At 44.9% G+C, this 57,255-nt stretch carries 58 protein-coding genes, 1 riboswitch and 1 other annotated feature (2 of these 60 running past the window's edge); of the genes, 38 read left to right on the top strand and 20 right to left on the bottom strand.

Annotation, left to right across the window (positions count from 1 at the left end; translation table 11 throughout):
* On the top strand, positions 1–778 hold the final stretch of the coding sequence (locus ACFQPF_RS16270) for a histidine kinase (RefSeq protein ID WP_379750874.1). Its footprint begins 827 nt before the window's first position; the window shows 778 of its 1,605 coding nt (coding positions 828–1,605); its start codon lies beyond the left edge, outside the window; the stop codon is at positions 776–778.
* Positions 779–981: 203 nt separating this feature from the next.
* Here the strand turns inward: ACFQPF_RS16270 and ACFQPF_RS16265 are convergent, their stop codons facing one another.
* Both ACFQPF_RS16265 and speD read right to left on the bottom strand, forming a co-directional pair.
* Complete coding sequence (locus ACFQPF_RS16265; RefSeq protein ID WP_379750872.1) at positions 982–1,962, bottom strand: spermine/spermidine synthase domain-containing protein; 981 nt, start codon at positions 1,960–1,962, stop codon at positions 982–984.
* Between the two features lie 145 nt (positions 1,963–2,107).
* Positions 2,108–2,494 carry an adenosylmethionine decarboxylase gene (speD, locus tag ACFQPF_RS16260; protein WP_379750870.1) on the bottom strand — a complete coding sequence of 129 codons (387 nt, stop codon included), beginning with the start codon at positions 2,492–2,494 and terminating at the stop codon, positions 2,108–2,110.
* A gap of 166 nt (positions 2,495–2,660) precedes the next feature.
* Between speD and ACFQPF_RS16255 the strand changes: the two genes are divergently transcribed.
* Entirely contained in the window at positions 2,661–3,905 is a 1,245-nt protein-coding gene (locus ACFQPF_RS16255) for an MFS transporter (RefSeq protein ID WP_379750944.1), read from the top strand.
* Positions 3,906–4,192: 287 nt separating this feature from the next.
* Here the strand turns inward: ACFQPF_RS16255 and ACFQPF_RS16250 are convergent, their stop codons facing one another.
* A complete protein-coding gene (locus ACFQPF_RS16250; protein ID WP_379750868.1) occupies positions 4,193–4,504 on the bottom strand; it encodes an RNA polymerase sigma factor in 312 nt (103 codons plus the stop codon).
* 207 nt (positions 4,505–4,711) lie between these two features.
* Between ACFQPF_RS16250 and ACFQPF_RS16245 the strand changes: the two genes are divergently transcribed.
* From ACFQPF_RS16245 to fabI, 4 genes are all read left to right on the top strand, one after another.
* Complete coding sequence (locus tag ACFQPF_RS16245; RefSeq protein WP_379750866.1) at positions 4,712–5,605, top strand: carbon-nitrogen hydrolase family protein; 894 nt, start codon at positions 4,712–4,714, stop codon at positions 5,603–5,605.
* Between the two features lie 18 nt (positions 5,606–5,623).
* Entirely contained in the window at positions 5,624–6,295 is a 672-nt protein-coding gene (locus tag ACFQPF_RS16240; protein WP_379750864.1) for a GNAT family N-acetyltransferase, read from the top strand.
* A 254-nt stretch (positions 6,296–6,549) separates the two neighbouring features.
* On the top strand, positions 6,550–8,484 hold the full coding sequence (gene ltaS / locus ACFQPF_RS16235) for a lipoteichoic acid synthase (RefSeq protein ID WP_379750862.1): 1,935 nt from the start codon (positions 6,550–6,552) through the stop codon (positions 8,482–8,484).
* A 178-nt stretch (positions 8,485–8,662) separates the two neighbouring features.
* Complete coding sequence (fabI, locus tag ACFQPF_RS16230; RefSeq protein WP_379750942.1) at positions 8,663–9,442, top strand: enoyl-ACP reductase FabI; 780 nt, start codon at positions 8,663–8,665, stop codon at positions 9,440–9,442.
* Between the two features lie 197 nt (positions 9,443–9,639).
* Here fabI and ACFQPF_RS16225 read toward each other — a convergent pair whose 3' ends face one another.
* Positions 9,640–10,080: a universal stress protein gene (locus tag ACFQPF_RS16225; protein ID WP_379750860.1), complete on the bottom strand. Its 441-nt coding sequence runs from the start codon at positions 10,078–10,080 to the stop codon at positions 9,640–9,642.
* Between the two features lie 227 nt (positions 10,081–10,307).
* Here ACFQPF_RS16225 and ACFQPF_RS16220 point away from each other — a divergent pair, with 227 nt between their 5' ends.
* The 3 genes from ACFQPF_RS16220 (at position 10,308) to ACFQPF_RS16210 (ending at position 11,527) form a co-directional block, all read left to right on the top strand.
* Positions 10,308–10,922 (top strand): PH domain-containing protein, encoded by a 615-nt coding sequence (locus ACFQPF_RS16220; protein ID WP_379750858.1) that lies wholly within the window; start codon positions 10,308–10,310, stop codon positions 10,920–10,922.
* Positions 10,923–11,028: 106 nt separating this feature from the next.
* Positions 11,029–11,202 carry a hypothetical protein gene (locus tag ACFQPF_RS16215; protein WP_379750856.1) on the top strand — a complete coding sequence of 58 codons (174 nt, stop codon included), beginning with the start codon at positions 11,029–11,031 and terminating at the stop codon, positions 11,200–11,202.
* Positions 11,177–11,527: a hypothetical protein gene (locus tag ACFQPF_RS16210; protein WP_379750940.1), complete on the top strand. Its 351-nt coding sequence runs from the start codon at positions 11,177–11,179 to the stop codon at positions 11,525–11,527. Before ACFQPF_RS16215 ends, ACFQPF_RS16210 begins: the two co-directional genes overlap by 26 nt.
* A 48-nt stretch (positions 11,528–11,575) precedes the next feature.
* Here ACFQPF_RS16210 and ACFQPF_RS16205 read toward each other — a convergent pair whose 3' ends face one another.
* A complete protein-coding gene (locus ACFQPF_RS16205) occupies positions 11,576–12,751 on the bottom strand; it encodes a DHH family phosphoesterase (RefSeq protein ID WP_379750854.1) in 1,176 nt (391 codons plus the stop codon).
* Between the two features lie 184 nt (positions 12,752–12,935).
* Between ACFQPF_RS16205 and ACFQPF_RS16200 the strand changes: the two genes are divergently transcribed.
* From ACFQPF_RS16200 to ACFQPF_RS16175, 6 genes are all read left to right on the top strand, one after another.
* Positions 12,936–13,088, top strand: a complete 153-nt coding sequence (locus ACFQPF_RS16200) for a hypothetical protein (RefSeq protein ID WP_379750852.1) — start codon at positions 12,936–12,938, stop codon at positions 13,086–13,088.
* 396 nt (positions 13,089–13,484) lie between these two features.
* Complete coding sequence (locus ACFQPF_RS16195) at positions 13,485–14,708, top strand: S8 family peptidase (protein ID WP_379750850.1); 1,224 nt, start codon at positions 13,485–13,487, stop codon at positions 14,706–14,708.
* Between the two features lie 307 nt (positions 14,709–15,015).
* Complete coding sequence (locus ACFQPF_RS16190) at positions 15,016–16,173, top strand: S8 family peptidase (protein ID WP_379750848.1); 1,158 nt, start codon at positions 15,016–15,018, stop codon at positions 16,171–16,173.
* A 277-nt stretch (positions 16,174–16,450) separates the two neighbouring features.
* On the top strand, positions 16,451–17,362 hold the full coding sequence (locus tag ACFQPF_RS16185) for a M15 family metallopeptidase (protein ID WP_379750846.1): 912 nt from the start codon (positions 16,451–16,453) through the stop codon (positions 17,360–17,362).
* A 405-nt stretch (positions 17,363–17,767) separates the two neighbouring features.
* Positions 17,768–18,745 (top strand): S8 family peptidase, encoded by a 978-nt coding sequence (locus ACFQPF_RS16180; protein ID WP_379750938.1) that lies wholly within the window; start codon positions 17,768–17,770, stop codon positions 18,743–18,745.
* 568 nt (positions 18,746–19,313) lie between these two features.
* Entirely contained in the window at positions 19,314–20,231 is a 918-nt protein-coding gene (locus tag ACFQPF_RS16175; protein WP_379750844.1) for a CobW family GTP-binding protein, read from the top strand.
* Between the two features lie 81 nt (positions 20,232–20,312).
* Here the strand turns inward: ACFQPF_RS16175 and ACFQPF_RS16170 are convergent, their stop codons facing one another.
* Complete coding sequence (locus ACFQPF_RS16170) at positions 20,313–21,152, bottom strand: STAS domain-containing protein (RefSeq protein WP_379750842.1); 840 nt, start codon at positions 21,150–21,152, stop codon at positions 20,313–20,315.
* A gap of 137 nt (positions 21,153–21,289) precedes the next feature.
* Here ACFQPF_RS16170 and ACFQPF_RS16165 point away from each other — a divergent pair, with 137 nt between their 5' ends.
* The 3 genes from ACFQPF_RS16165 (at position 21,290) to ACFQPF_RS16155 (ending at position 23,078) form a co-directional block, all read left to right on the top strand.
* A complete protein-coding gene (locus ACFQPF_RS16165; protein WP_379750840.1) occupies positions 21,290–21,595 on the top strand; it encodes a LapA family protein in 306 nt (101 codons plus the stop codon).
* 107 nt (positions 21,596–21,702) lie between these two features.
* Positions 21,703–22,563, top strand: a complete 861-nt coding sequence (locus tag ACFQPF_RS16160; RefSeq protein ID WP_379750838.1) for a mechanosensitive ion channel family protein — start codon at positions 21,703–21,705, stop codon at positions 22,561–22,563.
* A gap of 138 nt (positions 22,564–22,701) precedes the next feature.
* A riboswitch (SAM riboswitch) is annotated at positions 22,702–22,825 on the top strand.
* A gap of 97 nt (positions 22,826–22,922) precedes the next feature.
* Entirely contained in the window at positions 22,923–23,078 is a 156-nt protein-coding gene (locus tag ACFQPF_RS16155) for a Fur-regulated basic protein FbpA (RefSeq protein WP_379750836.1), read from the top strand.
* 47 nt (positions 23,079–23,125) lie between these two features.
* Here ACFQPF_RS16155 and ACFQPF_RS16150 read toward each other — a convergent pair whose 3' ends face one another.
* Together ACFQPF_RS16150 and ACFQPF_RS16145 are read right to left on the bottom strand one after the other, a co-directional pair.
* A complete protein-coding gene (locus ACFQPF_RS16150; RefSeq protein ID WP_379750834.1) occupies positions 23,126–24,124 on the bottom strand; it encodes an LLM class flavin-dependent oxidoreductase in 999 nt (332 codons plus the stop codon).
* A 122-nt stretch (positions 24,125–24,246) separates the two neighbouring features.
* On the bottom strand, positions 24,247–24,435 hold the full coding sequence (locus tag ACFQPF_RS16145; protein WP_379750832.1) for a hypothetical protein: 189 nt from the start codon (positions 24,433–24,435) through the stop codon (positions 24,247–24,249).
* 96 nt (positions 24,436–24,531) lie between these two features.
* Between ACFQPF_RS16145 and ACFQPF_RS16140 the strand changes: the two genes are divergently transcribed.
* Positions 24,532–24,840, top strand: a complete 309-nt coding sequence (locus ACFQPF_RS16140; RefSeq protein WP_379750830.1) for a transporter suffix domain-containing protein — start codon at positions 24,532–24,534, stop codon at positions 24,838–24,840.
* 80 nt (positions 24,841–24,920) lie between these two features.
* Here ACFQPF_RS16140 and ACFQPF_RS16135 read toward each other — a convergent pair whose 3' ends face one another.
* A complete protein-coding gene (locus ACFQPF_RS16135; protein WP_379750828.1) occupies positions 24,921–26,324 on the bottom strand; it encodes an alanine/glycine:cation symporter family protein in 1,404 nt (467 codons plus the stop codon).
* A gap of 335 nt (positions 26,325–26,659) precedes the next feature.
* Here ACFQPF_RS16135 and proC point away from each other — a divergent pair, with 335 nt between their 5' ends.
* The 3 genes from proC (at position 26,660) to ACFQPF_RS16120 (ending at position 29,957) form a co-directional block, all read left to right on the top strand.
* The gene (gene proC / locus ACFQPF_RS16130) at positions 26,660–27,502 is read left to right on the top strand and encodes a pyrroline-5-carboxylate reductase (protein ID WP_379750826.1); all 843 of its coding nucleotides are present in this window, start codon (positions 26,660–26,662) and stop codon (positions 27,500–27,502) included.
* A gap of 19 nt (positions 27,503–27,521) precedes the next feature.
* Positions 27,522–28,634, top strand: coding sequence for a glutamate 5-kinase (proB, locus tag ACFQPF_RS16125; RefSeq protein WP_379750824.1), 1,113 nt, complete (start codon positions 27,522–27,524; stop codon positions 28,632–28,634).
* Positions 28,635–28,703: 69 nt separating this feature from the next.
* Positions 28,704–29,957, top strand: coding sequence for a glutamate-5-semialdehyde dehydrogenase (locus tag ACFQPF_RS16120; RefSeq protein WP_379750822.1), 1,254 nt, complete (start codon positions 28,704–28,706; stop codon positions 29,955–29,957).
* Between the two features lie 103 nt (positions 29,958–30,060).
* Here ACFQPF_RS16120 and ACFQPF_RS16115 read toward each other — a convergent pair whose 3' ends face one another.
* A complete protein-coding gene (locus tag ACFQPF_RS16115) occupies positions 30,061–30,414 on the bottom strand; it encodes a DUF2512 family protein (protein ID WP_379750820.1) in 354 nt (117 codons plus the stop codon).
* Between the two features lie 144 nt (positions 30,415–30,558).
* Positions 30,559–31,629, bottom strand: coding sequence for a bifunctional 3-deoxy-7-phosphoheptulonate synthase/chorismate mutase (locus ACFQPF_RS16110; protein ID WP_379750818.1), 1,071 nt, complete (start codon positions 31,627–31,629; stop codon positions 30,559–30,561).
* A 280-nt stretch (positions 31,630–31,909) separates the two neighbouring features.
* Positions 31,910–32,123, top strand: a binding site (T-box leader).
* 498 nt (positions 32,124–32,621) lie between these two features.
* Between ACFQPF_RS16110 and aroC the strand changes: the two genes are divergently transcribed.
* The 4 genes from aroC to aroA are packed head-to-tail and all read left to right on the top strand — an operon-like array spanning position 32,622 to position 37,299.
* Positions 32,622–33,794, top strand: a complete 1,173-nt coding sequence (gene aroC, locus ACFQPF_RS16105; protein ID WP_379750816.1) for a chorismate synthase — start codon at positions 32,622–32,624, stop codon at positions 33,792–33,794.
* Positions 33,795–34,886, top strand: a complete 1,092-nt coding sequence (aroB, locus tag ACFQPF_RS16100) for a 3-dehydroquinate synthase (RefSeq protein ID WP_379750814.1) — start codon at positions 33,795–33,797, stop codon at positions 34,884–34,886.
* Positions 34,887–34,897: 11 nt separating this feature from the next.
* Positions 34,898–35,995, top strand: a complete 1,098-nt coding sequence (locus ACFQPF_RS16095) for a prephenate dehydrogenase (protein WP_379750812.1) — start codon at positions 34,898–34,900, stop codon at positions 35,993–35,995.
* Positions 35,996–36,009: 14 nt separating this feature from the next.
* Complete coding sequence (gene aroA / locus ACFQPF_RS16090; RefSeq protein WP_379750810.1) at positions 36,010–37,299, top strand: 3-phosphoshikimate 1-carboxyvinyltransferase; 1,290 nt, start codon at positions 36,010–36,012, stop codon at positions 37,297–37,299.
* Positions 37,300–37,361: 62 nt separating this feature from the next.
* Here the strand turns inward: aroA and ACFQPF_RS16085 are convergent, their stop codons facing one another.
* The 3 genes from ACFQPF_RS16085 to bcaP all read right to left on the bottom strand — a co-directional run bounded on the left by ACFQPF_RS16085 (position 37,362) and on the right by bcaP (position 41,351).
* Entirely contained in the window at positions 37,362–38,372 is a 1,011-nt protein-coding gene (locus tag ACFQPF_RS16085; protein ID WP_379750808.1) for a C40 family peptidase, read from the bottom strand.
* A gap of 215 nt (positions 38,373–38,587) precedes the next feature.
* On the bottom strand, positions 38,588–39,805 hold the full coding sequence (locus tag ACFQPF_RS16080; RefSeq protein ID WP_379750806.1) for a site-2 protease family protein: 1,218 nt from the start codon (positions 39,803–39,805) through the stop codon (positions 38,588–38,590).
* Between the two features lie 157 nt (positions 39,806–39,962).
* A complete protein-coding gene (gene bcaP / locus ACFQPF_RS16075) occupies positions 39,963–41,351 on the bottom strand; it encodes a branched-chain amino acid transporter BcaP (protein WP_379750804.1) in 1,389 nt (462 codons plus the stop codon).
* A 323-nt stretch (positions 41,352–41,674) separates the two neighbouring features.
* Here bcaP and ACFQPF_RS16070 point away from each other — a divergent pair, with 323 nt between their 5' ends.
* On the top strand, positions 41,675–43,306 hold the full coding sequence (locus tag ACFQPF_RS16070) for a M4 family metallopeptidase (protein WP_379750802.1): 1,632 nt from the start codon (positions 41,675–41,677) through the stop codon (positions 43,304–43,306).
* Between the two features lie 94 nt (positions 43,307–43,400).
* Here the strand turns inward: ACFQPF_RS16070 and ACFQPF_RS16065 are convergent, their stop codons facing one another.
* Positions 43,401–43,952: a GNAT family N-acetyltransferase gene (locus ACFQPF_RS16065; RefSeq protein WP_379750800.1), complete on the bottom strand. Its 552-nt coding sequence runs from the start codon at positions 43,950–43,952 to the stop codon at positions 43,401–43,403.
* A 13-nt stretch (positions 43,953–43,965) separates the two neighbouring features.
* Entirely contained in the window at positions 43,966–45,468 is a 1,503-nt protein-coding gene (locus ACFQPF_RS16060) for an HD domain-containing phosphohydrolase (RefSeq protein ID WP_379750798.1), read from the bottom strand.
* Positions 45,469–45,701: 233 nt separating this feature from the next.
* On the opposite strand from ACFQPF_RS16060, the gene ACFQPF_RS16055 reads away from it, so the two are divergent.
* On the top strand, positions 45,702–46,424 hold the full coding sequence (locus ACFQPF_RS16055; RefSeq protein ID WP_379750796.1) for a TraR/DksA C4-type zinc finger protein: 723 nt from the start codon (positions 45,702–45,704) through the stop codon (positions 46,422–46,424).
* 82 nt (positions 46,425–46,506) lie between these two features.
* Here ACFQPF_RS16055 and ACFQPF_RS16050 read toward each other — a convergent pair whose 3' ends face one another.
* Complete coding sequence (locus tag ACFQPF_RS16050; RefSeq protein ID WP_379750794.1) at positions 46,507–47,139, bottom strand: LysE family translocator; 633 nt, start codon at positions 47,137–47,139, stop codon at positions 46,507–46,509.
* 136 nt (positions 47,140–47,275) lie between these two features.
* Between ACFQPF_RS16050 and ACFQPF_RS16045 the strand changes: the two genes are divergently transcribed.
* Positions 47,276–47,842 carry a cysteine hydrolase family protein gene (locus ACFQPF_RS16045; RefSeq protein WP_379750792.1) on the top strand — a complete coding sequence of 189 codons (567 nt, stop codon included), beginning with the start codon at positions 47,276–47,278 and terminating at the stop codon, positions 47,840–47,842.
* A 106-nt stretch (positions 47,843–47,948) separates the two neighbouring features.
* The gene (locus ACFQPF_RS16040; RefSeq protein ID WP_379750790.1) at positions 47,949–48,176 is read left to right on the top strand and encodes a hypothetical protein; all 228 of its coding nucleotides are present in this window, start codon (positions 47,949–47,951) and stop codon (positions 48,174–48,176) included.
* 166 nt (positions 48,177–48,342) lie between these two features.
* On the opposite strand, the gene ACFQPF_RS16035 is transcribed toward ACFQPF_RS16040, so the two are convergent.
* The gene (locus ACFQPF_RS16035) at positions 48,343–48,996 is read right to left on the bottom strand and encodes a C40 family peptidase (RefSeq protein WP_379750788.1); all 654 of its coding nucleotides are present in this window, start codon (positions 48,994–48,996) and stop codon (positions 48,343–48,345) included.
* A 433-nt stretch (positions 48,997–49,429) separates the two neighbouring features.
* Entirely contained in the window at positions 49,430–50,707 is a 1,278-nt protein-coding gene (locus tag ACFQPF_RS16030; RefSeq protein WP_379750786.1) for a purine/pyrimidine permease, read from the bottom strand.
* Positions 50,708–50,893: 186 nt separating this feature from the next.
* Here ACFQPF_RS16030 and ACFQPF_RS16025 point away from each other — a divergent pair, with 186 nt between their 5' ends.
* The 3 genes from ACFQPF_RS16025 to ACFQPF_RS16015 all read left to right on the top strand — a co-directional run bounded on the left by ACFQPF_RS16025 (position 50,894) and on the right by ACFQPF_RS16015 (position 51,901).
* A complete protein-coding gene (locus tag ACFQPF_RS16025) occupies positions 50,894–51,235 on the top strand; it encodes a hypothetical protein (RefSeq protein ID WP_379750784.1) in 342 nt (113 codons plus the stop codon).
* 190 nt (positions 51,236–51,425) lie between these two features.
* Positions 51,426–51,671 carry a hypothetical protein gene (locus tag ACFQPF_RS16020; protein ID WP_379750782.1) on the top strand — a complete coding sequence of 82 codons (246 nt, stop codon included), beginning with the start codon at positions 51,426–51,428 and terminating at the stop codon, positions 51,669–51,671.
* Between the two features lie 5 nt (positions 51,672–51,676).
* On the top strand, positions 51,677–51,901 hold the full coding sequence (locus tag ACFQPF_RS16015; protein WP_379750780.1) for a flagellar biosynthesis anti-sigma factor FlgM: 225 nt from the start codon (positions 51,677–51,679) through the stop codon (positions 51,899–51,901).
* A 34-nt stretch (positions 51,902–51,935) separates the two neighbouring features.
* On the opposite strand, the gene ACFQPF_RS16010 is transcribed toward ACFQPF_RS16015, so the two are convergent.
* Complete coding sequence (locus tag ACFQPF_RS16010) at positions 51,936–52,346, bottom strand: phage holin family protein (RefSeq protein WP_379750778.1); 411 nt, start codon at positions 52,344–52,346, stop codon at positions 51,936–51,938.
* A gap of 158 nt (positions 52,347–52,504) precedes the next feature.
* Between ACFQPF_RS16010 and ACFQPF_RS16005 the strand changes: the two genes are divergently transcribed.
* The 5 genes from ACFQPF_RS16005 to ACFQPF_RS15985 all read left to right on the top strand — a co-directional run.
* Positions 52,505–52,780, top strand: coding sequence for a hypothetical protein (locus ACFQPF_RS16005; protein ID WP_379750776.1), 276 nt, complete (start codon positions 52,505–52,507; stop codon positions 52,778–52,780).
* 232 nt (positions 52,781–53,012) lie between these two features.
* A complete protein-coding gene (locus ACFQPF_RS16000) occupies positions 53,013–54,122 on the top strand; it encodes a GGDEF domain-containing protein (RefSeq protein ID WP_379750774.1) in 1,110 nt (369 codons plus the stop codon).
* Between the two features lie 186 nt (positions 54,123–54,308).
* Positions 54,309–55,337, top strand: coding sequence for a YkvI family membrane protein (locus ACFQPF_RS15995; RefSeq protein WP_379750772.1), 1,029 nt, complete (start codon positions 54,309–54,311; stop codon positions 55,335–55,337).
* 21 nt (positions 55,338–55,358) lie between these two features.
* Positions 55,359–55,682, top strand: coding sequence for a phosphoribosyl-ATP pyrophosphohydrolase (locus ACFQPF_RS15990; protein ID WP_379750770.1), 324 nt, complete (start codon positions 55,359–55,361; stop codon positions 55,680–55,682).
* Positions 55,683–55,812: 130 nt separating this feature from the next.
* Positions 55,813–57,255, top strand: partial view of an FdhF/YdeP family oxidoreductase gene (locus tag ACFQPF_RS15985; protein ID WP_379750935.1) — the 5' portion only. 909 nt of this gene lie beyond the right edge of the window; only the first 1,443 of its 2,352 coding nucleotides appear in the window; the start codon lies at positions 55,813–55,815; its stop codon lies beyond the right edge, outside the window.

Genomic DNA, 57,255 nt, shown 5'->3' with positions numbered 1-57,255 from the left:
TTGCACCGTTGCGGTAACGCTGACATTGGGTGACGAAATTCTTGGTGCGCTCATTGTTTGTGATGAAGGCAGGCTAACCTCTTCAAGAGAATGCGAGAAGACGACATTGAAAGCCATTGCTGATTATGTGGCACTTGCTGTACAGAACGCTTCTCTTAATCAAAAAAGAAGGGAGATCGCACTTGCTGAAGAACGAAACAGGCTAGCACGCGATTTGCACGATTCGGTCAATCAAAAACTATTTTCTCTTATGCTTACAGCTAGAGGAGTGAAAGCTCTCACACCGAAAGAGAACGAACTGCTGCATGAATCTTTGGATGAAATACAGCACACATCCCAAGACGTGCTAGCCGAGATGCGTGCACTTATTTGGCAGCTCAGACCTGCCGGGCTTGAGGACGGAGTAGGAACAGCACTTGTCAACTATGGACGCAGCCTCGGTGTGAACGTGAATGTTAAAATATTGTCGTGCTGTGACTTGCCAAGTGTGATAGAAGAGGCACTGTGGCGCATTGGCCAGGAAGCGATGAATAATATAAGCAAGCATGCGAAAACGGACAAAGCGGAACTTACTCTTCATACGGAAGGTACTGCTGTAGAAATGATCATCCGTGATGAAGGAAAAGGCTTTATTTATGACGAGAACGTGTCGGGGCGCTATTCACTCGGCCTGACAAGCATGAGAGAGAGAACATGCATGCTCGGTGGTGAATGGGAACTGAACAGCAAGCCAGGGTCCGGTACAGCACTTAAGGTGAAGTTTAACCTGAAAGGATAATAAAGCACAGCAGCGGTTGTATAAAAGAGAATTGAAGCAACAAAGCTTTCTAAGATAGTCTTTTAGAAAGCTTTGTTCCACTATGGGAAAACATAACCTTCTTGTGCTGGAGATTACTTGACGTGACAAAAAGTTAACGTCTACCGTGTAAGGGCAACTTGGCTGACGCGAAAGGTATCGCGTCAGCCAAGTTTTTTTATTGGTTAAAACTCCATTTCATCCGCATATAACTCGTGCAGCACAAGATTTTTGACGGAATTTAACTCTGCGTTTTTACTGAGTGATAGGATGCTTTTTGGAAACTCACACATTTTTTGAAAAGATGGTACAGACCGATTAAAGGGCGTTTGAAAGTCGTCTTCTGCCTTGATGACTGATTTTCTCCCAATATGGAATCCCCAGTCCCCGAAGGAAGGAACGATCGTATGGTACCCCAACGTGTGAAATCCTGCATGTTTCATTGTCCTTCCAATGCTCCAATAAACGGATGGTGCATCACTTGGAGAATTAGATTGACAGACAATGACTCCGTTATCTGACAGTCTGCTGTACAGCTTCCGAAACATTTCGACTGCATACAATCTAGCTAGAATTTCTTCCGCTGGATCAGGGAAATCAACAATAATAATATCAAAGGTCGATGTTCCGGAGAACACAAACTCCCATGCATCCTGGACAGTCACAGTCACTCTTTTATCGAGCAGGGAGCCTTCATTAAGCTCGACGATGGCTGGCACAGTCTTAGATGTTTGGATGACTTTAGGATCGATATCGACAAGGACCACTTTTTCCACTTCGTCATAATGAAAGACTTCACGGAGGGCGAGGCCGTCACCGCCGCCCAAGATCAGCACGGATTTTTTGGATGGACTTAAGTGAAAAGCAGGATGAACTAGTGCTTGATGGTAGATGCGTTCATCCAAAGAGCTGAATTGAAGCTGCTCGTTCAAATACATTCGAATATCTGTCGCTTCAACAACAAAAATGTCTTGAAATTCACTTTTTCCTGTATACAATTTTTTGTGTGAACCGTTTAATAGCTCTTGAATGCCAACCTTATCCCAAACATCACCATTGCTGTTTTTGCGGGGTGCGGGCAGTGTGGGTTTCTGCTTATCAAGCTGATTGCCTATTAGCGCAGAATTATACCAGGGCTTTGCGTTTAAATTGTTTAATTTACTCATGCGGCCATCTCCTTTAAAGAAGGACTTAGTCATTTCCACTTTAAGAAAGTGTAACTTTTTAACAGTGAAGGAAGTCGACGTAGTCAAAAAGTTAACGAACAAAGTATAAGGTCAACTAGGGCTGGCAAAAAAGCAAGGTGTCAGTCTAGTTTTCTTTAGTTATGACGATTGAACCTGGTGTGCGTTGTCTTTTCTCTCCGCGAAGGATGTCATACACCACAGCGTATTCAGATGAGAAACTTGAAATAACAGCATCTACACGATCTAATGGGTTGCTGTCTCCACAGGTGTAAATATCTAGGGAAGCATAGCGCTTCTCAGGCCATGTGTGGACTGACATATGTGAAGTGGAGAGGACGAGCACACCTGTGACACCATGAGGCTGAAAGGCATGGAAATACGTGTGAAGCACTTCCATATTTAATTCCTCTGCGATCTTAATTAATGAAGCTTCAAGTCTATCTGCTGAATTCAGCAGTTTTTCATCACACAAAAATGCGTCAATAATAATATGGAACCCTTTTGTTTCCAATCAAGCACATCCTAACCAAAACATAATTAAGAGTAATATATGTATAGGGTAGCCGGATGAACTGGACAATCCGGCAAAAATTAAAGTAAAGAAAAGAAAGTTAGAATAAAAAGGGAATTGCGCTATAATAATGAAAGTGTCAAAAACGTAAAGGAGCACCAACATGATGAGTGATGTGCAAGTAAAACCGAAAGTATCGATGAGTGCGATCTTTCAAAACAAAGTCATACGGACGATTCTTGTGTCTGTGCTGTTTCTGCAGATAGGCATTTGGGTGCGGAACTATTCCATTCTTTTGTATGTGATCGAAAAAACGAACGAAAATCCAGTGGCGGTCTCGCTCATTTCAGTGGCGGAGTTCGCGCCGATTTTCTTGTTTTCATTTATTGGCGGAACGTTCGCCGACAGATGGCGGCCAAAGAAGACGATGATCTGGTGCGACCTTTTGAGTGCGGCATCTGTGTTCGTTGTCTTGCTGACATTGATGTACGGCAGCTGGAAAGTGATTTTCTTTGCCACGTTAATTTCATCTATTTTGTCACAGTTTTCTCAGCCGTCCGGTATGAAACTGTTCAAAATCCACGTTCCAGAAGAGCTCGTTCAGCTTGGTATGAGTATGTATCAAACCTTGTTCGCGCTTTTCATGATTCTTGGACCTATCTTGGGGACATATGTGTATCAGCAGTTCGGCATTATGATGGCGATAGCTGTGATGGGAGTGGCGTTCATCTTGTCTGCAGCCGCGCTTACCTTGCTGCCGCCAGATGAAGAGCCTAGTCGAGAAGCTCGGAAAACGTCACTGACTGAAGAAATGAAAGACGGCTTCCGCTATGTGCTGAATAAAAAAGCGTTAACACTGCTTGGTGTCTGCTTTGCAGTAGCTGGATTGGCGATAGGGTTAACGCAGCCGATGGCGGTGTTTCTGATCACAGAGCAGCTCGGCCTGCCAAAGGAACAGCTGCAATGGCTGATGGCGGCGTTTGGTGCAGGAATGATCATAGGCGGCGGATTAACTATTGCCGTCTCTTCAAAGGTTAAACCGCAAGTGCTTTTATCGATCGGTATGCTGGCAAGTGCTGCTGGTTTTATTGTGATGGGGCTGTCTGAGGTGTATTACCTCACGCTCGCTGCGCAGTTTATGAGCGGCCTTTTCATGCCATGCATCCATATTGGGATAAACACACTTATTTTAAAAAACACAGAACCAGAATTTATTGGGCGTGTGAACGGCATTTTAAACCCGCTGTTTATGGGAGCGATGGTCATCACGATGTCGCTGAGCGGACTGTTAAAGGACACACTCTCCCTTGTTGCGATTTATGAAGGAGCAGGTCTGCTACTGGCTGCTGGCATTTTCACGATGGTTCCTCTTTTTCGCGAGAAAGAAAAGCTGGAGGCAGAAAGCATATAACTAGTTTGGATGAGGCTGTTTCCATGTGAACAGCCTTTTTAAATCTCAACCAGGGCTTACTTAAAAGCTTGGCGTCTGCCAAGTGTTCTTTATGGGGATGTTGATAAGGACTTGAAAGAGGGAACGTGGAATTAGTCAAGTTGTGTACCACAGCAAAGAGGCGCTGAGTTATGGTGTTATCCGATGACATAGTTAAGAAGCTTTCCCGAAATTCTTTGGAAAATGGAAAATGGAATGAGCATTAACTTTATCGTAATAAGTAAAACAGTGTGAACGGTCAATAGTCATCAGTTAAAATGGCAATGTGCTGTAACAGGAATAGCGGCGACCTGTGCTGCGGGCTTGCACTTATCTAAGCATTTGTTTAGAAACATGGAAGAGAACCGCATATCACCTTGAACGAGAAATGCATGAGGGAATGTCCAAATTTCCATAAATAAGTCGGCAACCGCCGCTTCAGCTTTTTGCTCGCTGCCGCTTGTCATAAAGGCTGCACGATAGAGCAGTCGTTCATAGCGGTTGTAAAGCGTTTCAAGCGCTGTGCGATCTTTCTCGATAATTCGCTCGACAAGCCGTAAATCTGTACTTGAAGGTTTCATCACAGCTTCACTCCTTTTTAATCAATCCATAGTGCTAGATAGTTAGCTTATTACCCTTATACAAAACCTATAAAACATATATATTTATATTTTACAAAATAATAACATGAAAAATGTAATTTAGGTGTTTATCTCTTTAGGAAATGGATGGATTGCTGTAAAATAAGCAGTAGCTAACATTTCATCGTAAGAGGGGGTTATACGAAATTGCGATTGCGCGTTTCGGCTGTGCAGTATCATCTGCACACCATATCAAGTTTTGAAGAGTTTGAGCAGCAGGTCACCCATTATGTGAAAAACGCCGCAGAGTTTAAGGCGGATTTTGTTTTATTTCCGGAGTTTATCACGACTCAGTTATTGTCGATTCCGGATTCGAACGAGGGACACAGCATCGAGCACCTGCCTTTATATACAGAACTATACTACCAGCTATTCTCTCAGCTGGCTCAAGATTATAACATGCATATTATTGGCGGCACACATGTGGTGAGAGAAGAAGAGAAGCTCTTCAATGTGGCTCATCTTTTCTATCCAGACGGAACGATCGGCAAGCAGCCGAAGCTTCACATTACGCCCTCAGAGGTGGAAGAGTGGAACATCATGCCCGGAGAAGGGCTTCAAGTGTTTCAGACCGAGAAAGGTACGATTGCGGTTCTGACATGTTATGACATCGAGTTTCCAGAAATCGTGCGGTTAGCGAAAGCGATGGGGGCTGATGTTATTTTCTGTCCTTCGTGTACGGATGATTCCCACGGCTTTCACCGAGTCCGTTTTTCCGCTCATGCACGAACGATCGAGAATCAGGTTTATGTTGTAACGACAGGTACGATCGGGTCGCTTCCAACGGTCGACTTTATGCGGTCTAACTATGGCCAGGCCGCCGTTATCACACCGAATGATGTACCGTTCCCGCAGCGAGGCATCATGGCAGAAGGCGATATTAACAATGACATGATCATTACGGCAGACCTTGATCTTTCCTTATTATATGAAGTTAGGCAGAACGGCTCTGTTACGACATGGCGCGACAGGCGAAGTGATTTATATCCAGATTGGGAAAAGCTTGTTGGGCCGAGGGCAGTAGACGAAAAAATCGGATAGAAATGAGAGAGGTGCGAGATGTATCACAAAGAATTTCACCTGTACCATGATGGCCGGATGCATAAGGCTGTCGTTAGGAATTATCAGCAGCAAGATTTTGCAATGCTGGTTACGATTCAGCGTGAATGCTTCCCGCCCCCGTTTCCTCCCGATCTTCTATGGAACGAGGAACAGCTGACGAACCATGTAACAAGGTTTCCAGAAGGCGCCTTATGTGTTGAGGTAGACGGAGAGCTCGCTGGTTCAATTACGAGTCTGCTTGTTCAATATGAACCCGAAGATCCCGATCATTCATGGGAACAAATCACTGATTCTGGCTATATTCGCAATCACGATCCTCTTGGCAACACAATGTATGTGGTCGATATTGGAATAAGGCCAGCTTACAGGAAATTTAAACTCGGCGCGGCACTAATGCAAGCGATGTATGAGACAGTCGTCCACATGAAGCTTGACAGGCTTCTCGGAGGCGGAAGGATGCCAGGCTATCATATGCATGCCGGTCAGCTTACGGCTCAGCAGTATGTTGATCAAGTCATTTCAGGCGAGCTGAAAGACCCGGTCATTTCCTTCTTGCTCAAGTGCGGCAGAACACCGGTCACTCTCGTTGAAAATTATTTGGATGACGAGGAATCCTGTCATTATGGGTTGTTGATGGAATGGCGTAACCCTTTTAAAAGAACAACCTAGTTTTTACAGTATGTGGTACTTTACATTTATTGATAAATGGTTATAATGAGAATCCGGGGCAGGTTGAGCTCACGGATTTTTTTATTAATAACATGTTTAAGTGAGTGAGATAACGGGCAATAAAGAAGAAGTATTTTGTAAAATGTCACATATTTATCATTAGCGTACAAGTTGCAGAGTAGGATATAATGAATGACGTGTTAAATGTTAATTATTTGAAGTCACATAAGAGAAGCATTTGAGGTGAAATGAATATGAATAAATTTTGGACTAAAGGCCAGCATGTCTTAAACAAGCATCTTGGTTTTTTCATTTTTGCCGTTGCACTGTTCTGGGCAAAAACATATGCGGCCTATTTAACAGCTTTTAATTTAAGTATTGAAAATGCGATGCAGCAATTCTTACTATTTTTTAACCCTGCCGGTTCAGCAGTGCTCTTTTTAGGACTGGCTCTTTACGCTAAAGGGAAGCGGGCTTACAAAAGTTTGTTCTTTATTAATTTTCTTTTGTCCTTTATTTTATACGCGAACATCGTGTATTACCGTTTCTTCAATGATTTTATTACCTTGCCGACGTTGACGCAGACGGATAATTTTGGAAGCTTAGGCGGCAGTATCTTTGAACTGCTGAAGGGCTACGACATTCTGTTTTTTGCGGATACGATTATCATCGGTATCCTAGTATTCAGCAAAATGCTTAATCCAGCCGCCGTGGCACTGCAAAAACGCAAGCGCCGTTTGGTGTTCGTATCGGCGATCGTGCTGATGCTGGCGAACGTTGCGCTCGCGGAAATCGACCGTCCGCAGCTGTTAACCAGAACATTTGACCGAAACTATTTGGTGAAATATTTAGGTGCGTATAACTATACGATCTATGATGCTGTGCAGAACATGCGCACATCCGCTCAAAAAGCATCTGCTGACACGAGCGATCTTACAGATGTATTGAACTATGAGAACTCCATGTACGCGAACCCGGATCCGAAAACATTCGGTAAAGCGAAGGGCATGAACGTAATCTACATCCACTTGGAGTCCGTGCAGAATTTCCTGATCGATTACAAGCTTAACGGTGAGGAGGTTACGCCGTATTTAAACTCGTTCGTTAAAGACAAGAATACGATGTATTTCGATAATTTCTTCCATCAGACAGGCCAGGGCAAAACTTCTGATGCCGAGTTCATGCTTGAAAACTCGCTCTTCGGCCTACCCCAAGGCTCTGCTTTTACAACAAATGGCGGAAATGAGTATCAGGCAGCACCAGCTATTCTTGGCCAGCAAGGCTATGAATCAGCCGTGTTCCATGGCAACTATAAAACGTTTTGGAACCGTGATGAAACATATAAGTCATTTGGTTACGACCATTTCTTTGATGCGAGCTTTTATGATATGAATGAGCAAGATGTCCTAAATTATGGCTTAAAGGATAAACCGTTCTTCGAGCAGTCTAAACCAATGCTTGAATCCTTGAAGCAGCCGTTTTATACGAAGTTCATCACCGTATCTCACCACTTCCCTTATTTGATTTCTGAGGAAGAAGCGACGATCGGTCCAGATGATACGGGTGACGGATCTGTAGACCGTTATTTCCAGACGGCTCGATATTTGGATGAATCTATTGAAGAATTCATGAATTATTTGAAAGAAACCGGACTGTATGATAATTCTGTCATCGTCATGTATGGTGACCATTATGGCATTTCAGAAAACCATAATGAGGCTATGAGCCAAGTGCTAGGGAAAGAAGTAGGCGCATTTGAGAATGCTCAGCTTCAGCGTGTGCCTCTTATGATTCGTGTGCCTGGCATGGAAGGCGGAGTAAAGCATCAGTATGGCGGACAGATTGATCTAATGCCAACACTCATGCACCTTCTTGGAATCGATACAAAAGATTACGTGCACTTCGGAACAGATTTGTTATCACCACAGCACCAGCAAGTTGTTCCGTTCCGAAACGGGAACTTCGTCACACCTGAAATCACATCGATAAACGGCAAGTATTATCACTCACAGACAGGTGAGCCTGTTGAAAAGAACGAACAAATCTCTCAAGTTGAGCAGCAGGTTGAAACAAAGCTGAACCTGTCGGACAAAGTGGTTCAAGGAGACCTTCTGCGCTTTCACAAGCCAAAGGGCTTCAAGAAAGTAGACACGTCCAAGTACAACTACAACAATCCTGAAAAAGAATAATAAGGATGGAGAACTTGGCCCCAGATCATCAGCTTACATGATGATCTGGGCTTTTTTTTATGCCTTTTAATCAATAGGTAACGTCAATAATAGTAATGATTTATGACCAGGTTATAATAGCAAGTGTTACGATTAAATGGTAAGATAACAGTAGAGAATGGTATTGGAGGTATATATGATGGAAGATTTGCTTAAATTAAAGGATAAAAATATAGTGATTATGGGTGTAGCCAACGAACGCAGCCTAGCATGGGGAGTTGCAAAATCACTGCAAAAAGCAGGAGTAAACCTGATTTTCACTTACCGTCAGGATCGTTCAGCAGCTAAACTTGAAAAGGCGCTTAACACCGAGGGCTTTGAGGCGAAAGCCATCGTACAGTGTGATGTGAACGATGATGAAAGTGTGAAGAGAGCTTTTCAGGAAATTGGTCAGCGTGTCGGAATCATTCATGGTATTGTACATTCCGTTGCCCATGCCAAATCTGAGGACTTAAAAGGTGCGTTTATTGAAACGTCTCGTGATGGGTATGCGTTTGCTCAGGATACGAGTGCCTACTCCTTAATCGCTGTTGCACGGGAAGCAAAAGAGTTCATGACAGAAGGCGGTTCGATTATCACGATGAGCTATCTTGGCGCAGAGCGAGTCGTTCCGGGCTATAACCTGATGGGCATCGCAAAAGCTTCTCTTGAGGCAAGCGTACGGTATTTAGCAGAAGATCTTGGGAAGGACAACATTCGGGTGAACGCTGTATCGGCGGGAGCTGTTCGAACACTCGCTGCAAAAGGGATCCCATCGTTTAATACCATCCTTCATAAGATTGAAGAAACCGCTCCGCTTCGCCGGAACGTGACACAGGAAGAAGTAGGAGACATGACACTTTCACTCATGAGCCATCTTTCACGCGGCGTGACAGGGGAGATCATTTACGTGGATTCCGGATTCAACATCATGGGGTAAAATAGGTGGAATCAGCAAAGTCTTTCGGGCTTTGCTGATTTTTTTATTGGTTTGTTGGGGTCCGGTACGTTTACTTATGATTTCCCATGGAATAAGGGACTAGACCTAGAGGGTACCGTACCCCGCAATTGCACCGCAAATGTTATAAAAAAATGACCGCCTGTGAGTCATACAGGCGGGAAAAGAGTGAACAAAGTTTATTTGATAATAAAGACCGGACAGGTGGATTTTTGTACGACATAATGGCTGCAGCTGCCTAGGAAGAGCTCTTTCAAGTTGCTTAAGCCGCGGCTGCCGATGACGATAAGTTCTGCGTCTTGATCATTTGCGTATTTGACGATTTCTTGACCAGGATGACCTTGAATAGATGTTGTGAAAACGGGATTGCTTAGTTCAGATGAAAGCTGATCTTGAACCGTTTTCAGTTTTTCTTCAGTATCAATCTTCATATCAAACGCTCCATTATCTACTGTATAGAGCGGATGAGTATAGCTCATCACATATTCTGGTTCATATACCGTTAAAACGTGAAGCTCGCTTGATGAATTCTCTTTGACGAGATTTACTGCTTGATTTAGGGCCATCTTGCTTAACTCAGATCCGTCATACGCCACCACAATTCGAGAAAATATAGTCATGAATATGTTCCTCCTTTAATTGGTTTGAAGCGTCTTTGCATCTTTACTATAAGGCAGGTGTAAAGCAATGTATGTGACTTCTCTCACAAGAAAGGAAAAAGGGTTGGCATGTTGTGGTGCGATGTCCGATTGATTACAGTGAGGATTTCCCCCATCCTTTTTGAAACTTTTATATAATGCGTGCGTATGGATTAGTGTGAACAGTTAAAGGAGAGGGGAAACAAATTATGTTTAAAAAAGTAGCTTCTGATATGCTTGGTCTTAGTGAAGTAGGCACAGTCATCGCACCTGCGGATTATGATAAGGTGGACAGCGATGATTATGTGATGCATGAGGACGGAGAGAAGATTTATTTTCTTATCAAATCAAGGACAGATGAATATTGTTTTACAAATAAAGCATTGATTCACCTTGATGGGACGAGCGCGGTCAGCAAGAAGCGAACATTGCGCCGGTACAGTTATTGGGAAAATACGATTTCCAATGTGTCACTTGAGACGGCTGGAACGGTAGATTTAGATGTTGAGATCAAGTTTGTACTCGGACAGACCGTTTTTTCTATTGATGTGCATAAGAAGCATTTAGAAGAACTGAAAGACTTGTATAAAGCCCTTTTGAAAATAGCCGAAATCAATCATGAGAACGAAGCCTTCATGCAATACGCCCAGCAAAGCCTTAATCTGGCTTCAGCGACAATGAGCCGGGTGCAAGCACGTGAAGATCAACTCGTGGAGAGCTTTAATGGACTTAACGAATCCGCGTTTAACTGGCTTGCAGATAAGCGCAGCACGTACGTGGTTAAAGATTTTGGCCACGTTTATGAAAAGTTCATCAATAATTAACAGATAAAGCAATCCTGGGAACTGACTGATCCTATGGATTGTTTTTTTGCTGTAGAGGATTAAAAGACATTCGAAACAAAATGAAACAGAAAAGGAGGCGTTTTACGTGAATAAGACGGATTCTGTAAAACAAGAATTGCTCTATCTGATGGGTTCGACACACCGCAATTATTGGTTTGTATCGCTTGAGAATAGTGTGCAAGATGTTATACGGATAGCAGGCGGCTTGGAAACAGAGTGGCAGGGAGAATTCGATCTGGGAAATCATCCGTCATGTTAATTTTTATTTAACAAGGTATCTGGATCGATTTAAAGGCACTCCTGCTCTAGATAAAATCGAAACCAATGATATGACGTTTTTGGCTGTGTCAGGTGAGTCTTGGCTAGACACAAAAGAAAAGCTGACCAGCCTGCTTTACGAGTGGAAGGAAGAGACGGCTGCTGCTGATCAAATAACTCTTGAGCGGCCGGTCTATGAGAACGGTACAGGAAACTGGCGCGAGGTTATGGCAGATATTGCTCTTTATGCTGCTTATCATGCAGGTCAGGTTATCACGATCCGTAAACAAAATGGCTGGCGGGATCCTGAAAACGGTGTCCATTAAAAGTTTTATACAAAAAAACCATCCGAAAGAGTTCGGATGGTTGTATCTTTAGTTTCTGAGGTCGTCGTCTTTAATGAGCCAGCTGTTATAGTGGCGCTTGACATAGTTTTCTGCTTCTGTAAAATCAGCAAATTCTTTATTCTCAACGATGTTGTTCTTGTGTTCAAGTTTCCATTTGCTGTCCTCCAGGTACACGGTAGTCACCTCGCGCTGATGGTTGACATACCGTGTCCCTTTAGGATTTTCTTTTACATTTTCTTCGTTGTTATGAACGTCTGGGCGGCGCGGCTGTTCTTTAAATGCTGGGATGACAAACTTCTCGAAGGCGTCAGGTGTCATCGTGCTTCCTGATGCTTTTGGGTGGCCGCCGCCATTGAACTGCTTGGCATACTGTGATACATCCACATGCTCATGAATGGTGCGGTAGCCGATGCGTTTGTTGCCTGCATTGAGGATCACGATCAAGTCAAGGTGCGGGTTTTCACGGTTCAGTTCATTACCTAGCTCGGATTGATGCTGCTCGGCATGGACGATACCGATTTTATAATCATGCTTATGGCCTTCTTTGTCAGTGAACGTGTCCCAAATCTCGACCATCTGCTTCTGTTTTTTATTGATATACGCTTTGCGGTTATCTTCTTCCATGTTAAGAATGGTCTCTTCTGTTTCACTGAATGAGAAGTGATCACCTTCTAATCGTGGAAGCATTTGCTCTTCAAACTTGTCTTGAGGAAGAAGGAAGAACAAGTCGTTCAGCCTTTTGGCTGTTTCATTGTTGCCGAACCATTCCCACGTGTCATAAAGGCGGACGAGCTCCACGTATTCCTTTAACGCACCTCCGTCTTTCAAAAGCCCTTTTTGGACGAGATGGTCATAAAGAAGGGAGGTCGCTGCAGTCAAACGGCCATCTTCGTAGCGCGGAACGACAGAGCCCCATTCATACGCGTTAAAATGCATGGCTGTCGCGTGGTGGTCGATCAGGTGAACCTTGCCGCCGTTCTGGTAGCGCTCGTCCAGGCGTGCTGCGAGTTCGTCTTTTACGGCAATATCGGTAATATACACTTCATTTTTTTTCTGGCGCGGGTCATCCAAAAACTGTTCGACCAGCGGGTTAATGTTCTCATGCGTGCAGTACGTAAGCATTACCTTTTCGCCATAAGCGAGCTTGATGAGAAGACCGCACGACTTTCCGTCGAGGTCATTGTGGCTGAATAATTGAATCATGGAGTAAAAATCCTTTCTGTTTCTGTCACTTATCATAGTGTACTCTATTTTGAGTTATGATACAAAGCGGGCAGTGAAAACATTTGTCTGACAGTTATCATTGAATTATCATATTTATGTCCATTGGCTGAAGCGGCAATCCGCGTTACACTTAACACATCTTTTTCCGATTGGAGCGGTTAGTATGAAAAAGATGAAGTATATCACGTATTCCTTTATTGCGGCTGTCGTGATTGCCTATTTTGCTCGTCAGTCAGTCGTGCCAGGCGGCGAATTGACAACCTTTCACGAGCAGATGATCCATTGGGAGAGCTTGATTGATTTACTAACATATTGAAAAGAGAGCGGCCCTCGGTTAACCGGGGGCCATTTAATTTTGCTTGTAATCGGTCATCTAGTTGTTGAAACATCATAGTAAGGGGAATTGAGGAGGCGATTGGCAGTTAAATCATTCTTAGATTCATACATTATCAGACACATGCAGCCTGGCAGTGGAGAAATCCTTTGTACGGGTTATTTGTTTAGAACACACCGGCGTGCTTTACTTAGTAGTCAGCAAACCATTCTTTCGGCAGATAACACCATTGTTCATAGCTTGTCATATGATATGGCAAGGAGAAATTATTCCCCATTTCTTTGTGAAAGTGTCCACTTGGAATGGACAAACTGTATTTATTGTCTTTTTAGAGTACCGTACCCTCCCCCTTCTCTTTTCCTGAAAGGAGCTATATAGATGAAATGGCATGAAAGGTATGCTGAGAGATTGGATAAGGAACTTTTAGAGAAGCTGGACAGATTTTATTCGGAAGAGCCAGCCAATGAAAGTAAAACGTTTCCTGTGATCATTCAGCTTCATGAAAATACAAGTATAAAAAAATTGAAAGATTTGGCCGAACTTCTTCCGCATGAAGAAGAGACCGCCAATATTGTGTCAATGAATTATATTGGTGCTAAACTGACGCCGAACAAAATAGAAAAGCTGCTGCTGCATCCTGCAGTGTCTAGAATTCACACCGATGCGGTTGTTAAAGCAAAACTTGATATTGCCACTCCTGCCATCGGAGCACTTGCTGTACGAAATCAATACGGCCTGACAGGCGCAGGCGTTACGGTAGCTGTTGTGGATTCTGGAATTGCCCCTCATGAAGATCTGGTCACCCCCGTAAACCGGATTGTCGGATTCCGTGATTTTGTCAGCAACCGCACAACACCTTACGATGATAACGGGCATGGCACATATGTTGCTGGATGCATCGCAGGAAATGGCGCATTGTCTGGCGGGGTTTATACGGCACCCGCACCGCAGGCAAGGCTTGTTGGCGTAAAGGTGCTCGATGTAAATGGTCAGGCCCCAATATCCCGTGTAATCGCGGGCATCGATTATGTCATTCAGAACCGAAGTGCTTTCAATATACGGATTTTGAACCTGTCACTCGGATTTCCACCGTCTCAATCGTACACGATTGACCCATTAGCGCAAGCTGCTGAACGGGCGATGCAGGCCAATATCTTTGTTGTTTGTGCAGCCGGAAATACTGGACCTGGCGGACGGATTACTTCCCCTGGACACCATCCTCGTGTTGTAACCGTCGGGGCTGTAGATGATAGGCGTACGGTGACACGTGCTGATGATGTAAGACTTCTCCTTACGAGTACAGGACCGACAATTGACGGCTTGCTTAAACCAGATTTTTTCGTGCCGGGCAATCTTGTTGGTCCAAAGGCTGCAGGATCGGTTTATGCTAGACAATACACGAATTTCCCAAATTATCTTTATTTATCCAGTACTTCTGGCGCGGCTGCTCTTGTTTCTGGATGCGCGGCTCAAGTATTTCAAGCTTATCCGACCTACACTTCATTTCAGCTTAAGGCGCTGATGCTTCAAGTAATCATTGAATTTGGTGCGAATTATGGATATTTTACGCAGACAGAATTATTTAAACTGCTGAACTCTTAATAGACGGATAACGGTTCATGACTGGTGTGTTCATGAACTGTTTTTTATTTGTGCAAATTGCATGTGACTTAGCAAAAACTTTTTTTTGTAACAATGCTCTCTCTTCATTATGCCTTTAGCAGTCAGATAGAGTAGGCTGCATGACGTATGTTTCCCTAAGACTTTTTTAGGTCTTTTGTCATGTTTTATGTTAAAAGTATTACGGTGTAGGATGATGTAATTAATTTTCAGAATATAACAAAATTTATCTTTATTTTCCACGCTAGTCCGTCTATATTGTTAATTATCAAGCAAAGGAGGAATGAACATGTTAAAACGTTTTGTAGCAGTGACCGCTGCTCTCCCGCTCGTCGTGTCACTTGTTTCACCAGCAGCAGCAGCCAAGCCGGTGGAAACGAAGAAAGAGGTAGCCCCTCAAGAAATTATTGTAAAATTTAAATCAGGTACAACCAACTCTGAGCAAAATGCCATCCACAGCAAAGCAGATGGCAAAGTAAAACAAGATGGAGCAAAATTCGAAGTTGTCACCGTAACTGATGGTGACGTAGAAGGAGCAATCGCGGACTACAAAAAAAATAGTGATGTAGAGTATGTGGAGCCAAACTATACATACCATGCTAACTGGACACCGAATGACACATACTACGCATCCTATCAATATGCACCGCAAAAAGTAGGTGCCCCAAGTGCTTGGGACATTACACGCGGTTCGTCCACAACAAAAGTAGCCATCCTTGACACAGGGGTAGACTACAATCATCCTGATCTAGCTGGAAAGGTTATCAAAGGCTACGATTACATCGATAACGATTGGGATCCGATGGACCTGAACGACCATGGAACACATTGTGCAGGGATTACAGCTGCGGCAACGAACAACTCGCGCGGTATTGCGGGGATGGCTCCGAACGTAAGCATTTATGCAGTCCGCGTCCTTGATGCGAACGGAAGCGGCTCGTTATCTGGAATCGCGAATGGAATTTATCATGCTGCAGATAACGGGGCGAAGGTCATCTCGCTTTCACTAGGCGGACCTAGCGGATCAACGTCCCTTCAAAACGCTGTAAACTATGCAGTGAGCAAGGGTGCTGTAGTCGTAGCGGCAGCTGGGAACGAAAGTACATCAGCTCCAAGCTATCCGGCTTATTACTCTAACACAATCGCGGTAGCTGCGACTGATTCAGCAGACCGTTTGGCTTCATTCTCCAACTACGGTTCTTGGGTAGACGTGGCTGCACCAGGTGTGGACATTCTTTCCACAGTACCAGGCGGGTCTTATGCTTACATGTCGGGCACTTCAATGGCAACTCCACTTGTAGCTGGAGTTGCTGGGCTTCTAGCTTCACAAGGCCGAACAGCATCGAATATCCGTGCAGCGATTGAAAACACAGCAACACAAATCTCTGGAACGGGTACTTATTTCTCCAAAGGCCGTGTAAACGCAGCAAACGCTGTACGCTACTAAAAATTGTCGAAAAACTCCCAAGCCGTATTGTAGGCTTGGGAGTTTCTTTGTGTGTGTAAGGTGTGGGGTCCGGTACGCCTGTTCGCAGCGGCCGATGGACAGCGAGCTGCAAGAAAAAGGTACCGGACCCCATCTTTAATCCATCTGTTAGAATGCAAAAATATTTGAGATTTTTTTATGATGTGGGTATGATACGGATAGCGACATGATTTATGCTTATCTCGACGAATACTTTAGGCGTAATGAACATCTAGAACAGGGAGAGAAGATGGTAGAAATGAAGTGGAAAAGTCTTGCATTCATTGGATTTTCAGCCGTTCTGCTGACAGGCTGCAGTATGGATATTCCTTTTTTACATGATGAAAAAAATGCTCATCAGGAAAAAGAAAACGAAAAGAAAGTCAGTAAAGAAAAAGAACAGGAACAGCATGGTTCCATGCCTGCAGATCCAGAGAAAGAACCCGACGGTCCGATAAATGACCCTGCCGAACCGCAGCAGGATGCTAAGCCTCCAAAGACAGACAGCGAAGGACAAACGGGCGGTAAGGAAGGGAAGCCTCCGGAAACAGAAAATTCAACAAAGGATGGTGCCATTCAAGTGGTAGCCAATCCTGATATTATTGATGTGCTGATCAATAAATTTTATAGCCTGCCTGAATCCTATGAGCCGGCGAATCTTGTGTATTTGAATGTACCGTTCATTTTTGAAGGAAAAGCAGAAAAAACGATGATGCGCCAAGAAGCGGCTGAAGCATTAGAAAGAATGTTCAGTGATGCGAAAAAAGAGGGTGTGACACTGCTCGGAGTGTCTGCATACCGCTCGCATGAGACACAAAAAGCACTGTTTCAAAGATATGTGGATAAAGACGGCTATGAAAAAGCCCGCACTTATAGTGCTGTGCCGGGTACGAGCGAACATGAGACAGGGCTGGCGATTGATGTGACGGGCGGTGACGGAAGCTGTCCTGCACAAGACTGTTTTGGTGAGAAAGAAGAAGCGAAGTGGTTAAAAAAGCATGCTGCTGACTATGGATTTATCATCCGTTATCCGGAGGGAAAAGAAAAGATTACAGGTTATAAATACGAGCCATGGCACCTCCGCTATGTTGGTAAACAGACAGCTGTAGCCGTTTCTTCGCGAAACATCACACTAGAAGAATACTTCAACGCTGTTCCAGTATCCAATTAGAAGACAAAGAACGCAGGAAATCATCCTGCGTTCTTTTGTTTGTGTGCGAGGCATGACATTTATCTAGGGGGGAGGGGTACGGTACGGAGCAGCGAACAGCTGCGGTTTTATCGCGAATTTTTGTTCACTGTACCGGACCCCGAATGTTGCAGAATGCTTTGTGAGGAATTATGCCTGTAAAGAATTCCTCATGACAAGCGGAAAGCCTTAAACATTCTACACCTTTCGCGGGTTGTCTGTGCTGAATGTATGATTTTTCCAACTAGGTCTTGTCCATATAGACAACGTGGTGCTACACTGACTACACTAGCACGAGCTCTCTTACTATCGGCAGTAAAAAAGAAAGGAGGATATTCTCAATGTCGGGCTTTGCGACTCGTATCGAAAAAAAAGGAGGAACGAATGATGAGCGAAGTTTGTTTAATTCCTTTTGTTTTGGAAGAGGTCATGGAGTCAGCGAGAGAGGAAGTGCCATACGGAATCGACATGATCAATGCGCCTTCTTTTTGGAAAGAGGGCGAAATGGGAGAGGGTGTTGTGGTTGCCGTGCTCGATACGGGCTGTGACATAAACCATCCTGAACTGAAAAACCGGGTTATCGGCGGGCGGAATTTTGTGAGCGGAAAGCCTGACGATTACTCAGATGCTCATTATCATGGTACTCACGTGGCGGGCACGATTGCGGCGACCCTCAACTATGCGGGAGTGGCTGGAGTGGCGCCGAACGTGAAGCTGCTAATCTGCCGAGTACTTGGGAAAAATGGCGGAGGGACGTATCAAGGCATCATTGACGCCATCAAATTTGCAGTCGATTGGAGAGGACCGGCTGGAGAGCAGGTCCGTGTCATCTCGATGTCACTAGGCGGGCCATCTGATGTAAAAGAACTGCACAATGCCATTCAAGAGGCGGTGGCGAAGGATGTGATGGTCGTCTGTGCAGCTGGAAACGAAGGCGACAGCCAAGACACAACGAATGAATACGCTTATCCAGGGGCTTATAAAGAAGTGGTTCAAGTGGGTGCAGTAGACTCACAGCGAAAACTGGCCTCTTTTTCGAACACGAACGATGAAATTGACCTGGTTGCCCCCGGTGTAGACGTCCTATCCACTTATCCAGGACGAAAATATGCCAAGCTTTCTGGAACGTCTATGGCCACACCGCACGTGTCGGGAGCAGCCGCTCTTCTTGTTGCAAGAGAAGAGCGTTTGTTTGGCAGGAGGCTATCAGAAGCTGAAATGTATGCACAGCTTGTGAAAAACACGATGAGCGTAGGACTATCCAAACGTGCAGAAGGCAACGGACTGCTTGTACTTGATGCACAGAGCAAGCTATCCTGCGATACGGCAGCTGATTCTGGCGCGACAGCGCTCGTAACCGGATAGGGGGCAGCATAATGGATTCTCTGGCGTATAAAATTATTGCCCTTTTGATCAGCTTCGCCACCTTGTGCGTGCGGATCTACGAAGAAATGGCACGCCGGGGAAAAAAGAAGAAAAAACAAAAATAATGAACCGGGGTCCGGTACCTTCACTCTGTTTTGATGCAGAGCGAGGTACCGGACCCCTCTTTTACTGCTGTTAGTGAATTGGTCCTTGCAAGCGCACGACGACAGCTGTTAAAATTTCTCGCGCCCGCTTATAATGCTGCAATATTTCGGAGCGGTTTACCGTGCTTAGCAAAAGATAAGTGCACTGCATATATTCTTCAAGCTCTTTCTCTGTCATATGCTTCTTAATTCTTTGAAATTCGCTGTCTTGCATACATTCACCTCGGCAGATGCTAGTCATACAGTTATCATATTCCGATAGCGCCCAAGTTGTTCCGATCATTTTTGGCCGAATGTGCTGCCTATCGTTTCTGCTTATAACTTCCATGCTATTAATGTTTGAGGACCGCTGTTTAATTTAGTATGATTACTAGTACTTGAGAATGCGGCGAAGGGGTTATCGTATGGAAAAAGCAAAGGTACTGATTTTGGCAGGATTTTTGGGAAGCGGAAAGACAACGCTGTTGAAACAGCTTTTAATAGAAGAGAGAAGGAAGGGCTCCCGTCCTGCCGTTCTAATGAACGAGATTGGCTCTGTATCCATTGATTCTGATGCAGTGCCGGGGGATATACCGCTGTCTGAACTGCTGAATGGATGTGTGTGCTGCACACTGCAGGATCAGCTCGAACGTCAGCTTCTTCTTTTATGCCAGCAGCATGCACCTGAGACCATTATTATTGAAGCAACCGGTGTGGCTCATCCGATAGACATACTCGATGCATGTTTATCACCAGACCTTCTTCCTTTTATAAAAGATCCGCTGATTATATCTGTCATCGATTCACCACGATGGCTGAAACGGGAAAATATGAGCATTCAGTCAAGAATGCTGTTAACAGAACAGGTTAAGCATGCAGATTTGCTGCTATGGAACAAGACGGGCAGTGTGACGGAAGCCGAGCGAGAGCAATTGCTGGAAGATCAAAATAGGCTGAATCCCAAAGTGACAGCACTTTTTACCGATTATGCCAAAGTGGATAACAGCCTGATCCGCTCGCTGTCTTCACATGAAAAAGGGGATTATCAGACTGTCCGTATCGGAGAGCAGCTAAAAGTAAAGACATTTATCCATACCTTTTCAGGGCCCGTGTCAAAAGAGAGGTTCGAGGATTGGCTGAGAAATGAAGCACCCGACACCATCTACCGTATGAAAGGCTACATGCAGTTTTCGGAGAAGCCAGGTACTGTACTTATGCACTATTCGTACGGACTGCCTCAATACGAACCCGAATTCATGAAAAAGCCGCTTCGCATCGTCATTATAGGAGAAGAGCTCGATAAAGATGAGCTTTCTTCCCAGCTCAATCGTCTCGTAGAGTAGGTTTGAACGGAGCTTTCCAAAGGAATACTTTAACAAAAGAAAAGCTCCTTTCTATAGTAAAAGGAGCTTGCGATTTTTCTTTTAGTTGTTAATTGAGAATCCGATCTCTTCTAGAGCGAAATGAAGGGAAGCGAATGAAGGAAACTTGGAAAAATCAATGTTCAAGGCAACCATTGTTTGGGCGATCTCAGGACGTATGCCTGTAATCTTAGGCTTCACACCGAGCAGGTTCACCACATCACCGAGACGGATGATCTGCTGAGCGACCATCGTATCTACTATCGGAACACCGGAAAGGTCGATGATCAGCTCGTTCAATGAGAGCTTCACACAATCTTGTGGGGTTTTCTCCATCAAAATGCGAGCGCGTTCTGTATCAATATCACCGACTAACGGCAGTATGCCTACACCATGGCCAACCTGGACGATCGGTACAGAATACTCAATCAGTGATTGCTGTGCACTGCGCTTGAGCTGATCGCTGTAAGAAATAAACGCCAGGCTGAACGAAAAGACAGCATGGTCCATAATTTCATGAAATCGTCTTGTTATGGCATTATAGTTTTTTAGTGTTATATTTTGTGCTTCTGCTTCTGAAGCGATAATTTCTATGATTTCTTTTCGAAAGTGGCGCGTTTCCTTTAACGCGGCATCAAAAGGCATTCTTACGTTTAAGCAAGCTTGTCCAACACGCTCGCCCCACTTGTCAAAAGCGGCGAAACATTCTTCATCCTCCATAATCAGACTTTTGCCGTATAGCTCGACCAGTTCCTCTCTCATCGGAATCAATGAGGAGGCAAGATGACGAAGCTCCGTTGGATAGTCATCCTCTTGAAGGGTGGTCACTCGCTGTGCAATGATTTGCTTTTGCTCAATTACGGCAAAAGAAAGGGCATGCAAGTTTTCGGTGGATAATTTCAAAGGGCAACACCGCCAGTATTTGAGTATAGTCAATATTTTTGTTCATCTAATTTAGAGTAACATGTTTAATTGAAAAAAGATTGATATAATGTGCAATTAACAATATTTGTGCTCATTGTACTAGAGGGAGTGATGTAATGAAGATGCAGGCTTACTTACTGTTAGGACTATTGTTTGCTCTGGTGATTGCTGCATTTGCAGTGGTAAATGGCAATCCAGTAGAATTCAATTATATTTTCGGCAAGGCGAGTTGGCCGCTTGTGCTTATTATCCTTGGTTCTGCTGCGATTGGGGGATTATCGGTCGGTATGCTCGGCTTTATTAAAATTGTACAGCTTAGGGCTGCGATAAAAAGATATGAACAGCAAGCGAAGGCAGACAATGACAGTAAAAAGCTCGAGCGTGTGGTCGACTATCAGGCAAAAGAAGCACAAGAAGAATAATCCTGCTTACATTGCAGGATTTTTTCTTTTTGCTTGCCATAAACAGGATTTGAGCACGAATAATGTAATTTGGAAAGCGCAGCAAAGAACGGCATAGGAGTGAGGGCATGATGGAAAAAATAGAAAAATGGCTGCTTAAAGTAAACTGGGGAGAAATGATGGTGCAATCTTGGATGATCTTCTTAAAGCTTTGCATCATTCTCATCATCTTTTTTATCGTTAAAACAATCGGCAAAACGGTCATCAGCCGTATGTTCGATCAAGCAGCGAAAAATAAAAGAATGACGACAAACCGTGTCGTCACCTTGCAAAAGCTTGTACTTAACCTGTTTTCTTATATCCTGATTTTTGTATTTGCAGGAATTATTTTCGAATTGTTCGGGCTGGATATTAAAACACTCATCGCTGGTGCAGGTATTCTTGGACTCGCCATAGGATTTGGTGCACAGGGCCTTGTCAGTGATATCGTAACAGGCTTTTTTGTTTTGCTGGAAAAACAAATGGACGTTGGAGATTTTGTCACGATTGGCAGTGTTTCAGGCATCGTGGAGGAAGTCGGTTTACGAACCACTCACGTCAGAGCGTTTGACGGCACCCTTTTTTATATGCCGAACCGCGAGATCAGTACAGTTGCCAATCATTCACGAGGAAACATGCAAGCGCTTGTCGACATCGGCATCGCCTATGAAGAAAGCATCGATGAAGCCTTAGCGGTGATCCGTTCGGCGTGTGAGAGCGTGAAGGAAGTGAATGAAAACATCATTGAAGGACCTAACGTGTTAGGTGTTCAAAGCTTTGGCTCGTCTGAAGTTGTCATACGAATTCTGGCAAAGACAACAAACATGGAGCAATGGGGCGTAGAAAGAGAGTTAAGAAAAGCCATTAAGGAAGCCCTTGATGAAGCGGAAATCGAAATCCCTTATCCTCATCAGGTGCATATCGAAAAGAAAGTGAAAGTGATGGCATAGAGCTAACGTTAATCCGGGGTCCGGTACGCATTTCCTTCATACAAGGAAACTCAAAGGATGCAATGGAAACGTACCGGCCCCCGGCATTTGACTTTCTCATGAAAACCGCTTACATTTAATATAAGTGAATAATGTTTTTTCTTATTATGAGAGGGGGAGGGATCTGGCCCTTTGAACCCTCGGCAGCAGGCTGGAATTAAACGGTACTGTGCCAAATCCATCGGACGCTATTCTCTTTACAGCAGCGTCGGAAAGATAAGAAGAGCGTGTGCGGACGTATGAACAGTCTAACGAATGTCTCTTCTTTTATAAAAAGGAGAGACGTTTTTTTACGTTTAAAAGGAGGGAGACGGATACATATGAACGACGATCAAAAAGACAAGCTGATTACCAGCTTGCTCGGTCATAATATTTATAAAACGAGTGATGGAAGGCATCTGTATGAAGTCTCCCTCGAAGATCTCGAACGCGAGTATAAGCAGCTGCTCCTAAGGCCGAGTGAGGAGACGTCGTAACAGTAAAATTAAAAAAGCAGGATCATGGCGATCCTGCTTTTTTCCGATCATTCACCTCGAAATGCGTCTGCAATGAGCCTATAAGATTGCAGCTTGGCTTCAAATTCATGAATGATGCTGACAATCACGACTTCGTCAGTCTGATATGCCCTCGCAAGGCGCTCAATCTGAGCTTTCACTTTCGCGGGTGTGCCGACGATAATCCGGCCGCGGTTGTTCGCGATGTGTTCCCGGTCAAACGGTGTATACGGGAATGATTCCGCCTGCTCGACGCTTGGAATACCGTTTCGGCTTTTGCCTGTTTCAATGAGAAGAATGGAGAGATCAAGACTTGAAGCGAGCCTCTCCGCTTCTTCCTCCGTTTCGGCACAAACAGCAAAAACAGCTACACTGTTGGCCGGTTTTTGGCTGATGTGAGAAGGCGTGAACGCTTGAAGATAAGTATTCATCACCTGCGGCCCGCCGATCGGATTAATAAAATGCGCAAAAGAGAAGCCGGCGCCTTTTTCGGCCGCTACACTCGCGCTAGAACCGCTTGAGCCGAGGAGCCATAGTTCAGGCGACGTCTCAGGCTGCGGTGTGGCTTTCAAACCTTGAAAGCGATGATGCTCAGTGCGTCCGTGCAGGTAATCTGCTACATCATCAATCTGGTTCGGATAGTCACGAATATCGCGGCTGGCGTTCTCCTGCAGCGCCATGGTCGCAAGCGGCATCCCGCCAGGTGCCCGCCCGATGCCAAGATCGATGCGGTCAGGAAACAGCGATTGAAGGACGGCGAAATTTTCTGCGACTTTATAGGCACTGTAATGAGGCAGCATTACACCGCCAGAGCCCACACGGATATTTTCGGTTTTCGCCGCGATCGCCGAGATGAGTACTTCTGGCGATGAGCCAGCCAGACTGTCGCTGTTATGGTGCTCTGACACCCAAAAGCGGTAGTAACCGAGCTTTTCGGCTTCTTGGGCGAGTGTGATCGTATTATGCAGTGCCTGGGTGGCACTCATCCCATTAGAGACAGGTGATTGATCCAATATACTTAATTTCAAGAATAAAATCCTTTCTTCTCTTTGTCGTACTCTTATTATCGTTATCTTAAAATACGATGTCCAACGATATGCTTACAAAAAATAAGCGGAGACATGCTGTCTCCGCTTATCATATCATCGACCTATATATTGTTTTGCGAGCAATGCTGGCAATAATCATATTGTTTATTGGACAATAAAAGCTCGACAGATTTTGCATCGTTAAGGTGCTCTACAGATTCTTTGCTGATTTCTTGATGATCGCATTCTGTTTTAATGAATGCCGTTCTGTGCACCATGTTTTTTGAGTGATCTACTAAATACATCGCCATTTTGTTGAACCTCCAAGTATGCGGCGTTTGTTCAGTATACCATTTCTTTGTTACAGTTCAGTGACACAAGCCAAAAATAGGAATATAGGGGGATATATGAGCAAAACAAAGATAGGCATCATCCTTGTTGTGTTTTCCTTTGTACCATGGCTTTTCATTCCGTTTGTTCCGTTTCTTACATTTTTGTCGGGTTCTGAAAAAGTAAGCGCGGCAGCTGCGCTGACAATCGCCGCTGAAGTGCTTTTCTGGGGCGGTGCGCTTTTAGCCGGTAAAGATGCTGCCCGAGCCGTTCGTAAATACGCCAACCCGAGAAACTGGAAAAAAAGAAAGACTAGCATAGAAGACAAAATGGAGGGGTCCGGTACTTCATCAGATAAGTCCCGCAGCAAAGGCGATGCTGAATAAACGTACCGGACCCCCAATAGGCTTCTTGAATTGAAAAAAAGCTGAGAACCGTCGCACATTCCGGTCTCAGCTTTTTATTATTAGTGTTGATTTTGGTTTGCTTCCCATGCTTCTGCATTCGTAATTCCAATGTCAGAAGGGCGGAATACAGGGTTTTTTCGAGCTCTCTTTTGTTTTTGATAATCAGCAAGCGCATTGAAGGCAATTTTTCCAAGAAGGACAATCGCGATCAAGTTGATGATGGCCATCAGTCCCATGAACATGTCAGCAAGGCTCCATACAAAATCAAGTGATGCAAGTGAGCCGAAAGCGACCATTGCCACAACCAGCACACGGTACATGTTCAAATATTTTTTCTTAGAATTCATAAACTCAATGTTCGATTCACCATAATAATAGTTGCCCACAATCGAACTGAACGCGAACAGCAGAACGATTACACTTAGGAAAATACCGGCCCATGAACCCATAGAGGTTTCAAGAGCGTTTTGAGTAAGAACGATGCCGTCAGATTCCTTAGAAGTGTACATCCCGGATAAGAGAATAATGAACGCTGTTGAGCTGCAAATGACAAGAGTATCGACAAACACGCCAAGTGCCTGAATCAAACCTTGTTTGACAGGGTGGCTTACATCCGCTGTCGCGGCTGCGTTAGGTGCGCTACCCATACCGGCTTCGTTAGAGAACAATCCACGTTTAATGCCGTTCATCATGGCCGCACCAAGCGCTCCGCCTGCTGCTTCTTCCAAGCCGAATGCACTTTTGAAGATAAGAGTGAATACTGCTGGAACTTCTGTGAGGTTAGTCACCATAATATAAAGCGCTACAAGGATATACGCACCCGCCATAACCGGCACCATAATTTCGGACACCTTTGCCACACGCTTCAGTCCGCCGAAAATAATGATGGCGGTAACCACTGACAAAATAACGGCCATAACCGTCTTATCCACACCAAATGAAGAGTTAAACGCTCCAGTAATCGTGTTAGCCTGCACAGAGTTAAAAGCCAAGCCGAACGTGATTGAAATCAATACGGCAAACGTCACGCCCATCCAGCGCGCGTTTAATGCTTTCTCCATATAATAAGCAGGTCCGCCGCGGAATGTATCGCCGTCCTTCACTTTGTAGATTTGTGCCAGTGTGCTTTCAACAAAAGCGGAAGCTGATCCGATGAGCGCAATAAGCCACATCCAGAAGACAGCTCCAGGTCCCCCTGTTGTAATCGCGATTGCAACACCTGCTAGGTTACCCGTACCAACACGTGATGCTGTCGAAATGCAGAAAGCTTGAAAAGAGGACACCCCTTTTTTGTTATCTGTCGCTCCTTCCCCTAATAACCTGAACATTTCGCCGACCATTCTGAACTGCACAAATTTTGTACGAACCGTGAAGTACAGTCCGATACCGATAAGCATAGCAATCAAAATATATGACCATAAGTAAGTATTGGCTGTACCGATAATCGTCTCGATGAGTTTCATGCTGTTTTCACCCCATAAATTCTTTTGTGTGTGCTAGATGTACATTTCTACAATCTTAGACATAATGTAACAAAAGTTGACATGCATTTCAATTTAAATTTTTTTCCAAAAGGCTTCGGCAAATAACCTTGATTATGGGGATATAAGACGGATTTACGGACATTTAATACAAACTCGATAAACTGTTGCATAATGATACCGTTTTCATTCACTTTCTGGGCATATACGATGCCAATGTCCCTTATCCCCTTGAAATGCTCTCTCAGGATGTTACTATAGGAAAAGTGTAAAAAACCGAACGGATATGCGAACAAACAATCCATGAGGAGGATGACATGATTACGAATAAAACCATCGCTTTTATTGGAGCAGGATCGATGGCAGAGGCCATGATTTCAGGAATACTTCGTTCTAATAAAGTTCCAGCAGCGCACATCATTGCATGCAATAAATACAACAGTGAAAGAAGAACGTATTTGGAGAACACATACAACATTAAGACATCTCCATTAGAAGAATTGAATTACAGCGAGATTGACCTGTTTATTTTGGCTATGAAGCCAAAAGATGCCGCAGAATCGTTATCGAACTTAAAAGATAAAGTGCAGCCGCATCAAGTTGTCGGTTCAGTGCTTGCGGGCATCTCGACAACGTTTATGGAAGAGCATCTGCCTTCAAATCAGCCTGTTATCCGAATCATGCCGAACACTTCAAGCATGGTGGAAGAATCGGCAACAGCATTGACCGCTGGAAAGCATACGAAAATGGACGATGTTCTTGAGGTGAAAGAGCTTCTCGAAAGCATGGGAAAAGTATTTCTTATAGAAGAAGACCAAATGGATATTTTTACAGGCATTGCCGGAAGCGGACCTGCTTATTTCTATTATTTGATGGAACATATGGAGGAGGCAGGCACGGCAGAGGGGATGGACAGTGAACTGGTCCGTAAGATTATCGCCCAGACTCTTTTAGGTGCAGCAAAAATGATCATGAACAGTGAAGAAGGACCAGGAGCGTTAAGAGAGAATGTGACATCTCCAAACGGTACTACTGCAGCGGGACTAGCCGCGCTAAAAAATAACGGCGGGGGAAACGCGATTGCTCAAGCAGTGAACTCTGCATCAAAACGATCGAAAGAAATCAGTGATGAGCTGAAGAACGTGCTTGTCACTTCCTGATAAAAAACGGAGGGATAACATGGTACACAGCAAAAAGCCAAAACGGGTTGTCATCAAAATCGGCAGCAGCTCACTGACAAGTCTGCATGGTGAGGTGAGCCGGAAAAAGCTGGAGAAGCTTGTGGATCAGGTTGTGTCGCTAAAGGATGAAGGCATGGAAGTCGTGCTCGTTTCTTCAGGAGCGGTGGCAGCAGGCTACAGAAAGCTAGGCTTTATCGAACGGCCAAGCTCCCTGCCTGAAAAACAGGCAGCAGCATCTATCGGACAAGGATTGCTCATGGAATCATACTCTGAACTTTTTTTATCTCACGGCTATGTCGCATCACAGATTTTGATCACGCGCACTGACTTTTCAAACGAAAACCGCTATTACAACATGAGCAATACGATCAACGTGCTGCTTGAGCGCGGGATTGTTCCTATCGTAAATGAAAATGACACGGTAACGGTGGACCGTTTGAAATTCGGTGACAACGACACATTATCTGCCAAAGTGGCCGCCCTCATCAATGCCCACCAGCTCATTATTTTGTCAGACATCGATGGCCTTTATACAGACAATCCATCACACAACCCGGATGCTGTCATGCTCGAACACGTTACAGAAATCACTCAGTCGATTGAAGCGGCAGCCAAAGACTCTGACAGTGCAGTTGGAACGGGCGGCATGAAGTCAAAAATTGATGCGGTCAAGATTTCGATGGCATCAGGAATCTCTACCTTTCTAGGAAAGACCGATGTCCCGGGCATATTGAGTGATGCAGTAAAAGGTAAAGCCCGCGGAACGTATTTTGAAAACAAACCCGAGTCAGCCAACCTAGACCGAAAGCGCCAGTGGATCGCGTTCAATTCAGGTCCGGAAGGCAAGATCATCATTCATCAAAAAGCGAAAGAAGCTTTGCTAGAAGGAAGCAAAAGTCTGTATACCGGTGATGTGCAGGAAGTGAAAGGAAAGTTTGAACATGGAGCGGTCGTGAAAATCGGGGATGACTCAGGCGAAGATATCGGGGTAGGCATCGTGAATTATTCAACAGAACAGCTCCAACAAGGAACAGACGGCAAGAAAAAAGCCATCATCAACCGTGAGGCGTTCGTCTGCTATTACGATTTCTGCATACCCGCCTCACTGTAATAAAGCCAAGAAACGCAAGCCCGATAAAGAACCAGTGTATGGAAAAACTTTAGGAGGCGTTCTAACATTATGAAAACATTGATATCCGTTGAACAGCAGGCAATAGCAGCAAAAAAAGCGGCGAAGACATTAAGTCTTTTAAGCGAAACCGACAAAAACGACGCACTAAATACACTTGCGGATTATATTGAAAAAAACGTTGAGCGGATTATAGAAGCTAACGAAGAGGATCTGCAAAAAGGGAAAGAAAAAGGGTATGACGAGGCGTATATGGACAGGCTCGCATTATCAGAAAGCCGCGTTTTTGCACTAGCGAAAGGATTGCGCGACGTTGCTGAGCTAGAGGACCCGACAGGCGACATTCTGTCCGAATGGACGCTAGAGAACGGCCTTCAAGTACAGCAAGTCCGAGTACCGCTCGGAGTAATCGGCATGATCTATGAAGCTCGTCCAAACGTGACAGCTGATGCGGCAGGACTTGCATTAAAATCAGGGAACGCCATCGTGCTGAAAGGCGGTTCGTCATCGATCAGCTCTAATCGGGCGATTGTTGAAGTCTTGCATGAAGCATTGCGCAAAACAAAAATACCAGCTGAAGCCGTTCAGTTCATCGATAGCACGGACCGTGCAGCCGCACAGCAGCTGTTCACGATGAAAGAGCACATCGATGTGCTCATCCCGCGTGGCGGCGCTAAGCTGATTTCTGCGGTCGTTTCCAACGCCACCGTTCCAGTACTTGAAACAGGGACAGGCAACTGCCACATCTACGTTGATGAAGAAGCAGATGTGGAGAAAGCGTTGAACATCATTGTTAATGCCAAGACAGACCGGCCGGCGGTTTGTAACGCTGCTGAGACGGTCATCCTCCATGAAAACTGGCTGAAAAAACACAGCAGCGCGCTAGCCGAATCCTTCGCCGCACACAGCATCACGGTACATGGCGACGAAAAAGCAGCAGTATATCTGCCTGACGTGATTCCGGCAAACGAGCAGGATTGGAGCGACGAATTCTTGAGTTTGGATATCGCTGTTAAAGTGGTGTGTACGCTAAAAGAGGCGCTTGAGCACATTGAACGCTACGGCACGAAACACTCAGAAGCGATCATCACAGAAAACAAACGAACAGCAATGCAGTTTATGGCACTTGCCGACGCAGCCGCTCTGTACCATAATGCAAGCACACGCTTCACAGACGGAAGCGCCCTTGGCTTTGGCGCGGAGATCGGCATTTCGACACAGAAGCTTCACGCACGCGGACCGATGGGTCTCCCGGCATTAACCACTGTTAAATACCTCATGCATGGGACCGGTCAAATCCGCTAACCTAGTAGGGGTCCGGTACGCCATATGGACAATTTCAGCCCATTTTCCACCTGACACAGACAAAAGCCGCTGCCTTCACTAAGGCAGCGGCTTTTGTCTGTGTTTAATGATAAGAATGCTCTCGATGATCAGCAACCAGGTGCTTATGGATGAGTGCTTCCATACCTGTCAGCAGCAGCGTTACTAGGAACGCTCCCCAAATGGTTACTTCTGCTCCAGGAAGCGCTAAACATAACCCAAGAACGAGGAAGAAGGTGACGATGAAATCCGCCGCAACCGTCCTGCCGTACGTGATGCGGGGGATGAAAATATATTCCATCAGCACGCCAATAGGAGCAAGTACAAGGGTAATAATCGCATAAGACCATGGAGAAGTGATGTGAACACTTTTAAACATAAATGTGGCCACGATGAGCAGAGTGGGAATACCGATGATTTTAATCAATAAGCTTTGCAATACAAACACCGCTTTCTATAGAAAATCAGACCTTCTGTATCATCATGAGCGGCAGAAGTGTATTTTATTCACTTATACGTGCAAAAAGCCGGCAGCCCGACTGAATATAAGGCGGGGTGCCAGCTTCGCTATATTTCTTAAACATTAAACAAGAGCTGCAGATTTTTTCAGAGCCGTAATAAACTCGTTGAACTCTGGAATGTTCATCTGCTGTGCCGAATCGGACAAAGCGACGGCAGGATCTGGATGAACCTCTGCCATGACGCCATCCGCACCGATTGCAATGGCTGCTTTTGCACATGGAAGCAGCAGATCTTTTCGGCCGGTTGAATGAGTGACATCGACCATTACCGGCAGATGCGTCTCCTTCTTCAAGATCGGAACAGCGGAAATATCAAGCGTGTTGCGTGTTGCTTTCTCGTACGTGCGGATGCCGCGCTCGCAAAGGATAATATCGCTGTTTCCTTGCGCCAAGATGTATTCTGCCGCATACATGAACTCCTCGATCGTGGCAGACAAGCCGCGTTTTAACAAGACAGGCTTGCGCACTTGACCTGCCGCTTTCAACAGATCAAAGTTCTGCATGTTGCGTGCACCAATCTGGATGACGTCAACATAATCAAGAGCGGTTTCAAGGTCGTTCGGGTTCAGGATCTCACTAATGACAGCAAGGTTAAACTCATCTGCCACTTTGCGCAGAATCTGCAATCCTTCAAATCCGAGGCCTTGGAAATCATATGGAGAAGTGCGCGGCTTATACGCTCCGCCGCGTAACAGTGTAAGCCCTTGCTGGCTGATGGCTTGTGCAACCTGTCTGACTTGCTCATAGCTTTCCACGGCGCATGGTCCCATTACAAAATGGGTCTGGCCGTCACCGATATGTTCACCCTTCACGTTAACAATCGTGTCTTCAGGTTTCTTCTTTCGTGACACAAGAAGGGCTTTACGGTTGTCATCTTCCTGAAGCTCCAGGCTCGCCTGGAAGATTTTCTTGAAAATATGCTGGACCGTTGACGTTTCAAAAGGCCCTTTATTGTTCTCTGCGATCAAGTCTAGCAGCTGCCGTTCACGTACGGGATCGAATCGCTTAACACCTTGCGTTTCTTTTAATTTGCCAATCTGCTGCACCAGTTCACCACGCTCATTGAGCAATTCTAAGATTTTCAGGCTGACTGCATCGATTTCAGTCCTGAGCTGTTCTAGTTCTGTAGTCATGTGTTCCACTCCTAATCTCTTTTTGAATACCGTTAAATTCAGGATCAGGCGCCAGCAGCGAACCTGAATTTATCGGCTTAACTTCTTCCTGCAGGAAAGATATTGTTTAATACTTTAAAGCGTGTTCGCGAAACAGTCAAGGCTTAATTTCAGACTTTTTTATCGCTTCAGTTTGCCATATATTGAAGCGATTTGTCTGTTTGTGTAAATTTTTAAAAAAATCACAGCCAGCACTTTACAATCGCGCGTTGAAGTGTTAAAAATTGATATAACATATTACGAAAACGCAATGACAGGACAACAGTAGAGCTTCTTTCCCTGTAGCAAACAGAGAGCTGATGGTCGGTGGGAATCAGCACATAAAGAACTCGAATTACAATCCTTGAGCCGCTTTTTTGAAAAAAAGCCGGGACCTCCCGTTATCTGATGTAAAGTGGCGGAGCTATGTCTGTTCCGCAAAATGGGTGGTACCGCGAATACATTTCGTCCCTGCAATTGCTGCAGGGGCGTTTTTTGTTTTCTCATTAGGCTGTTTTCGTAAACAATGTTGCTTTTAGAATTCGAGAACAGGTTAATGTCCGTTACAGGTGCACGCTTTCCGCGGGGTGAGCGGTGAGCCCTTTTGTCGCTCCGCGCCTTTAAAAGGTCTCACCTTCTCACTCATCCGCTGGATAAGGAAAGCTGTGCAACAAGACATCAAACGCAAGAAGAAGTGAACTTCTTTTTTGAGGAGTCGGCACCTTTCACTGCGATCAACTTATCAATGAAGCATTCAAAGTCGATTAAGTGAAAAGATTTAGTAAATGCAATCCTCATAGTTAGCGTGTAGAAGGATGATTTACTGCACTGAGAAAATTCAGCAGTTCAAAGTTTTTAATAAAAAAAATCTAGAGCAACAATCTCTTCGAAAAGAGAAGCCTCTCATTAAGAAAAGTGCCATTCCGTTACACACAATGCGCTTACCGTTATTAACAAAAAGGGGGAACACAAATATGAGATATTTAACAGCTGGAGAATCACATGGTCCGCAGTTGACAGCCATCATTGAAGGAGTACCTGCAGGGCTTGAACTGCTCGCTGAAGACGTGAACAAGGAACTGAGCCGCCGCCAGAAGGGATACGGACGCGGACGGAGAATGCAGATTGAAAAAGATGAAGCCATTATATCCAGTGGAGTACGCCACGGTTTAACGCTCGGTTCACCGATAGCGCTGGCGGTAGAAAATAAGGATTTCGCCCATTGGACTAAGATCATGGGAGCCGATCCGCTAGATCCGGATGAAGATGCAGAAGTGAAGCGGAAAGTGACGAAGCCGCGCCCAGGTCATGCTGATTTAAACGGCGCGATCAAATACGGGCACCGCGATATGCGGAACGTACTGGAGCGCTCATCGGCGCGTGAGACAACAGTAAGGGTTGCGGCAGGAGCGGTCGCGAAAAAACTCCTTTCCGAGCTCGGCATCACCGTTGCTGGACACGTGCTTGAAATCGGAGGTGTGAAGGCCGAGAACACGGCATTCCATTCCATTCACCAGCTAAAAGAAATCACCGAATCATCGCCGGTCCGCTGCTTGGATGAGGCGGCAGGTGAGCGCATGATGAAAGCGATCGATGACGCCAAAGCAAACGGCGACTCGATCGGCGGCGTCGTAGAAGTGATTGTGGAAGGCATGCCGGTCGGTGTTGGCAGCTATGTGCATTATGACTTGAAGCTCGACGCGAAAATCGCAGCCGCGATCATGAGCATCAACGCGTTTAAAGGAGCGGAGATCGGCATCGGATTCGAGGCGGCGCGCAGACCAGGTAGCCAAGTGCACGATGAGATCCTTTGGAGCGAGGAAGACGGCTACACAAGAAAAACAAATAATGCCGGAGGATTTGAAGGCGGCATGACGACTGGCATGCCAATCGTGGTGCGAGGGGTGATGAAGCCGATCCCAACATTGTACAAGCCGCTGCAAAGTGTGGATATTGAAACGAAAGAGCCATTTGCAGCAAGCATCGAACGCTCTGACAGCTGTGCAGTACCAGCTGCGAGTGTAGTAGCCGAAGCGGTTGTTGCATGGGAGCTGGCAGCAGCGATCACATCCCAGTTCGGGCGCGACAATATGGAAGAAATACAAGAAAACATTCGCAGACATAATGAAAAAACGAGGACGTTTTAAATGGAGCAGCTGACCGTCGCTGCACCATCCAAGCATTACCCTGTTTTCGTCGGTGAGAATGCACTGCAGCAGTTGCCGTTACTCATTCAAGAGCTAACACCGGCAGTGACACGCATCCTGATCATCACGGACGATAATGTGGCGCCGCTTTATTTAGGGAAAGTAGCCGCTTTGTTAAGCAGTGAAACGACAGTCCATGAACACATCCTACCGCACGGCGATCAGGAAAAATCGTTTGCAAACTATATCGCCTGCCAGACGAAGGCGCTTGAAAGCGGACTTGACCGGCGCTCGCTCATCATCGCGCTCGGCGGCGGGATGATCGGCGACCTAGCCGGATTCGTTGCCAGCACGTATATGCGCGGCATCCGGTTCATCCAGGTGCCAACAACACTTCTCGCCCACGACAGCGCGGTAGGGGGCAAAACAGGCATCAACCATGAACTCGGCAAAAACATGATCGGAGCGTTTCACCATCCGGAAGCCGTCATCTATCCCATCGAATGCCTGCGCACACTACCTGTAAATGAAATTCGCTCAGGATTCGCCGAAGTGATCAAGCATGCGCTCATCAAGGATGAAGTGTTTTACCGGGCATTGCATGAAGAAGTACGGTCACTAACCGAGGTGGGGTCCGGTACTCTTCAGAAAGCGATCGTAACGGGCATCCAAATCAAAGCGGACATCGTGCGCCAGGATGAACGGGAAAACGGTGTACGGGCACTGTTAAATTTCGGCCATACACTCGGCCATGCGATCGAAGCCGAACTTGGGTACGGCAAGTGGACACACGGTGATGCAGTGGCAGCAGGCATGCGCTTTGCGTTAAGAGTAGGAGCTGCCGTGTACGGAATACCTTTAATAGAAGAAAAAGAAATGAATGCGTGGCTGATCGAACTCGGATACCCGCCGTTGCCGGCCGGCCTTGAAGCGGAAAGATTGCTTGCACGTATGAAAAAAGACAAAAAATCTCATCGGGGTACGGTACAGATGGTGCTTCTGCCGCGAATCGGCCGTGCAGAACTGCTGGAAGTACCGGACCCCCTGCTGAAAAGAGAGCTTCAATCTTTTCTTGCAGCAGAGCGATTATAGGAGAGGAAATCATGAAGAGAAGAGTGCTTCTGATCGGAACAGGCCTCATAGGCTGCTCGCTCGCACTTGCCATCAAGAAAGAGCATGACGCCATCATTATTGGCTGCGATACGAGTGAGAGGAACTTACTCGACGCACGAAGACTGGGCATCATTGACGAACGTGTTCAGCACATAAAAGAAGCAATACGTAGTGCCGACTTGATCATCCTCGCCTCGCCAGTTGAAGATTGTGAAGCGTGGATTCATGTGATAGCCGGCTGCGGCAGTGATGTTAAGGCACTAGTAACCGATGTAGGGAGCACGAAGGAACGAATCATGAAATCGGCTGAGATCCTTCGAGCGCAAGGTGTGACCTTCATAGGCGGACATCCGATGGCCGGTTCGCATAAGTCAGGGCCATCGAGCGCGAGGGCTCATCTTTTTGAGAACGCCTTTTACATGCTCACACGCTTTCCTGACACACCAAAATCTGCAGTCGACGAGCTTAAAAATTGGCTAAAGGGGACAAAAGCAAAGTTTATCGAGATCGAGAGCGAGAAACATGACTGGATCACCGGGGTTGTAAGCCATTTTCCGCATCTGATTGCAGCGAGCCTCGTCCGCCAGGCTGAAAAAGAGACAGAAGCCCATCCGCTTGTAAGCGAGCTGGCGGCTGGCGGGTTCCGCGATATTACGAGAATCGCGTCAAGCAGCCCGGCGATGTGGCGGGACATAACGAAGCATAACCGTGAAACGCTGCTAAAACTGTTAAAAGACTGGCGTGAAGAGATGGATGTCGTAGAAGAACTCGTTGAAAAAAGCGAGGGCGAAGAGCTTTTTCATTATTTTGCCGGTGCCAAACAGTTCCGTGACAGCCTGCCTGTTAAAGCGAAGGGCGCGATCACTTCGTATTACGATTTATATGTCGATGTACTCGACACAGTCGGTGTGATCTCACATGTGACGGCTATACTGGCCGAATATAAACTCAGTATCACCAACATACGCATTATTGAGATGAGAGAAGACGTATACGGTGTCCTGCGGATCAGCTTTCAAAGCAGTGAAGACCGAGAAAAAGCTACTCAAGCACTGAAACTGGAAAATTATCATAGTTATGTCATGTAAAAAGGAGAGGAAACATGGGAAACATTAGCCTGACACGTGCACAAAACGCATTAAGAGGGACTGTCGCCGTGCCTGGTGACAAGTCTATTTCTCACCGGGCGGTTATGTTTGGATCAATTGCTAAAGGAACAACGACCATAAACAATTTCCTTCTTGGAGAAGATTGCTTAAGCACGATCAGCTGTTTTCGGAAATTGGGTGTCTCGATTAAGCAAAAAGACAACACGGTCGCAATAGAAGGAAAAGGGTTCGAAGGGCTTAGTGAGCCAGCAGAGGTGCTTGATGTCGGCAACTCCGGAACGACCATCCGCCTCATGCTAGGCATTCTTGCTAACACGCCGTTTCATTCTGTCATTTTAGGAGACAGCTCGATCGGTAAAAGGCCGATGAAGCGCGTGACCGGCCCGCTACGTCAAATGGGCGCGAAGCTTGACGGAAGAGAAGAAGGTAATCTTGTCCCTATCAGCATCCGCGGCGGATCAACGAAAGGAATCACACACACATCAGCGGTTGCGAGTGCACAAGTGAAATCGGCGGTCCTGCTGGCTGGCTTAAGGGCAGAAGGCGAAACTACCGTAATTGAACCGCACAAGTCGCGTGACCATACAGAGCGGATGTTAGACAGCTTTGGCGTAAAAACTGTCTCGAGCGAAAACAGCGTCACGATCACAGGCGGGCAGTCACTGAAAGCGGCCCATATCGAGGTGCCAGGTGATATTTCCTCGGCCGCCTTTTTTCTGGTTGCCGGTTCTATCGTGCCAGACAGTGAAATCACTCTCAAGAAAGTCGGTCTGAACCCGACCCGTACAGGAATTCTCGATGTGCTTTTGGCGATGGGAGCCAATATTACACTATCCAACGAAAGCAGCGATGGGAAAGAGCCGTATGCAGACCTCACCATTACTTTTTCTTCATTAAAAGGGACCGAGATCAGCGGTGACTTCATTCCGAGGCTGATCGATGAAATCCCGGTAATCGCACTCGCAGCGACCCAAGCTGAAGGAACCACGATCATAAAAGATGCTGCTGAGCTGAAGGTGAAAGAAACGGACCGCATCGACACGGTCGTACGTCAGCTGTCAGCGATGGGAGCAGATATTGAAGCCACGGACGATGGAATGATCATTCACGGCCAAACCAAACTACGCGGTACGCAATGCGACAGCTTCGGCGATCACCGCATCGGAATGATGCTCGCCGTAGCCTCATTAATAGCAGAAGGAGAAACCGTCATATCCAACAGCGAGGCCACAGCGGTCTCGTATCCTGGATTTTATGAAGAACTGAAAAAGCTGCAGCAATAGTTTTCATCATGAAACGAACCCTTAGATAATAGCCAATGTGGCTATCACCTAAGGGTTCTCTTTTAATGCCCTTCAACGTAGCGTTTTGCGCCCGCATATTCAACCGCATAAGCTGGGTTATCCAAACTGTCGATTCGCACACTTGATGCTGTGTTCGGTGAATGGATCATCTGGTTGTTCCCAATATACATCCCAACATGGTGAACCCGGCCTTTTCCTTGATTATAAGCAAAGAACAGCAAATCTCCAGGCTGGAGGTCTTCACGGGCGATCGGTGTACCTTCTCGTGACTGCGGTCCAGAATCACGCGGAATCGTGATGCCTGCAGCTTTGTGAATGGTGTACGTAAATCCTGAACAATCAAATCCAAAGCCTGCTGTCCCAGCCCATAGGTATGGCAAACCAAGAAATTTTTTAGCTTCAGCAGCAAGCTGTTCGCCCGTTGCTGGAGGCATATCCGCTTCGGATTTGTAAAGCGTGCCATCTTCTTTCGAGAGCCATTTTGTTTTTCCGTCAGGAGTGATGACAGCGAACGCATCTTTCAGCTCGGCCACGACAGGAAGTCGTGTGTTATAACTGATTTCTTCATGTTTTTTGATGAACGCTTTCTCATCATACAGCCAAGCGGTCGGTTTGGTAACGATAGCAAAAGGTTTGTTCACATGGCTGCTGAACCGGTCGTGAATAGTGAGCTGTGACTTCGGCATCCAGCCGGGGTATCCAGCTGCGAGGCGAGGAGTGGGCTGTCCTATAACGGCCACTTTTACCCAATCTCCCTGCTCTTCTAGCACGTCTACCTTTTGGCCGAGAAGAGCCTGCGTTTCAAGTTCGCCGACAAGCCAAAGCTTCTCATCATAGCTCATGCTTTTTGTCCAGCTCCATAAATTTACCGGATTGGATACGGAGTGATCATCAATTCCTGTTCGAGCAGCGCCGGGATTGCTCCAAAGCGTGGCAGCTGCCACATCCACATAGGCTTCTTTGTTTAATTCTGAAGCTGAAGCTTGAGACGCCAATAATAGTGTGCCGGCAAACAGCGCCGTACCCGCCATTCTCTTGCTAAAAGTATTCATGTCATTCTCTCCTTTTTCACCAGTTACCATTAACCATTCGGGAAGCCTCACACGCAACCCTTTTCAACAGGAAGAGAATGAGTCTTACTGCCCGAAAGACACATTCATGAATGGTTCCATTTACATGTTGCCCCTCATTATGAAGCCAGTTCATAAGTCTCGCCAACAAAAAAGAGCCAAAAGGGAATAACATCACCAATTGGCTCTACCATTTTTTAAGGAAGCATATTGCGGTGCAGCTCCATAATAGAGTTGCCATAAACGACAAAACCGGATAATACACCGGCAAGCAAAAGGTACAGCAATAGAACAACCATTTTAGTCTTGCGCGTGGATTGATAATAATTTTTCATTCGTTCAGCTTCAGCCTGCAGTTTATTTCTATTCTGATGTAACATAGCGAGATACTGCTCCGCATAATCGTAAGGCGGCTCAGGTGCATTTATTTCCACTGCCCCTTCTTCGATTGCTTCCTTATAATCAGCAGCCTGATCGACCTGTTGTTTAAACGGCAGCAAATAGCGAGACTCTCTTTCTTCAAGCAAGGCGATTTCTGTCAAGATCGCTCTTTTCTCAAGCTTTTTCTTATCATGAACAAATGGGAAAAAACTTCCGCCTGGAATATTGCGGATAAGCCGCGCTTTCCTCGTGCGAACATCCTCAAGGAAGGTATTCAAGATATAAGGGAAATTGGTCATATCTTTGTATGTGTCTATTTCCAGTTGTACCTGCTGCACGTCTGACGCCTCTTTTTCGGTAAGAGAGATGACCTGATCCAGCTCTTTTCTCGAAAAGTCTTCTCGCACTCGCTTCCACCAAGTGCCGATTCCAAATAAGAAGATCAAAAAGAGGATCGGGTCAGGTGAGAAAAAGAAATAAGGAATCATAATCGTTAGACCAATCGACCATATTTTCGTAGAAAGTACGCCGACGATTCGTCCGCCGTCAAGCGGTGAAACAGGAAACAAATTGAACAAGTTGATCAAGGCACCCAAGAAGATGACGAGCCCCCAAAACGGTGATCCGTCAGTCTCATATAGAACCACAGCAGGAAGGAATGACAAAAGTCCGAAAAGCGGTCCAGCATAAGCAACAAACGCCTCATCCTTCGCGTTCTTTGGCAATTCCTTCATTCCGACAGCCGCTCCAAGAAACGGAATAAAAATGGCGGGTGTGGTTTTCAGGTTCTTCCTCTTAGCTGCCCACAGGTGGCCCATCTCGTGAACAAATATTAAATAAACGATCGCGACGGCAAACTTCCAGCCATAAAAGACGGCATAGGCACCGAGAGACACCATCATGGATGCAAGGGTGGCGAACTTACCGATCTTTAATAGTCCGAAAACCCACTTCAATTTACTAGCCAGGAACAATCCGACGCCTGTCAGCCATGGCCATACCTTGGATTTCCTTTTTATAGCATTCTTCTCCATGTACATTTCTCCCCTAAACGTAATACATCTGTTCTATTATATTCACTTACGAATGAGGCGGCAAATAGATTCAAAAAGATGGAATAGAGGACGACCATTTCCATAAAAAAAGGAGACAGCCACATCTAAGTGGAGGTCTCCATTCTTATCTTGAAGGTTAAGACTCTTTGTTCAACTCACTGTTCTTTCTAGCGTAAAGGAAGTAGACCGCGGTTCCAATCGACATCCAGATCGCGAATGAGATCCACGTGATGGCTGGAAGGCTGATCATCAAGTAACCGCAGAACAATACCGTTAAGATAGGCAGAACAGGAACGAATGGCGCTTTAAACGCTCGTTCGAGTTTCGGATGTGTTTTTCGCATAACGATAACGGCGATCGCGATTAGCGAGAACGCGGCTAACGTTCCCATGTTTACAAGGTGGGCGAGTGTTGTCAAGTCGACGAATCCAGCGATTGCAGCACCGATCAAACCTGTTAACCATGTGTTGACGAAAGGGGTCTTGAAGCTTTCATGCACCTTCGAAAATACGCCTGGCAGCATGCCATCTCGGCTCATCGCATAGGAAATGCGGACTTGTGCGAAAAGCATGACGAGAAGCACGGTTGTGATTCCTGTGATGGCACCGACGGAGATGAATCCTGCCAGAGTGTTCTGGCCGACAAAGTGAAGAGCGAACGATACAGGGTCTGCTACATTAAGCTTTGTAAATGGAACCATACCTGTAAGAACAAGTGAAACAACAATATATAGTATTGTACATACAGATAGAGAAGCGATAATGCCAATTGGCACGTTGCGCTGAGGCTCTTTCACTTCTTCAGCGGCAGTTGCGACGGCGTCAAAGCCGATGTAAGCAAAGAACACGGTAGCCGCACCTGTCACGACCCCATCAAAGCCGAACGGCATAAAAGGTGACCAGTTTTCAGGCTTCACGTAGCCCACACCTGCTGCGATAAATAATAGGATGACGGCAAGCTTAATAAAGACCATGATGTTATTGACTTTCGCACTTTCACGAATTCCTTTTGAAAGCAATGCCGTCATCACTAAAATAATTAGCATCGCAGGCAGATTCACTAGCCCGCCTTCTCCGCTGCCTGGAGCAGAGGCGATGACTGCTGGAATCTCAATTCCAAATCCTTTTAATAATGACTGGAAATAAGCGGACCAGCCGGTGGCGACCGCTGATGTGGCCAGCAAGTATTCAAGCATCAAATCCCAGCCGATTAAGAAGGCGAAGATTTCACCAAGTGTCGCATACGTGTACGTATACACGCTGCCCGCTATCGGAACGGTGGAAGAAAATTCCGCATAGCAGAAGGCGGCAAAAGCACAGGCGAGACCGGAAAGGATGAATGAGATAATGAGCGCTGGGCCCGCATGCTCGGCCGCAACCACACCCGTCAGTACAAAAATCCCTGTTCCGATGATGGCTCCGATTCCAAGCAGCGTTAGATCGAGCGCGCCGAGTGTACGGTTAAGCGCCCGCTTCTGGCTTTGTTCAAGCATCTGCGTGATAGACTTTTTACGTAAGATGTTCATGTGGAAGCCTCCATTTACTGAATTTGCAGTTAGTGAGAATTTACCGAAAATTTAAAAATGCTTCGTGAGTAAGTATATTGTCGAAGTGTGTCGATGTCAATATCAAATGTGCTGATAAATACTTCCAATATCCTGACGATATCTCCTGTTCTGTATAGTTAGACCTAAAGTTAAAATGCGCCAATTTTACTTCTTTCATTCTTCTGTGAAGAAACGATTAGTTCTTAATGTTGAATTATCTGAAAATTCATATCCAAAGGAATAAAATGGTGGTACGATGGTGTTCATCATAACGAACAATGAAAATCTAGGAGGGTATGGACATGGGGAAAAAGAAGTATGCTGCGTTAGGGATCGCTGCTGCATTGGCAGCAGGAAGCTTTAGCACACAGGCATTCGCATCAGAAGGCAACATGCTGATCAAGTCAAGCAGTAAATATGGGACGCCGTCTTTTATATCTGGAAAGCTTACCACTCCTCAGGCAGATCAAGCGGAGGACATTCTTTTCCGTTATTTAAATGACCAAAAATCCTTATTGAAGCTCGGTTCCCAAAAAGCTGAAGGTGCATTTACCGTGACCGAAAAAGTGAAGGAACAAAATGGGACAACCATTGTTAAGCTGCAGCAGGTATATAAAGGTGTAAAAGTATGGGCATCCACTCAGTCTGCAGCCGTTGATCAGAACGGAGTCATTACAGCCATCTCTGGATCAGTCATACCAGACCTGGATAAACAGCCGAGTTTACATACGGCGAAAAAAATCAGCAAGGCAGCAGCCGTTCAAAAAGCTGTCAGTGCACTTGGCTTGGAAGCCGAGTTTGAGAAATCTCCAGAAGCGGAACTGGTTGTTTTCATGAAAGACAAAACAGCTCATTACGCTTATCTAGTCAATTTAAATTACCTTCTTCCTAAGCCAGGAAACTGGAATTATTTTATTGATGCGGTAAACGGAGAAATCCTGAATCGCTATAACGACATGCATGAAGTGACAGGGACGAACACGACAGGGACGGGTAAAGGTGTTCTTGGGGGATCAAAGGCTCTCAATCTGACATTGTCGAGCGGAAAATATTACCTGCAGGATAATACGAGAGGCAGCGGCATCTACACATATGACATGAAAAACCGTACGTTCCTTGCTGATTTTTATTTGCCAGGCACACTATACAGCAGCGCAGATAAAGTTTTGGACAGCTCATATGAAGGTGCGCTTGTTGATGCCCACCATTTTGCCGGTGTGACGTTCGATTATTATAAAAACACGTTTGGCCGAAACTCTTACGACAATAAAGGCGCGAGAATCACCTCATCCGTTCATTATAATAAAAACTACAACAACGCATTTTGGAACGGATCTCAAATGGTCTATGGCGATGGGGACGGAACCACTTTTATTCCGCTTTCTGGAGGCCTTGACGTTGTTGCGCACGAATTGACTCATGCCGTGACAGATACGAGTTCAGATCTTGTCTATCAGAATGAATCAGGAGCCTTGAACGAAGCGATGTCCGATATATTCGGAACGCTGGTAGAATATTATAACAACAGCAATCCTGACTTTGAAATCGGCGAAGACATTTATACGCCGGCTGTGGCAGGAGATGCACTGCGGTCGATGTCTGATCCGGCTAAATATCAAGATCCTGATCACTATTCTGTCAGATACACAGGAACAGGTGATAACGGCGGTGTTCATATTAACAGCGGCATTATCAATAAAGCGGCATATTTGCTTAGTGAAGGAGGCACGCATTACAACGTCACGGTCAGTGGAATCGGGAAAGCCAAGCTTGGTGCCATTTTCTACCGTATGAACACGGTTTACTTAACGTCTTCATCCACCTTCAGTCAAGCAAGAGCGGCAGCTGTTCAATCAGCAACCGATCTGTATGGTGCCGCATCAGCGGAAGTCGCCTCAGTGAACCAAGCGTTTACGGCAGTCGGCATTCAATAATGCAACATTCTCACAGAGCTTAACAAAAGGCCATCCTCAATCTACTTGATAGAGAAGGATGGCCTTGTTGAATTCCTATGGATAAACACATGCGTCATGTAAAATCGGGGCGTAATAAAGAATACATGTACAGCGGGAAATAGCCCTTTGATGTACGCTGATAATCTTGCAGCAGTCCATCCTGAATGAAGCCAAACCGTTCAACAAGAGCGATTGATTCCTTATTTTCAGGACGTATCGTGGCACCGATTCGATGAAAGCCAATGTTGCTAAAACCAAATGCGAGAATACACCGCATCGCCTCCGACATATACCCATTCCCCCAATAAGCTCGGTTAAGCTCATAGCCGATTTCGGTCCTGTTATGAACGTGGCTCCAATTATGAAAACCGATCGTACCGATAAGGTCACCCGTTTCTGCTAATTCAATGCCCCAGCGTATCGACTTACCCTGCATATATCCATCATCGAGGGCGGATAGGAACTGCTCAGCATCATGTAGTGTATGGAACGTTTCGAGACCATAGTATTCTGTCACGATCGAATCAGAGAACACGCTGAAAATGGCTGCCGCATCCGAAGTAAGAAGTTCTCTAAGAATAAGGCGGCCGGTAATCAAGACAGGGAAATCTCCGGTAGAAATCATGTGTTCTTCTCCTTTAAGATGATTGTTTGAAAGTCATCTTCATCTGTTCGATAAAGAGATCAGCAAAATAAGGGTCCCATTGAGAGCCTTTGCCTCTCTCAATTATTAGCAAGGCTTTTTCAAATGTCATTCCTTTTTTGTAAGGCCTGTCGGATGTCATCGCATCAAACGCATCCGCTACCGCGATGATTCTTCCAAACAGTGGAATACTGTTTCCAGCAAGTCCCTCTGGGTAGCCTTTGCCATCATACCTTTCATGATGGTATTTGACTCCTGGCATAAGCGCACGCATTGCTTCGGGAGGCTGGACCTGGCTTAGAATTTCTGCACCGATCACAGGATGCTTTTTAATCGATTCAAATTCTATTTCTGTAAGGGTTCCTTCCTTTAACAAAACGCCGTCAGGTATGCCTATTTTTCCAATGTCATGAAGCAGTGCGGACTTTCTTAAATTGAAAAGCTGCTGCTGTGAAAGGCCAGCCTTTTCGCCAATCACGACGGAAAGGTCTGCCACCCTTAGAGAATGTCCAGCTGTATAAGGATCTCGGGCGTCAAGTGTGGCAGCAAAGGTAGAAAAGAAACTTTCAAGCATGAGCCTGTTTTCGTAATCTCGCTTCACAATAGCATCAGACATATGATTAAATCCGTTAAAAAGAACGGAAAACTCATCAGGGTAAACATTCACAAGCCTTGTCTGGCTGTTTCCATTTTTGACTTCATTCATGGCAGCCTTTAATTCAAACATCGGCTGCTGCATGTCCCGGTATAAAAGAAACGCTCCAGTAACAGCAAAGATGATGCCCGTCACTAGTGCATAGGCTGCCCAGCTCCAGTATCCGCTGGAAATGCCGGCTTCCTTCTCTAATAAATGGACTTGTGTAGCAAGAGCGAACAAAACAAGAGGAAAGGTGCCGATAAACACGATGCTCAGCTGAATCTTTCTTTTAATAGAAATGTGCACGGGCCGCTTGAGTGTAAGATGCACACCAAATTGCAACGCGGCTGAGTTCTGGATGTATCGTACAATGGGCTGTACGGCTTTTCCGGTAAGAAAAAATTCAATCAATGCATGCATGCCGGCGACGAGCACAGCTCCAATGATGGCAAACACAATGTAGGAGTATGGCAGCTTAAGGTAGCCAAAATATACAGCTAGTGCAGATAATCCCGCTCCAGGTATGGATATTCCTAAAAAGTGCGGTCCAAGTATACGCTTAACCGTTTTGGCAGGAAAATCGAGCGTATAGTAATACGCATTTTCTGTTTTCTTTAATGAAGGAGAATCATCAGTCAAAAATTCTTTGATCACTTTAACCTGACGAAAAAAGAACCAAGATTCTGATACGGCCATAATAATCGTGGACAATGCTAGTATAGCGGCTAATAAGATCAGCTCTTCCCGTGAAGGCAATAAAGTAGAAAAGATAAAGACCGCACCAACGCCAGCGACGGCAGTAATGGACCCGGTTAAATAGTTGCGAACAAGCTTTTGTTTGAATTCGCTGAAAAGATTCACCTTTTTCACCCGATTCATAATGGTTTGTATGTATAAGAATACCGTTAATATGCAAGGAAAAAAAGTACTTTCTATGAATATTTTTACAATTTTATTGAAGTTTATTAGGAAGGCAATCAAATAGCCGGTGTTTCATGCGTATACGAGTTCTTGAACAGGTAAATCATAACGAAGATGAATATTTCTGCAGATAGGGTAAGGATAGGTATGATACTAGAGAGGAGTGCTATTGTATGGCGCTGTCACAAAAGGATATAAAGACCTTTAAAAGCCTGTTGGTAGAACAAAAAAAGGAAATCGAAGATCTTCATGAAATGAATGACCAGTTTCGGCCTGATGATGAATTCAAGCAAGAAGAAACAGGTGAATTATCTCATTATGATAATCATCCAGCCGATTTGGGAACAGAGCTCTATGACAAAGAAAGAAACATGGTGCTCAGTGAACTGCAGGAAAAAGAACTTTCGGACATTGACCAAGCCTTGAAGAGAATTGAAAGCGGCAATTATGGGCTTTGCGCTGAATGCGGAGCTGATATTCCTAAAGAGAGGCTCGAAGCCTTGCCGGCCACACCGTATTGTCTAGATCATGCTAATCATGATCATGGGAAAGAGAGAGAACGTCCTGTTGAGGAAGAAGTTTTGAAGCCGGGCTACGGCCAGTTTAATAACGATAAAAAAGAAAAGAATTTCTTTGATGGAGAAGACACATGGGAAAGTCTGTCCCGTTACGGATCGAGCGAAACGCCGTCCGATGATCCAAAGAAAGCAGATTATCGTGACAGAGACGATGATCCAATGGATGAAGAAGGATATACTGAAGAGATCGAGGGCTTTGCTGCCGCTGACATGAACGGCAACAAAACCGGTGTCCTTCCCAACAAGAAACATGATGAATATGAAAACAAGCTTGATGCAGAAGAAGAAAAGTTAGCAGATCAAAGAAAATATGAATAGGTATTAAAACAAGAAAAGAAGCCGAAAGGCTTCTTTTCTTGTGCTTTAAACAGTATAAAGAGGTGGCGTCAGCCATGTTTCCTTAATCTCTCCAAAGAGAAGAAATAAATACGATTGAATAGATGATGAGCAGGCAGCCGGAAAGAATAGAGATGAATTTAAGCATGTGGACGTGGATAAATTTCCTGAAAAAATGGAGGGCAAGTGATAGGTTAAGATTCCACAGAAAGATGCCAAAGAAAATGGTAAGACTGAACAAATATTGGATGTGATTTTCCCAAGCATCCGGTAACTTTTGAAGGGCACTTGTATAAACAGATAACCAAAACACAAGGATAAAGGGGTTTGCCGCTGCAAGGCTCATGCCTGTCAGGTAAGGAGATATGGTAAATTTTTTACTCGCGGGGAACGTATGTTGATTCCATTCATCCATCGTGCTAAAAACACTGGTTAGGCCAGTATAAAACAGCAGAGCTGAGCCGGCTATCGTGATGAAATTCATCAGTAAAGAAACATCCATAAAGGAAGAAATCCCCCAAAAGATTAGCGTCATGTAGAACAAGTCTACTGTCATCGCACCAGCACCTGTTAAGAATGCCCTTTTAAAGCCAGACGTTGTTCCTTGCCGTATCATCTCAAGTTTTACTGGACCAATGGGAGCGGCTAGGCTGATCCCGAGTATAATAAACTCAATAAAAAGAAGATAAGTATGCAATAAAGGTATCCCCCTGGATAAGCTGTCCTACCTTATCCTATGACACAGAAAAAGAAATATTTATCTTAGATGAAAAGGAAAATGGCTGTTACTGAAAGAATGCCTCATTGTATGAATAAACAGGGAGGCTTATTGTATGAAGAAAGCATTATTGATCATTGATGTGCAGCAAGGATTCGAAAATGAAAGGTGGGGCGAAAGAAACAATCCAGATGCTGAGAACAACATGCTGCGTCTGATCGAACAATTCCGCGAAAGTGGACTTGAGGTTATTCATATTCAGCATGCTTCCAAGACAGAAGACGGTTCATTCTTTCCTGAAAAAGAAGGGTATCGTTTCAAAAAAGGCTTTGAACCACGGCCCGAAGAGGCTCACTTCGTAAAAAACGTAAATAGCGCTTTTATTGGGACAAAACTGAAAGAACATCTAGAAAAAAATAAACTGACACACCTTACTGTTGCGGGTCTGACGACTTGTCACTGTGTCTCAACGACGGTCCGAATGGCAGCAAATTATGGATTTACGGTTGACTTAGTCCATGATGCAACGGCTGCTTTTGAGATGGCCTCTTATGATGGAAGAAAATACAGTGCGCAAGAAGTGCATGACACAGCCTTGCTACATCTGAACGAAGAGTTTGCGGGCATCGTGACAACAGAAGACGTCATTCGAGGTTTAACGGCTCAAACAGCTCAGAAGTGAGTCAGAACACTGCACTTATTCCCCAGGAAATGTCGATTGACGGAAAGTTTATTCGTTCTATCTCCGGGTAAAACTAGTATAGACATGATGATCAGGAGGAAAAAGAATGACTCACACATTGAAATTGGAAGAGATTAAAAATAACCCAGAGCGAGAATGGGAGTTTCAAAGAAAGGATGAGCCTTCTGTTACAGTAAGGCTAAGATTTGTACCGCAAGGTGATGAAGGCTACTTTCAAGCAACTTTTCTGGATGAGGAAGAAGATATCGTTGGTTCGCAAGTGTTGGATGAATTCGATGACGCTATTAAATTTTTGGAGAGGAACCATTCATAGGATTAAAGAGAGAAGACCCAGCCATGAGCGGCTGAGTCTTTTCTTACTTTAAAAAAGTATATCTATTTAACATAGGTGAAATTCGATGCAGTCAAAATTTTTGAAAAAAAGTATAAGGTCTACTAAGGCTGACTTAAAGGCATGACGTCAGCCAAGTTTTCTTTATCTATAATCGTTTTGCACCAATATAACGTGCTGACCAGTATGTGTTGCTCATCGGAACGATCGATACGCCTTTGGAAGAAGTAGCTGAAATGAAGTTTCCTCCGCCGATGTAGATGCCTACATGCGATGCTCCAGGCGCATAAGTAGAAAAGAACACAAGATCACCAGGTGCCAAAGAGGAGACTTTCGTTCCAAGTGTATACATTTGAGAGGCTGTTCTAGGCAAAGTGATACTCTGCGAATTTTTGAAAACATAATAGATATAGCCTGAGCAGTCAAATCCAGATGGGCTTGTCCCTCCCCATAAATAAGGCACTCCTGTAAACTGCTTGGCGTAGCTGATCAAGGAAGTCTCATTGATGGAGCCATAGATGCCAAGAGCGTTGAATGTTCTAGTACCTGCGATGCCGTCAGCATAAATTCCTTTTTCACGCTGCAGCTTTTTAACCGCATCGGTTGTATAGGAACCGTAGTATGTAGTGAAAGAACCGGCGTATGAAAAATAGCCTTTTTGTTTAAGTGTTGACTGCAGCGATTTTACATCGCTATGTGTCATTCCAGGACGGAGTGTTGTATCTCCTAATTCCGCAAAAGCTTGTACAGGTGAGAGCAATGCCATTGATGCCAATGCTGCTGATGCAATCCACTTTTTCATAATGTTCAATTTCCCCCTATATGTTTGACGCTTGAAATTTTTCTTATGCTTGGTAAATCTATGAAACACTAACATCATTATCCTACAATAATTGTGTAACAAGGGTATGTAAAAATGATTACGATTGCTTAACAAAAATTAGTCTGATAGTCCCGTTTACTAGCAAAATTAAGGGAAATGTGTCTGGTTGTTTATCATTTGTTGTCAGGCATTGTTACTATGTAGGATCTTTTTTCTTGTAATGACTGTAAAAGTCCGATTTTTCTATAGGTTTAACCATAACTTGTAAAGGGTAAATTATATTTTTTATATACCTTATGCTTTTATCATTCCAAAAGATGGAGATGAAAGAATACAGAGGCGGAACTATTTAACTAACAAAATACAAAATAGAAAACAGCACTCAAGATTTTTATTCTAGAGTGCTGCAAGTTTATTTTTCTTTAGCCAGTGTGGCTTGTTCAAGAAGGATGCACGTCATCATTCCGAGCACGAGTCCGTTGGAAAGCAAAGTGACAAGGATACTCGGCAATCCAGACAGTGCAGCTGGAGGGAGGAACTGAGCGCCAATGCCAATCATAAGGGATGTCGCGATAATAAATAATTTATTTTCTATATGAAGGAACGGTCTATATTCCTTGAGAGCCAGCGCAATCATACTGGAAAAAGGCAAAAAAATAGTAGCATAGCCGACTGGAGCAGGAATACCTGCAAAGAAATACGTGACTTTCGGAAAGAAGCTGACGGTGATTACGAAAACGTTTCCGATGATAAAAGGAAGCTTGCTGAAAATTCTTGTTGTCAGCATAAAGCCTGCAGAACCTGAAATTGGAACAGGAGCAATTGCAGACAGCATGCCTGCTATCCATGTGCTGATGCCCATGAAGAAACTGGCACGGTTGTAATTCACTTTCTTGTAGTGTTCATTAGCCGATTGAAAGGCTCGTTCTGTCACACTGATGCTTGCAACCATGTTTGTGAGAAGAAGAAATCCTATAAATAGGGAGGTGACCGTAATGCCGCCTGTAACATGCGGTATGCCCCAATCGAACAGCTTTGGAAGCTGAAACCATGTGGATGTGTCCGCCGTTTCTTTGTTCAAATCCAAAAGCGTAAAAAGACCCCATCCAAACATCAGGCTGATCAAGATCGAATAGCTTCTCATCCATTTGATTTTTGATTTTCCTAAAATAATAGAAAAAATAAGAACCGTTATGGCTGCTGCAGCCACCTTGCCGTCTACTTGATCGTTCAGGTAACCGATTCCAAGTATTCCTTTTTTAAACGATCCGCTTAGCTGTGAAACGAGAAGAATTAGGTATGTGCCTGTAACGAGAGGGGTAAACCAAGTGCGCAGCTTTTCAATCCATTTAAAAAGAGCAAGAACAATGAATAACGCGCCGCTAATGAACATCCCCATCATTAATTCCTGAAGCGCGCCATCAAACGTTAGTGTACCCCCTGCAGCGATTCCTGCGTATACGGTAAAGACACCCCACCATAGTCCGGCGGGACCTTCTAATACAGGAAGTTTGTGGCCAAACAGTACCTGCAAAATGCCCGATAACCCAATAATGAGAAAGCACCGCTGCAGCAGCTGAGCCGTTTCGCTTTGCGAAAGGTTAAACGCATCGCCTACAGCGATTGGAGCCACCAGGCTTCCTGCTAAGATAAACACCATCCACTGGATGGAGGATAATGAAAGTTTCATATATGCACCCGCCGCTTCTGAATGTCATTTAGTGGCTGCCCTGCATGAACCTTCCTGCAGGGCAGCCAGTCATTAATATAGTATAAAACGAACAGCCTATATATTGATAGTTATGAAGGATTTTTAGGTTTTCTCAGCAGAGAAAAAAGGAATAGGACAATAACGAAGCAAGAAGGAGGAAGATGAATGGACAATCGAGCCGTCTATTATGTGTCGACAAAGGGAGATATTCAGCCTATAAGGCCGGACGAACAGCTTCACTATTTTGAAATATTGGTGAATGATAAAGAAAAATATGAGCTAGAACACCTGTTTCTGCGACTGCATGAACAAAACAAACAGGAAGGAATCGACATTTTTTCGCCATCTAGACATTTTAATGAAGAGTACGGTGACGCTGACCGCCGTGAAGACAATGAACTGATGTTCGAATTGTATCGAATGATTTATTTACTAGGGACTGCTGAAACGAAGAAAGATCTTGAAGACATGAGGGTGCTTCCTAATTTATATGAAAGCAAGCGTTAGGACATTGTTATAAAGGGTGCTGCAGCGCATACAATGTATCGTTAATGAGAATTTTCAAAAAATATAAAAAGATACCGACAGATTCTGAAATGAGCTAGCGAAAAGATATAACACGATTAGCGTAGCTTTGTTACCACCCATTGAATGGTTTGCCTTTTTCCTAACATACATAGCAAAGGACGAAACTGACATGAACAAGCGTACGCCTGAAGAGATAGCGCAGTGGATGGAAGATCATTTACCGGACTTTAAAAATTTTACCCCGTACTTATTTAAGCAAGCTTGGATTCATCTGTTTTGTGAGTCAAGCAGCGGTGAAGATTGTGAGATCAAGATGAACGGGAACACGGAACAGATTTTCTGGAGAGCGCTCAATAATTTGGATCGCGAGGAAGAATGGTACACGATTGATTCCTTGCCTTCCCTTATGAGGTGAGAATAATGCGCATCATGCATAATGGAGATAGTGAAAAATATGAAATCGAACGGGTAAAAAAGCCTGAAATTCTGCCTGGCATTCATCAAGAAGAGAAGTCAGCGGAAACATTAAAGCCGATGGATAGAAGCTCTAAAATCAATGAACTGAAAAAGCGCGTCCAGTCGGGTACGTATACTATCAGTCCCGAAAGAATCGCGCAAAGTGTATCTTCGTACTATCTTTCCTAATCATACATGGGTTATGACCCGAATACGTAAAGGTTTATTTAGTGCCGCCGTTTTTACCTTTAAGCAGCTCTATAGCTTTCACTATGACGTCAGGAATGGGCACATGTAACCTTCCTGCATTCTCTAGAATGGACAGAAGTTCATTTCCGAGATAAAAGAAAATGACAGCCTCCACCATAAACGGCATGCGAAGAATTCCACCTGTAACGTGTGCCCCTGCCACAATGGCCATAATTGCTGCCTTACTAAATATTCCTTTAAACCCTTCCTTACTGCTTAGCTTGCCTTCAATCAACGCTGCAGCCAATCCTGTGATATAATCCAATACCATAAAAAACATAAGAACATAGAAAAGATCACCCATGTTTCCGCCGTTTATAGAAAAAATTGTTCCTGCTCCAGTCGATGTACCGATAAAAAGGAATGCGGGTGTTTTTTTCATCATTTTTCACCTCCTTTCTGCAAAATGAGGATGTCGAATTAACAAGTTTTAACTACTTTATTGCAGATTGATTAAATGTTTTGAAATATCAAAAAACTTCGTGTCATGCTTCAAACTTTCTGCTACAATGAAACAAATCCGGAAAGGGAGGAAGAGTTAGAATGGATAGAATAACCCTTGGTTTACCTCCGCATTGCCATAAAGTTTCTTTTGACGGAAAAGTGTTCAAGATCAGAGGAATCGATAACCGGAAGTGGGTCGTCCCATTATCCGGAACCGAAAGCGCAGAAGTCGATTTCCTAAACGATGAAACAGGAAAATTGAACATTTTAGGTCATGATAAGATACTTGCATCGATGGAAATGCCCATCCGGTTCTGCGAAGTAGGAAAAGGCTGGCTTCTTGCCAAGCTGCCCAAAAAGAGAAAAAATAAATAAAGGGACTGAAAAGGATGCAGGAAGCTGTGTCCTTTTTTTACGTTAAGAACAACTAAGGCTGACTTAAAGTCATGGCGTCAGCCAAGTTTTCTAATCGCTTTATGAAGAAATAGGAAGCAAATGAAAAAAAGTAACCGCAGTTGTCGAAAAAGTGAAAAAATGTAGAAGGAATTAAGATCTAGTAGTGTTATAATATGGAAGGTTATAAGTTTGTCCTCTCGGAGGGGAAGTAATGAAGGCGAAGTCTATGCTCGAACAAGGCAGTTCTCAGTGGAACAAAAAAATGCTGAGAGTGTTTTGGTATGTTGTATTATTTTCTTTTGTAATTGCATGTGTGAACAGCTTTTTGACTGAACGGCCATTCAAAGAGTTTTTTGTTGATTATATTTTTATCCCTACATTACTTACGGCCAGTGTAGTAGGAGCAACTCAAGCGTTAAGCCGCTGGCTGTCAGACTATATGGACTATATCATGATCGTTTCTGCAAGTTTAATCGCCGTCATCTTAATCAGCGTGCATTCAGGCATGCCAGTCATCTTCTCTTGTTTATTTTTTCCGCTGCTTATCTCTACTACCTACTTTGAAAAGCGAAAAGTATGGTTTTCATTTGCAGTAAGCGTATCTTTTTATGGTGCACTAACTGTTTTTTCACCTGAAAGAAATGATTGGATGGAGCGCGTATCTATGATCGCTGTCCTCTTTTTCTCTACGATTGTATGCTTGAGTATTATGAGGCGGGGACATGAAATCGGGGAGCATTTAAAGAAAGCAAGAGCTGACCATCTTGAGCTGATGGTAAAGTCCACCCTTATGGAAAAACAGGTGAAAACCGATGCTCTCACAGGGCTGTACAATCATATGGCGTTTTACGAATATATCAATGTATTAATTCACCAAGCGGAAACGTACCATTTTCCGCTGCATCTTGCCATTCTTGATATTGACAACTTTAAAAAAATTAATGATTCTTACGGCCACGCTTCTGGCGACCAAGTATTAAAGCGAGTAGCTGAATGTTTGCGCTCCAATTTAAGAGCAGATGATTTTTCAGCGCGTTATGGCGGCGAAGAGTTTGTCGTGATCTTAAATGGTTCTGACAGCGAAGAAGCTTATTTAACAATGGAGCGCATTCGTAAAGACATGGCCAGCCTTAAGCATCCTGAATTGAAATATAAGCATGTAACAGTCAGCATTGGCCTTGAGACCTATAAGCCGGGCATGCATAAGCAATCATTGTTCGACGGCGCTGATACAAACCTGTATACGGCAAAAAACAGCGGAAAGAACAAAACGGTTTCCTCTTGTGCACTATCAAAGCAAAGAATTGCAGAAGTAAAGTAAAAGGAACAATAGATAACACTGCCGGGAAGGTATCATTTGGATACCGACCCGGCAGTTTTTTTCTCTTAAACAACGTGCTGTTCGTTTATTAACATTCCAGCTTGCTGTTGAATGGGGAAAAAACAATGGGACATGTTTTAACAAATGCTGCATACATATGAAAGAAGACATTTGCGGAGGTTTAGAATGAGGCAGATGAAACAAGTGCTTCAAATTGCAGCGACGTATATCGGAACAGTTGTTGGAGCGGGTTTTGCTACAGGCAGAGAAATCGTCGAGTTTTTTACGTCATATGGCTCAGCGGGTTTTGCCGGCATACTAATAAGCGGGCTGCTTTTTATGGTTCTCGGCACAAAGATCATGCTGCTGTCACGGCGAATCCAGGCAGCATCATTTCAAGACCTTAATGTTTATTTGTTTGGAGTGAAAGCAGGGCGTGCAGTGAATGGCTTGATGGCCGTTATGCTCTTTGGCGTTACAGCAGTCATGCTATCAGGCAGCGGCGCTCTCTTTTCTGAACAGCTGAAACTGCCGTTTGCTGCTGGTGTCATCGTGTCCATTGTATTAACCATCATCGTGTATCAGCGGGGGATGAGCGGTCTTCTTTGGACGAATTCATTTGTCGTACCCATCATGATTGGATTTTCTATGCTGCTGTCACTCAACATTTTGCTGGATAAAGCGTGGCCGGATGTCTTCCGTCCCGATGACTTCTCAATGCAATGGAAATGGGGGATTAGCGCATTCGCCTATGCCTCCTTTAATCTTTCTCTCGCACAGGCCGTACTTGTTCCACTGAGCAGGGAAGCGGCTAGTGAGAAGGTGATCAAGTGGGGTGGAATAATGGGGGGAGCTGGCCTTACCTTCATTCTATTAAACAGCCATTTTGCACTGTATGCGATGCCGGACGTGTTAAACCGTGAAATCCCGGTCGCTGAGCTTGTTGGACAGCTTGGAGCAGCCGTTCATCTTATCTTTGTCGCCGTCGTGTTTGGCGAAATATTTACTACATTAATTGGAAACTTGTATGGGCTTTGCGGGGAATTGAACAGACAAGCAAGAGGAAAATCGAATATGGTCATGCTAGCTATCCTCTTAGGCTGCGCCTTGTTAAGCCAGTTGGGCTATTCATCGCTTCTTCATTACTTATATCCTGCATATGGCATTGTAGCGCTCGTATTTCTAGTGAAATTATGGAGTGCTAAAATAGATTGATAGGTAAAGGATGTGTCATTCGTGGCTGTATTTAATAAATTGGTGCGAGATAAAATTCCAGAACTAATCGAGCAGGCAGGCAAGAAAGGGACGTTCCGCATCTTAGGCGTTGAAGAATTCAAAAAAGAGCTCATGAAAAAAGTAGCAGAGGAAGCGAAGGAATTTCAGGGAGACAGTGAGCTCGAGGATACGGCTTATGCCATCGCTGAAATTTTGGAAACGCTCTATACTCTTGCGGATTGCTATCAAATTTCACAAGAAGACTTGGATGAAAAAAGAAAAATGAGAAGTAACAGCAGAGGATCATTTGCTCAGCGGCTGTTTTTAATGGAACTAGACGATTAGTTGATGATTGATCATCAGTTTGCTAAAATTTTATATAGACAAAGTCACGTTTGCGAACAGTTCTGCCTGTACGTTACGTGGCTTTTTTTGTTACCGAAAAGTAAACGCTTTCAGAGTAGGGGTGGAAATGATGGGGAAAACAAAACACAGCGGTCCTGTTTCACTGCCTAAATGGCCAGACCCTAAATTATGGGTCAGTCTTGTCCCGTTTGGTGCTGACAAACAAAAGCCGCGCCACATTATCGATACAGTGAAGGCAGCGTGGGACAACCGAGATAATTTAAGCTATGCCGCGCGAATTCTTACACAAGGTGTGTGCGATGGCTGTGCTCTTGGAGTATCAGGATTATTTGACCAAACGTTAAAAGGGCCTCATTTATGCACAACAAGGTTAAATGTCCTCAGGCTCAATACGATGCCAGCGATCAAGCAAGAGGTATTGCACAGTGATATACAAGAGCTGCAAGCATTACATTCATCAGAGCTGCGTAAGCTTGGACGCATTCCTTACCCGGTCATCCGAAGAAAGGGAGAGCGCCGTTTTAGACGAATCACCTGGGACGAGGCATTAAATTATACAGCGGATAAAATGAGAAAGCTCAATCCAAAGCAGTTTGGTTTTTATTTAACAGCGAGAGGCATCACGAATGAATCCTATTACGCCGCCGCGAAGGCAGCTCGTTATATAGGAACAAATAACATTGATAATGCATCAAGGATCTGCCATTCGCCGTCCAAAACAGCACTCAAGCGGTCGCTGGGCATCGCGGCATCCAGCTGCAATTACAAAGATTGGATTGGGACAGATGTTCTGCTGTTCTTTGGTTCTGTCGTCGCCAACAATCAGCCAGTCTCGACAAAATACATGTACGCCGCCAAGCGTAAAGGAACGAAAATTATTGTCATCAATCCATATCATGAGCCTTCGATGGACCGGTATTGGGTGCCTTCTATTCCGGATTCTGCTCTTTTCGGAACGGTTCTGGCCGATGATGTTTACCAAGTGAACATTGGCGGTGATATTGCATTTATGAATGGCATTATGAAGCACTGGTTTGAAATGGAGAGAGTGGAACGGGGAACGGCAATCGACCATGAATTCGTGCAGAAGCATGCAGCGGGATACGAAGAATTAAAACAGCACGTGAGAAGATATGAGTGGGAGGTTCTTGAAGAATCTTCCGGGATCACAAAGGAACGGATGAGAGAATTAGCGGGCTTGCTCGCCCGCTCAAAATCAGCTGTATTTGTCTGGTCGATGGGGCTCACACAGCACCGGTTTGGAACAGACAACATCTCTCAGGTCGCCAATCTTGCGTTGCTTCGCGGGTTTATAGGCCGGCAGCATTGCGGTGTTATGCCGATTCGAGGCCATTCTGGCGTTCAAGGCGCGGGCGAGATGGGAGCCGACCCGTTCAGCTTGCCAGGCGGAGGTTTCGATGAGAAAAACGTAAAGCGTGTGGAGAAGATTTGGAACTTTTCTGTGCCAAAATGGCAGGGTGACATTGTCGGTGTCAGTCTCGAGAACGCTCTGCTGCCGGACACACATGAACGAAGAATGAAGCTGTACTAT

This window comes from Fictibacillus iocasae (assembly GCF_042665465.1).
GTDB classification, from domain to species: Bacteria; Bacillota; Bacilli; order Bacillales; family Fictibacillaceae; genus Fictibacillus; species Fictibacillus iocasae.
This window is presented reverse-complemented; position numbering and strand designations above follow the sequence as displayed.

Excerpts from the sequence above, each read along its gene's own strand:
- ACFQPF_RS16160 (WP_379750838.1), top strand. The coding sequence starts at position 21,703 with ATGATGGAAAAAATAGAAAAATGGCTGCTTAAAGTAAACTGGGGAGAA.
- ACFQPF_RS16205 (WP_379750854.1), bottom strand. The coding sequence starts at position 12,751 with ATGATTCAATTATTCAGCCACAATGACCTCGACGGAAAGTCGTGCGGT.
- ACFQPF_RS16095 (WP_379750812.1), top strand. The coding sequence starts at position 34,898 with ATGAAGAGAAGAGTGCTTCTGATCGGAACAGGCCTCATAGGCTGCTCG.
- ACFQPF_RS16010 (WP_379750778.1), bottom strand. The coding sequence starts at position 52,346 with ATGATGAAAAAAACACCCGCATTCCTTTTTATCGGTACATCGACTGGA.
- ACFQPF_RS16255 (WP_379750944.1), top strand. The coding sequence starts at position 2,661 with ATGAGTGATGTGCAAGTAAAACCGAAAGTATCGATGAGTGCGATCTTT.
- ACFQPF_RS16030 (WP_379750786.1), bottom strand. The coding sequence starts at position 50,707 with ATGAAACTTTCATTATCCTCCATCCAGTGGATGGTGTTTATCTTAGCA.
- ACFQPF_RS16080 (WP_379750806.1), bottom strand. The coding sequence starts at position 39,805 with ATGGAGAAGAATGCTATAAAAAGGAAATCCAAGGTATGGCCATGGCTG.
- proC (WP_379750826.1), top strand. The coding sequence starts at position 26,660 with ATGATTACGAATAAAACCATCGCTTTTATTGGAGCAGGATCGATGGCA.
- ACFQPF_RS16000 (WP_379750774.1), top strand. The coding sequence starts at position 53,013 with ATGAAGGCGAAGTCTATGCTCGAACAAGGCAGTTCTCAGTGGAACAAA.
- ACFQPF_RS16180 (WP_379750938.1), top strand. The coding sequence starts at position 17,768 with ATGAGCGAAGTTTGTTTAATTCCTTTTGTTTTGGAAGAGGTCATGGAG.
- ACFQPF_RS16200 (WP_379750852.1), top strand. The coding sequence starts at position 12,936 with ATGAAAAAGATGAAGTATATCACGTATTCCTTTATTGCGGCTGTCGTG.
- aroA (WP_379750810.1), top strand. The coding sequence starts at position 36,010 with ATGGGAAACATTAGCCTGACACGTGCACAAAACGCATTAAGAGGGACT.
- ACFQPF_RS16070 (WP_379750802.1), top strand. The coding sequence starts at position 41,675 with ATGGGGAAAAAGAAGTATGCTGCGTTAGGGATCGCTGCTGCATTGGCA.
- ACFQPF_RS16225 (WP_379750860.1), bottom strand. The coding sequence starts at position 10,080 with ATGACTATATTTTCTCGAATTGTGGTGGCGTATGACGGATCTGAGTTA.
- ACFQPF_RS16015 (WP_379750780.1), top strand. The coding sequence starts at position 51,677 with ATGCGCATCATGCATAATGGAGATAGTGAAAAATATGAAATCGAACGG.
- ACFQPF_RS16135 (WP_379750828.1), bottom strand. The coding sequence starts at position 26,324 with ATGAAACTCATCGAGACGATTATCGGTACAGCCAATACTTACTTATGG.
- ACFQPF_RS16240 (WP_379750864.1), top strand. The coding sequence starts at position 5,624 with ATGTATCACAAAGAATTTCACCTGTACCATGATGGCCGGATGCATAAG.
- ACFQPF_RS16045 (WP_379750792.1), top strand. The coding sequence starts at position 47,276 with ATGAAGAAAGCATTATTGATCATTGATGTGCAGCAAGGATTCGAAAAT.
- ACFQPF_RS16155 (WP_379750836.1), top strand. The coding sequence starts at position 22,923 with ATGAACGACGATCAAAAAGACAAGCTGATTACCAGCTTGCTCGGTCAT.
- ACFQPF_RS16190 (WP_379750848.1), top strand. The coding sequence starts at position 15,016 with ATGTTAAAACGTTTTGTAGCAGTGACCGCTGCTCTCCCGCTCGTCGTG.
- ACFQPF_RS16145 (WP_379750832.1), bottom strand. The coding sequence starts at position 24,435 with ATGGCGATGTATTTAGTAGATCACTCAAAAAACATGGTGCACAGAACG.
- ACFQPF_RS16020 (WP_379750782.1), top strand. The coding sequence starts at position 51,426 with ATGAACAAGCGTACGCCTGAAGAGATAGCGCAGTGGATGGAAGATCAT.
- bcaP (WP_379750804.1), bottom strand. The coding sequence starts at position 41,351 with ATGAACATCTTACGTAAAAAGTCTATCACGCAGATGCTTGAACAAAGC.
- ACFQPF_RS16005 (WP_379750776.1), top strand. The coding sequence starts at position 52,505 with ATGGATAGAATAACCCTTGGTTTACCTCCGCATTGCCATAAAGTTTCT.
- ACFQPF_RS16065 (WP_379750800.1), bottom strand. The coding sequence starts at position 43,952 with ATGATTTCTACCGGAGATTTCCCTGTCTTGATTACCGGCCGCCTTATT.
- ACFQPF_RS16140 (WP_379750830.1), top strand. The coding sequence starts at position 24,532 with ATGAGCAAAACAAAGATAGGCATCATCCTTGTTGTGTTTTCCTTTGTA.
- ACFQPF_RS16250 (WP_379750868.1), bottom strand. The coding sequence starts at position 4,504 with ATGAAACCTTCAAGTACAGATTTACGGCTTGTCGAGCGAATTATCGAG.
- fabI (WP_379750942.1), top strand. The coding sequence starts at position 8,663 with ATGGAAGATTTGCTTAAATTAAAGGATAAAAATATAGTGATTATGGGT.
- ACFQPF_RS16265 (WP_379750872.1), bottom strand. The coding sequence starts at position 1,962 with ATGAGTAAATTAAACAATTTAAACGCAAAGCCCTGGTATAATTCTGCG.
- ACFQPF_RS16195 (WP_379750850.1), top strand. The coding sequence starts at position 13,485 with ATGAAATGGCATGAAAGGTATGCTGAGAGATTGGATAAGGAACTTTTA.
- ACFQPF_RS15995 (WP_379750772.1), top strand. The coding sequence starts at position 54,309 with ATGAGGCAGATGAAACAAGTGCTTCAAATTGCAGCGACGTATATCGGA.
- ACFQPF_RS16220 (WP_379750858.1), top strand. The coding sequence starts at position 10,308 with ATGTTTAAAAAAGTAGCTTCTGATATGCTTGGTCTTAGTGAAGTAGGC.
- ltaS (WP_379750862.1), top strand. The coding sequence starts at position 6,550 with ATGAATAAATTTTGGACTAAAGGCCAGCATGTCTTAAACAAGCATCTT.
- ACFQPF_RS16055 (WP_379750796.1), top strand. The coding sequence starts at position 45,702 with ATGGCGCTGTCACAAAAGGATATAAAGACCTTTAAAAGCCTGTTGGTA.
- ACFQPF_RS16085 (WP_379750808.1), bottom strand. The coding sequence starts at position 38,372 with ATGAATACTTTTAGCAAGAGAATGGCGGGTACGGCGCTGTTTGCCGGC.
- ACFQPF_RS16165 (WP_379750840.1), top strand. The coding sequence starts at position 21,290 with ATGAAGATGCAGGCTTACTTACTGTTAGGACTATTGTTTGCTCTGGTG.
- ACFQPF_RS16035 (WP_379750788.1), bottom strand. The coding sequence starts at position 48,996 with ATGAAAAAGTGGATTGCATCAGCAGCATTGGCATCAATGGCATTGCTC.
- ACFQPF_RS16185 (WP_379750846.1), top strand. The coding sequence starts at position 16,451 with ATGAAGTGGAAAAGTCTTGCATTCATTGGATTTTCAGCCGTTCTGCTG.
- ACFQPF_RS16120 (WP_379750822.1), top strand. The coding sequence starts at position 28,704 with ATGAAAACATTGATATCCGTTGAACAGCAGGCAATAGCAGCAAAAAAA.
- aroC (WP_379750816.1), top strand. The coding sequence starts at position 32,622 with ATGAGATATTTAACAGCTGGAGAATCACATGGTCCGCAGTTGACAGCC.
- proB (WP_379750824.1), top strand. The coding sequence starts at position 27,522 with ATGGTACACAGCAAAAAGCCAAAACGGGTTGTCATCAAAATCGGCAGC.
- ACFQPF_RS16110 (WP_379750818.1), bottom strand. The coding sequence starts at position 31,629 with ATGACTACAGAACTAGAACAGCTCAGGACTGAAATCGATGCAGTCAGC.
- ACFQPF_RS16175 (WP_379750844.1), top strand. The coding sequence starts at position 19,314 with ATGGAAAAAGCAAAGGTACTGATTTTGGCAGGATTTTTGGGAAGCGGA.
- ACFQPF_RS16040 (WP_379750790.1), top strand. The coding sequence starts at position 47,949 with ATGACTCACACATTGAAATTGGAAGAGATTAAAAATAACCCAGAGCGA.
- ACFQPF_RS16025 (WP_379750784.1), top strand. The coding sequence starts at position 50,894 with ATGGACAATCGAGCCGTCTATTATGTGTCGACAAAGGGAGATATTCAG.
- aroB (WP_379750814.1), top strand. The coding sequence starts at position 33,795 with ATGGAGCAGCTGACCGTCGCTGCACCATCCAAGCATTACCCTGTTTTC.